Genomic DNA, 57,671 nt, shown 5'->3' with positions numbered 1-57,671 from the left:
GACGCAAACTTTACTACACTGGTTGCTGAAGCACGCGGACGTGTAGTTGGACTGATCGGATTACAGACGTCTTATCTATATGAAAAGAACGGAAGACACTGCCGTATCTTGGCATTGGTTGTACACGACCAGTTCAGAGGCTCAGGCATCGGCCGTCAGCTCATTCTTGAAGCTGAGCAATGGGCAGCCACGCATAACGTGGATTCCTTGTCTCTGAACAGTGGCAATCGCCCAGAACGTGAAGCCGCACATGAATTCTATCGCCAGATGGGCTTTACAGCCGGGAGTACCGGGTTTAGCAAAAAGCCGCAGATTCTACAGCACACTTAATCTGCGAATAAGTTACACCGAATCCTGAATATCACACCAAAAAGAACGCCCCATCCGCACATTGGCGAAAAAGGGCGTTCTTCAGTATATGTCTATGTCGCATGGATACGCGGTTTGATTATGGGATCAATATTTAGCTGACTGTGCACCATCGATTGGAATAATAGCTCCATTGATAAATGGTGCTTCGCCGGACAGCAAGAAGGCAACGAGACGCCCTACTTCCTTCGGTTCACCCAAGCGTTTCGCCGGGTTGTCCTTAACGAACTCTTTGGATGCTGACTCCCAGTCATTCGGATTGATCTGTTTAAACGAACCGATGACCATATCTGTCAAAATGGCCCCGGGTGCAATTGCATTAATGCTGATCCCGTGCTCGGCGTATTCAATCGCTGCATCTTTGGTCATGCCGGCTACGGCATGTTTGCTCGCTCCGTAGGCAACCAGGTTTGGCACGGCGCGAATCCCACCAACAGAGGACGCGTTCACGATGTAGCCTTCTCCCTGTTTTTTCATCACAGGTAGAACGTGCTTCAACCCGAAAAATACACCCTTCAGGTTGATATCGATAACTTTATTGAACATCTCCGTCTCGTAGTTTTCGATCAGGTTTTGCTTGCCTTCAATGCCTGCATTGTTGAAAAATGCATCGATACGTCCAAACTCATTGACCGTATCGCTAACATACTTCTTCACAGCTTCTTCGTCCGATACGTCACCTTCGATTAACAGAAACTCGGCATGCTTCACCTCATCGGAGATTACACGTTTGGTCTCTTCCAGCGCCTTCATGTTTACATCCACCAAGGCAAGTTTTGCGCCTTCACGTGCAACTTCCACAGCAGCTGATCGTCCAAGACCGGAGCCACCGCCTGTAATCAGGACCACTTTACCCGCAAATCGTTCAGTCATAATCCATAGACCTCCCTTTGCTGTTTTTGACATCCTCCATACGTAAGTAAATACCCATTTCTTCATTTGCTCTAATCTAACGGGGATCTGTTACAACCAGCATCTCAACCGGATTAGTATGCTTCCGTATTCGCCCTGCCATTCGTCCTCAGGACTTCATAGCCTCATAGGCTGCAAGTAATTTCTTTACTTCTACTCCATTGATCTTCATCCCGTTCACTTGACACTGTTCCAACTGCACTCCAGATAGATCGCAATCGATAAAGCGACTTCCCCCAAGATCACAATGCGCCCAATGCATGGGTACACGGTCAGATCCAAGATGTGTATCCTGGAATTGAACGCCATCCAAAGCACAGAATTCAACCTTGCTGTCGGTTAGGCGTAAATCAGCTAGCAATATATTGGTCATATTTAGATTGGTAAATTTGCTTCCACTCAGATTGCAGTCAGTAATCCGACTATTAGTCAGATTACTGGTGCTGTAACGGACTGAGTCCAGATTAGCTTGAACATATTCAACCACTGACTCACCCGAGTCCATGGATAATGCCACGTCACATGTTGGATCAAAAGGATCAATTGACATGTTCTTCTCATATCCAAACTCATCCTCAGATGCATAGATACAAACATATCCCATTTTTTCGTAAAAATGATGATTATCCTGCTGCCGACCTGAGGTCTCCAGCTTCCAGATTTCAATCTGCGGAAATTCAGTCTCAATAAGCCTCATGACTTGAGTTCCCACGCCACGTCCCTGGCATACGGGATCAATATAGATCTTATCAATCCTGGCATGTTTTCGTCCGAGCACGTTAACACTCACTCCGCCGATAGCACATCCATCTGATTCTACAACATAATAATCCCATTCACGGATCACGTAACGATGCATTCGAACTGACGAATAATCAGGCGGGCATAGATTGCTATCGATATCCTTCTCATTATCCGCCCAGACTTTTATGACATGATCAAAAGCACGAGTGCAAATCTCTGTAAGTACAACAGCATCTTCCTGCTGTGCTCGTCGTAAGCGAACTGTACAATGCATCTGCTTCAATTGCGCTGGTTCGGACTTTACTTTGAGCAGTTCAAAATAATCGTAGTTCTCCTGGTCCACTAGCTTTTTGCGAGAGATATAACAAAAACCCGTATGCTCCAGAACTTTGCGTGACGGCTGGTTGTACGGCTTCACAATGCCCACGATTCGATCCAGCAAGGTATGCTCAAATAAATATGCTGTTAGCGCCTGCACAGCCTCTGTGATGTATCCTTTATCCCGGTAATCCCGGGAGATGGCGTAAGACACCTCGCGGTCAGCACAGTCCAGCATGTCATTCGGAAACACACCACACCAACCGATGATATGCTGGTCTTCATTGTGTACAACGGCAAGCAGGATGCGTACATCTTCCGGGTTGAACTGTTCGTAACTGCCAACAACAAATTGTAAAAATTCGCGCAATTGCTCCTCAGTCATCTTCCAATCTGGCAGGATATCTGTGATTTCAGGTTGTTGGGTTAATGCATACACGACAGCCTGATCTTCCAGCGTAAATGGACGCAACGTAATCGAGTTTGAATGGATGAATAATTGACTTTTCATATACAACACCTCTGGGGATTTATTTAGGATGACACAACAAAGAGGAGCACCTCTAATAGAGGCACTCCTCCATCCGTTTCCTCATTTCAGAAACGCCGAAGTTCCTCGTAATGGGTCAAAAGGACACACGTATCCCGTTCATGGTCTAACGGAATTTTTGCGGTGTTCTTTTCACGATCATTACGAGAAATCTGGCATACTCTGAAATCCCCTCTCTTACTAAGGCTTACTTATAACGTCTCACTTAAGGACGGTCAATGTAAATCCAGCCTGTTTCTTGTTCTTTATCTACAGTAGCTCCAAGGGATTCAGCCACAAAGCGCAGCGGCACATACGTCTTGCCGTCCTTGCCTACATAAGCGGATTCCACCATAGTTACTTCTTTACCAGCAACGGTTGCCTTCTTGGAACCTACGGTCAGGACAATCTCATCACCAGTGATGTCGTCAATGACAACGATTTGGTTCGAGCCTTTGGTCCATTTCACTTCAGCATCCAATTCTTCAGACACGTAGCGAAGTGGAACAAATGTTGTATTCTTAACCGTGATCGCCCCAGCGTATTCATCATCCGGGAAGAGCACTACACTTTTACTCGTGATCCCAGCTTCATCTTTCAGCAATTGGTATGCCAGTGAATTGGAATCAAAATTGCGCAGCATCTGTCCAGGCGTAATATCATCCTTCATCAGATCCATAACGCCGCCTGATACATCCACTTCATCAACTGCAACTGTGCCACCGATATTCCACTGTTCACTGTCTCCACTTACGGTTACGGAGTTCACCGGCAGATCTTCGGAAGCCGGCAGCGCTACTTTCAGTTCAAAGTTTTGCTTGCGAATATCCAGCTTGCTGTCGAGATAGAAATCCAATTTCAGTGTGGTACCTGTGCCAAATACCGTTTTGAATTCAGGGGTCTCATTCAACAGGTTGTTCAGCTCCTGATCATAATTGACCAGCATGCTGTCCAGTCCTACTTTGATGATGGCATACAGTGACGCAACGGCTTCATCTTTCGATTCAGGAACGATCGAATTCAGCGTTTCATCTCCCCCGCCTTCAACCTCATTCACAGCTTCCAGTACAGGGTAGAACACATCGTACAGATCGCCAATCAGCTCTTTCAGTCCTTGCTCATCCTTCGAGATACTCGTCAGGAACGGTTTAACCATAGCAAGCATCTCTTCACCACTAACTTCCAGATGCAGCTTGGAGAGGCTAAGCGCTTCGCCATTCACGGATTCCTGTACCGGTGTTACGGAGATGTTCTTCGGATTGGACAGATGCTTCAGGACAAAAGAGAACAGTTTCGGGGAAATTTCCTCGAGTTGTTTCTCCAGAGCCTTCGTATCTACCATTGGAAGAGCCTGTGCATCTTGGAGCGTATCCAGAGATATGTACAGCGGTTTCTGGGCTCCGTCCAGATCAATGACCAATTGGGACTCATTCATGGACAGGTGGAAAGGTAATTTCGTTCCCTCCATGCTCAGTGTACCTTTGATCGATGCTGTCTTCGCATCTTTCATTTTGGCTTGATCAATATCCAGGGATATGGAATTAATGAGTTCGATCATTTCAAGGTCTTTTTCTGTAGCAAATTCCTTAGCCGGTTCTATGTTTATATTCATGGATTGTCTGGATTCACCGGACTTGATACTCGCGCCATTGGCCATTGCTTTGCCAACGTCTACTCCACCCACAGCCTGACATCCTGTAAGAAAAACCATTAAAAGTACTAGTGGCACTGCCATCCATTGGACTAACTTCCGATTCGTAATATGAACTCCTCCTTAGAAAAATATGGTTCATTTCCATTATGAAGGTATAGGTAATTCTTGTAAACGGATACGCAAAAAAATAAACCAAAAGGCCGGAACATGTCCGACCTCTGGTCTATCTATATTTCAGCATATCGTATGTTTCGATAAAACATCCTGCTTCATTATGCAATGCCGGGAGTTATTCTTGCTCCTGATCTTCTGCGAGTTTCTCATCCGTTTCTTCATCTTCCGCAGTTGCGGGAGTCTCGAATTGATCCGGCTCGTCCTCTTGAATCGCTTTGTTCTCTTCGTTCTGATCCTGTGTCATATCGCATTCCCTCTCTTCTACCGGATAGTTATGTCATCAAGGCCTGAGCCTTGTGTCTATCAATAACCCGAATAGGAGCAGTTCAAACCTGTCTCAACGTCGGCCATAGAATTCCCATCATAATTTCAATGCTCACTTAGAAAACATAAAAGATGATCCCGTTCCCACTTGCAGCCGTGGCCTGAAACAAGGCCTGGATATCATCCACAGTCTGAACGATCTCCTGAATGTTTCTTCCGCATCCCAATCTTCCATGACAGGATAGACGCCTTCAGCGATCATCTGGTCCAGACTATACCGTTGCTTCAATTCCTCCGGTGTGAGCTGCTCCAATGCCATGTAGGCTTCCAGCACCTGCTCGTTACTAAGCAAAAATAGATCCATGTCCGAATAGTTTCCCACGTATTGCTCACCTGCGAGAGGCACCACATAACCCAGGGGCGGCTCCCCTTCTAACAAGTTACCGTTCAGCGTGAATTGAAGCATCTGCCACGTTTTATCAATATCCAGATCCACTGCACAATCATGCACACTAATCTCACCTGACTTGATGGATTCAACTAACTCCTTCGTTACCACAAGATATCTGCCGGACATTCCCATACCGCTACCCCTCCTGTGTAATTCCTTCTATTGTTCCCCATTAACCGTGCTTGTTGGTTCAGAATCGGGGTAATCCCTATCAAGGAGGGTGTATACATGAAAAAATTTGATTACAGTCTCAATTATGATGAGTTGGATCTGCGCAAACATCCTGAGCTGTACACCGTAGGCCGAGGTGAGCAGGGCGTGCTGATGGTAGAACCGTACAAAGGCGAGATTCTGCCACACTGGCGATTCAAAACACCCGAGATTGCGACAGAGTCATCGGAGAAGATCTATGAGCTATTTTTGGAGTATAAGAAAAAGGGAGATTTCGTTGGTATGGATATGGCTCGTAAATTTCTCCAGATGGGTTATACACGGGCCAGACGGTATACAAATCACAAAGGAGGACGCAAATACTCGAAGGAGGATGGCTCGATCTTGCCCTATCAGAATGACAAGGTGAAGGCAGAAGCCGCGGCTATATTTAAAGCACAATGGGAGATTGCGAAGACGGATCCAGACTATGTGAAGATGAAGAAGGAGCATCGGGAAAAGTACGAGTCTGATGAGGCGTAGGATCAACGGTGAAAAGATTGACTTATGGAAACATTTGTCTCAGAATCGATCTTGTTACTGTTCATTTTCAACCATTATATTGGAGAAGAGAGGCGCATTCGATTATGACAGATTCGTTCATCCACTTAAACACAGGCCAGAATATCAGTATCAACGAATCCACCCAACTTCAGGTGACCATTCAATGTACATCATCTCCTTCTCCCTTGGATGTTAGCTGCTTTATGGTGAACGAAGAGGGAAAAGTCCCATCTGACGACTATTTTGTATTTTATAATCAGAAGGCTGATCCCCACCACAGTGTACTTCTGCAACAGGCAGATGAACTGCAATCCTCTTTTGTACTGGATACGAATCAATTAAGGCAAGCTCCTGTAGAAAAATGTGTGTTTACGGCTACTCTGGATGCGGAAGGCACATTCGCCAATGTTCAGGCATGTCAGGCGATTGTACGAGCTGGTTCCCAGCAGATTACCTATGAGATCACGCAGGTCACTGCGGAAACAGCGCTTATTTTCATTGAAATCTACAAGTATCGTGACGGATTCAAAGTGCGTGCGATTGGACGAGGTTTCTTTGGTGGATTGCAGCCGCTGGCAGAATCATTTGGTGTTGAGATCGAGAGTAACGATACTTCAGAAGCCGAACAGGTTCTTAACACGGCACGAGCTGAAGTTGCAGCCGCCTCTCCAGAAGCCCTGGCACCTGTTGCTCCACCGAACACGAATCATGCGCCGCTAAACCTGACCAAGATCGATCTCCTCAAACGTAAAGTAACCCTGTCTCTCCAAAAGAAAAAGATTGAACCTATACAGGCACGTGTTGCCGTTGTATTTGACGCATCAGGCTCCATGTACCATCTGTATCGCAAAGGCATCGTGCAAGAAGCCTTCGAGCGTATCCTGGCGATTGCATCAGCGTTTGATGATAACGGGGAGTTGGACGTCTGGTTCTTCGCCAAAGACTTCTTGCGTGCACCTAGCGTCACCGCCAGGGATTTCGAGAATTATATTGAACGCACATATACGCTGGGAAGCAAAGGCGGTACCAATAACGAACCTCCTGTGATGCAGGATGTCATTCGCAAATATACGATCGAGGAACCCGATGTGAAGATTCCAACGTATATTATCTTTTTTAGCGATGGTGGAGTCAGTCAAAAAGGGAAAATCATGCGGCTTATTACCGAAAGTTCAACCAAAAATCTGTTTTGGCAATTCATTGGCCTGGGACAAGCCAATTACGGTATTCTGGAGAATCTTGATGATATGACTGGACGTTTCATCGATAATGCTGACTTTTTTGCTCTCGACGACATCTCCAAGATCAGCGATGAAGAATTGTACGATCGTCTCCTCACTGAATTTCCAGGTTGGATAAAGGAAGCTCGGGCCAAAGGCATTTTGGCCTAAAGCTTTATCCCTATACCACTAATCAGGCTTGTACTTTTTCTGCTTTACCACCCTTGGAACGTGGACGGAGCATACTTCCTACAATTCGCAACATCAACTTGCGTGGCACGAGGCGGGTGAACTGCGCTGTCCAGTAATTACCGGCCCCCGGCACAGCATAAGGTTTGCCTGACTCGAGTGCTCTCATGGCCACCGCCACGACATGCTCAGGTGTATCACGTTTACCCACCGAGGCTTCATCAGCGCCCACTACATCAAAGAACGAAGTCTCGGTTGAGCCTGGGCATAGTGCCAAAAACTGAACGCCACGCTTCCTGTTTTCTTCGTATAATGCCTCGGTAAAAGAAAGTACAAATGCCTTCGTCGCTCCATACACAGCCATATACGGATCAGGTTGAAAGGCAGCCGTCGAAGACACATTAATGACAGCACCATTTTTCTTCTGTAACATGCCTGGCAAGAAAAGATGCGTCATGTTTGTCAAGGCAAGCACATTCAACATAATCTCCTCCTGCTGGCGGGAACCATCCACCTGTTCAAAACATCCATGGGTAGCAAATCCCGCATTGTTGATCAGCATATCGATGTGTATTCCCCGATTCTGACATTCCTCATATACCCTCTGAGGTGCATCGACTTGAGACAAATCCGATACGATCACCTCAGCCCTTACTTGATATGTACGTTCTATACGTTCTGCCAATTGATTCAGTTTGGATTCTGTTCTGGCCACCAGCACAATATTTTTACCCTTGGAAGCCATTTCGAGTGCAAAAACTTCCCCAATACCTGAAGAAGCACCTGTAATAAGTACCCATTGATGCTGTTCTTTTATCATCTCTCATCCATCCTCTATGCATAATTTGAACACTTGTTTTTACTAGGAAACACTGTTTCTGTATAGAATCATCGTAACCAAAATCCATGACGCTGTCAAATACATTTGTTAAATTTGAATCTAGAACGTGGTGCTTACTTATTAAATTCGGATTAAATTGACGTCATCCGGCGTAAAACAGTAGAATGACCATAAGAAAAAAATATATCGACGTACTTTCATAGAAGACAGACCGCATTTAAGCTGAAGTTTTTCTTGCCATCATCGAATCCTTCAGCTCCGCTGAAAACGTATAAATTCTATAATCTTAAGAAAAGGAAACGTAGTTTCTGTTCAACAACAATACGGTTACGAGGATGAAATCAATGAAGGATCTTAATTCGGGTTCCACAGAATCTGCACATACGGTAACAACCTTTCAGGAAGCCAGACTCCAGCACTCGGATAATCTGCGGCAAAATATTGTGCATGCTGCTGCTGCTTTACTGCAAGAGCATGGACCAGAAGCCGTCACGGTACGCCGTGTAGCTGAACGCATGGAGTGCTCCACCAAAATCATATATAACCTTTTTGGCAAAAAAGAAGGGTTAGCCAAACATCTGTATTTAGAGGGATGCTCCCTCATGGCCCAGCGATTTGAAACTATACCCCGGCAGGCATCGTTCGAACAGTATTTCCGTGATCTGGCCTACGTCTACTGGGACTTCGGCATTTCTCAATCCAGCTTCTATCAGCTGATGTTTGGAGGATCTTTTTCCGAATTCAAACCAGATGGAGAAACCTTACAGGGAACAGCGACTGCACTGAAGCAAGTGTCTGCTTTGGTGGAGATTGCCATTGAACAGGGAATGCTTCAGGTACAAGATCCCATGCTTGCGGTTCGGATGATCTGGGCTCCCTTACACGGTGTTATTCATCTGTATTTGGGAGGCCATATTGAGAGCGAAGAAGCTGCCAAAACCCTCTATGATCATACGTTATCCATGGTTATACACTCCCTTGTGAGTACATCTGCGAATGGATAAGCATTAAATCTGTGCTGTTTTAGATACTTTTAGAAGATAAACGAAAAAGGAGCAGGCCCATTGGCGTAATACGCCTAGGGCATGCTCCTTTATTTGGTTGACTCTATCTAGTTCCGTAACGGTTTCAGTCGATTAACGTGCCTCTTGGTTCTCAGCTTCCCAACGTGCAATTTCTTTGCGCACAATTGGAGCGACTTCTTTACCAAGCAGCTCGATTGCTCTCATAACCTCGTTGTGCGGCATTGTGCCAAGGGGGGTGTGCAACATGAAGCGTGTGATCCCGACTTCTTTACGCAGGTAAATAATTTTCTGAGCTACGGTCTCCACATCACCTACATACAATGCACCTTCCAGGCTGCGCGCCGCATCAAATGTCGCACGGCTGTAGTGTCCCCATCCACGTTCACGACCCAGTATGTTCATGACCGCTTGCGCTGGCGGGAAGAATTTCTCCACGGCTTCGTCTGTTGTATCGGCAATGAAGCCGTGAGAGTGAGAAGCAACGGTCAGCTTGGAAGCATCATGTCCTGCATGTGCAGCTGCTTTCTTGTACAGTTCCACCAGTGGTGCGAATTGCACCGGACGACCACCGATAATGGCAAGCACCAGTGGCAAACCGAGCAGTCCTGCACGAACTACCGATTCCTGATTACCGCCACTGCCAATCCATACCGGAAGTTTTTCCTGTACCGGGCGCGGGTAGATGCCCAGATTGTTAAAGGAAGGGCGGTGTTTGCCTTCCCAGGTTACTTTTTCCGAATCACGCAGCTTGAGCAGCAAATCCAGTTTCTCGTCGAATAACTCATCGTAGTCGTTCAGATCATAGCCGAACAGTGGGAACGATTCGATAAATGATCCCCGCCCTGCCATAATCTCTGCACGTCCGTTCGAAATGCCATCTAATGTCGCAAAATCTTGATATACCCGTACCGGGTCATGCGATGACAGCACGGTTACCGCACTCGTCAAGCGAATATTCTTGGTCTGTGAAGCTGCGGCCGCCAGAATGACAGCTGGTGATGAAGCGGCGTAGTCGGCACGATGATGTTCTCCCACGCCATATACATCCAGACCCACCTGATCTGCCAAAACAATCTCTTCAACAACATCGCGAATGCGCTGCGCATGACTGATAAGTTCTCCTGTTTTTACATCCGGGTTTGTCTCCACAAATGTACTAATTCCGATTTCCATTGTCTGTTCCTCCCTGGTATGAAGCGATCCGTTGTTCATCTAACCTATTGTAAGTAGATCACCTTTTGTTATGTATCTTAATATTGAACTATTTTGATAAAAAACACAAGTACCCTCTGTTTCCAGAGGGCACATTTATGTTTATTTTCTATAGATTACAGCTTATCTATACTTAGTTCCATCAGGTTGGCATTAATTACAACACCGGTCTGTTTCATAAAATTAAATCCCAGAATTCCGTCAATCTCCAAACCATAATCCATATTTCCTATTTCAACTTGAAAATCATTAATCGTTGTTCCATCTACAGTTATAGAATCGAGTGACTTGGTGTAAACATACTCTATACCGCCTACACCTCTTATAATATCAACGAGATCATCCTCTTCAGGAACCATTCCTACTTCCCGAACTGCATCTGCATTCAACAATGTACTAGCTGATCCGGTATCCAAAAGGACTTTTTCTAATTGTAGTACTTCTCCTCTAAATTCAAGTTTTATGCTTATGAAGGGTAGACCATAAAACTCTGAAATTTTCATCGAGGACCTCTCATGCCAACATATCGTTCTCTTGCCACAACTTCTGGACGTGAAGTGTGAAAAAAGCAGTATTCCCGTCTGGGATCTTCCTGATGCAATTCACCATAACGTTTTAGTGCCTTTGTAGAATCATCAAATGAATCAATCACTGCCATCTCTTCAATATAACGCTGGCCTTCTCTAGAATGCGCCTTGGTTGCCTCAAAAACGACCCACTCATTAGGGAATCGCTCCTGAACTTCCTTCCATTGCATAGTGACACCTCCAGACCATTAGATAGAGATATTATATCATGTGGAAACAGTATTCCACGGGCTGAAATTCTAAAATACATAGATTTTTAGAGCATTGCCTGTAAGTCTATTATTTCTTCCTCCCGATGTACAGCAGATGCGACGAGATTCCCAATATGGAAGGGTCTTTGGCGGCTTCGATCATATATTGCATGAGTTCATCGTACTCGCCACGCTCTTTCCAGTATTGCTGCTGCTCGTCCGTGAGCATCGCTCTAAGGCTGGATGAACCAATCAAATCAACGGTTTCAAATCCATGTTGCTCCATGAAGGGCGTAACGTCCTGAATATTAAAATAGTATGCTCCCGTAAATCGTCCTTGATCCTGATGATCGAATCTACCCTTTTCCACAAAAGAATGGATTGCTGCCATGTTATCATTCGGTTTCCAGTGCTGCGGAGATTGCAGCGAATTGATACTCATGCGCATTCGGCTCTGCATCGCTACAAACACCACGCCTCCTCGCTTGGTCACACGGTACAACTCCTGTACAGCAGCCATCCGCTCTTCGTCTGTCTGCAGATGATATAACGGCCCCAGCATAAGGGATGCATCATATTTCTCGTCAGCCATACCGGAGAGCGAAGTGGCATCGAGGACATGGAATCCATCGAATTGCTGTGTCAATCCAAACTCCTGAGCCTTTTGCCGCGCAGTATCCACGGAGGAAGGTGTCAGATCCGATAAAGTGACTTGGTATCCCAGCTTCGCAAGCTCCATGGCATACTTTCCTGGTCCTGCGCCATTATCCAGAATACAACCAGTAGCGGGGAAATGTTCCCTGATGTAATGCATGTTAATGATGAATTCAATTGGTTCCCGCTCCAGTCTGCCCCACTCATCAAACCCGGAATAATATTTAATAATATGATCTCTCTTCATCGCTCTGACACCTGCCTTTTCTTATATGTAGACCACCTAACCATGTTCAAAATTAAATTCCAACCAGTATATATCTACTAAATATTTCCTGTCAAACAAAAAAACGTTCAATTTCCATTGAATGCGGAACTGAACGTTTTTCGATCTTATATCTTTTTCACAAACTCAGATTTCAACTTCATTGCACCCAAGCTGTCGATCTTGCAATCAATATCATGATCCCCATCAATTAGGCGAATATTCTTCACCTTCGTGCCCTGTTTAACTACAAGCGAGCTACCTTTTACCTTCAGATCTTTAATGACGGTAACGGTATCGCCATCACTTAGCACATTTCCGTTGGCATCACGGATTACTTTTGCATCCTCTGCGTTATCATTGTCTGCTTCCAAAGACCATTCATGCGCACACTCCGGGCAAACCAGCAGGTTACCATCCTCGTACGTGTACTCCGAATTACATTTGGGGCAGTTAGGCAAATTAGACATATGTATTAAACTCTCCATTCTACGATTGGCATTCCCGCAAGTATACGGGATTTCGGCGGTATATTCCATACGCTTGGTCACTGCATGGATGGATTTAAACCAAATTTAAGGTTCATGCATCCCTCACTTTAAGGGTAACTACTTATAATGTAACTAATAGATACGCACTACACATACATGAATTTTTCTGTTTCTATGAATGTTATTATATTTAATACCAAAGGAGTTCCTACTCATGTCCTCATATGTTTTCCCTGTGCAAACGGCTTTTTTGATCTTTGTTGTTGCGGCCATGTTTTTGCTGGTGCCTTGGTTGATCTATGGTTATCGCAAAGACGGCTTCTTCAGTTGGTCACGGTTTGGCGTGAGCTTTTCTTTTATCTTTTATATTCTAGCTGCCTATTGCCTCGTTATTCTTCCGTTTCCGACTACGCGAGATACCTGTGCGCAGCAAGCCGCTGACACGATCTACTACAATCTGGTTCCATTCACTTTTGTCAAAGACATTATGAAAGAAACACCCATTGTATGGTCTCAGCCATCTAGTTATATCGGAATGATTCAGGGCAGAGCCTTCTTGCAAGTTCTATTTAACGTCCTGCTTCTTATGCCGCTGGGTGTATATATCCGTTATTTTTTTCAAAAAAGAGTCTTCTGGAAGTACGCCCTGCTAGGTGGATTCGGGCTCTCCTTATTCTTCGAGATCACCCAGATCACCGGATTCTACGGGTATTATAATTGTCCTTACCGTCTCTTTGATGTAGATGATCTGTTATTGAATACTTCAGGAGCGGTCATTGGATTCTTCACAGCGCCCATCCTGCTTGCTTTATTCCCATCACGTGCAAGCATTCAGGCGAAGAGCGAACAGATCGTGGAGCAAAACCAAGTGTATGTTATGCCTCAATTGCTCGCGTTAATTATCGATGGAGTCGTTGTTGTCTTCCTCTCGAATCTGATTTCGATCTTCACAGCATCTGATGTGATCAGTGATGCGCTAAGTACATCCATTGCTATGGTCATTGTGCTGTTCTTCATCCCTTGGGTAAGAAATGGGGTAACTCCAGGCTCAATTATCTTGCGATTCCGCTATGTAGATCATCAGACCGGCACACCCACCAGTGAATCGTTATTCAAAAGATTTGCCGCACTCTATGTTCCATGGCTGCTAGTTACGATCATTCGCCTGGTCAACGATTATGCTTTTTCAGGTAATCAGGATGTTATGCTCCAGCCTTATCAAATATTGCTTTCCCTAGGAACAGTCGGTGTCTATATGTTGGTCTATGCCGTGCTCTTCATTCATGTCTTAATTGTGCTGTTCTCCCGTGGAAAACGTTCCTTCTACTTCGATGAGGTGTCACGCACGCGTGCCTCTCGTAAATAATGTTTGGAGTATAACAATGCAATGCATAATGTATCCCCCTAATTGGTACTTACGTTCTGCTTACTCTCCAGCCGGATTACAAAAAGAGGAGGTTCATTCTGAGAATGAACCTCCTCTTTTGATTAAGCGTATAGCAGTTATTCAGAGTATCCATTCAAATAATCGGCTTGGATTATAACCCTAACAGCTCTCGCTTGGCTGCATCCGGATCATGTAAGACCTCAATCTCATGGTTGAAGATTAGTGTCGCACGATCCTGCTCATATTCAGGCCAGTTCACACCTGCAACTTCAGGTTGGCCATTCTTGGCAAAGGATATCCAGGCATCCTGTACCTTGAGGGCAAGTGCCGCCGCAGCTTCATCCGGCTCCGCATTCATGAATTTGAGGACATGCAGTGTATTAAACACAAAGAACATCTCGATGCTGTGAATCGCTCTTTTTAACAAGGGATGTTCCGGCATCACCCAATCAAAACGATACATCCACACTGGGGCATACTTCTGCTGTGCCGCAGCATATTGCAGCGCTGACCGCCAGAAGAACATATCGGTCATCACTTGGGCTTGTCCATCTGCCGTTTTCGGATAACTATCCGCGATGGCTACCCGGTTCTCCAGATCTGGTGTCATAAAGTCTACGCCCTGAACCATATCGATTTCTTTTGAAAAAGGCACATGCGGCTGGATGAACAGTGCACCCTCGTGCAATGTCGTACCAATCAGCACCGGAATATCCTGCGCTGAACCTTCGCTCACCGCCTGAAGTGGCACCTGTGGTAATGTATGCCCATCCAATACAGGTTGGAACAATAATGCCATACCTGCCCCGCTCTGCTGTTTGACCGTTTCACCCGCTGCTATAATCTGCTCTACAGGAATTGTATTTAACCTCTGCAGGTTGTCCCGCTCCACCCCAAGAATCTTTAACATCCCTTCCCGCAACGCTGAAGCTTGCTCTGCCGGCATGAACTGGGATGCACCGCTCTCCATAATGGCACGTTGGAACAGTCCTTTGGCCGCTGGCATCGCCATCAGTGCTGCAATACTCATACTGCCCGCTGATTCGCCGAACACCGTAACTTGATCCGGGTTACCACCAAAAGCAGAGATATTATCCTTCACCCACTGTAATGCCGCAACCTGATCCAGCAGACCTGCATTGGATACATATGAATCACCTAATGGAGCCATATGCAGGAAACCCAAAGGTCCTAATCGGTAGTTGATCGTCACAACGATGACGTCCCCCCGAACCGCTAACTGTGTACCATCATACATCGGCTGGCTACCTGAACCTGATACAAAGGAGCCACCGTGAATCCATACCATGACCGGCAATGGTGTTGCTTCTTTTTCCTTAGGTGCCCAGATGTTCAGATATAGACTATCTTCTGACTCACTCGGAATTTCTGTCAGGCCTTCTGGTTGATGATTTCGAGGTTGTATATTCTCAGGTCCAAATTGAGTGGCCTGTCTGATTCCATCCCATGACTCGGGCTGTACCGGAGCCTTGAAACGCAGCTCACCTACCGGAGGTTTCGCATAGGGAATGCCTTTCCATACGCTTGCATCGTGCAAAAGTTCGCCTTGAACGGTACCATATGTCGTTTGAACCTGAAGTTCTCTCATGCCGGTTCTACTTCCTCTCCGTAAATAGGTTAAATTAACGAGTATGTACATATCATGTGTACTTATTTGAGTATAGTTTGTAATCATACCCATTTACAACTTTACCCAGCTCTAGCCTCACCTGCTACGTTTCACGTGGAACTTTATGGGGTGGATGATCTGAACATAACTTTAAGATGGACACCAAAAAGGCCACCCTTTGAGCAAAGTCATCAAGTTTAACTTTTCTTAATGGCATTGACCCTTAGCATGCCCCTTTCCCGTTGACTATCCAAATAACTACCCTTCTACAGGATATGACACTGTAAACTCAACACCTTCAATCCATTCGCCCGCGACAAAGTCCCGTCCCTTCACAACCACTCGATCCTTATATATCTCCACATGAAGTCCTTCACTGCCCTCCAGATGCTCATCCTCATCTGTCCAGAGATAACCTACAGAGGACGCATTAAACATGGTTGGCATGTGCCCCGCACCATCGTACATCGTATGCTTTGCTTCAAGTTGCCAATGGGTATGTCCCGAGAAAAGGATCGCTTGCGGGTATTTAGCCAGAACGGCCTTAAGTTCTGCATCCTGATTCACACCATACCAGCCTTGTTCCTTCAGCGATCCTGCTACCGTATCCATGAGTGGCTGGTGCAAGAACAGGAAGATGGGATGATCTGGCGTTGCATGCTCAGACAATTTCGCATCCAGCCACTCCAATTGTTCAGCCGACATATCACAATCCTTCGGATGAGGTTGCTCGGTGCCCAGGAAAATATAATGATAACCATCAATCCAGTGATCGTGGTAAGAGCCCTTCATGCCGGTTATTGCTTCAAAATCACTCAATCGACGTTGCCATAACCCGGCGACTGTAATGGGGTCGACTCCTGAAGAGATCGGTCCCTCATCCTGACCCTCCTGCTCCGGAGGTGCAGCCGACAACGTATATGTCCCGACGGATAGTTGCTCAATCAGTGCAGCTGATTCAGCAGCGGTTTGTTTTGTTACCAGCTCCATTTCTGCTTCCTGCTCCAATAACTCAGCTACTTCGTCCTCTTTCATCTCAAGCAAAACGATCGGTGGATCTTGCCATACCACGGCTCCAATATCATGATTACCTACCGTGTATCTGATGTCAGGCAAGCTCTCCGCATGTTGCTTCCATATGCGTTGCAACTCACGATATTCGCTCGGCAGACCTCGATCCGTCACATCGCCCACATGCATAATCCCGCTGCTCCCCTGACTAAATGTAGCTATGTCGGCTAATGCTTGGTCCAGATGCCGGTTATGAATATGGTCTGCCTCTTCTCGCACATGTGTGTCCGTAATAACCTGGAAGCTGGCAATAGGTTGCTCCGGTGTATGTTCATTTTTCATCAAGAATCACTCCATTTCAGTCCAATAATGCCAATCAGAATAAAACCGATCCATACCATCGACGTGAGCCGCAGACGTTCACCAAAAAAGTAATGCCCTACAACGCCAATGAGCGTAATGCCCACCCCAGACCAGATCGCATAAGCTACAGCCAGCGGCATATACTTCACTGCAAAATTAAGAAAAGTAAAACTTGCGCCATAACAGACAAACATCAACACCGAAGGCCATAACCGCGAGAACCCATCCGATACTTTTAGCAAAATGGTAGCACTAAGCTCCAGCCCGATAGCCAGTGCCAACAGTACCCAGCCCAAGTAGGCGTGACTGTTCGTCATCGATTCAGCCCACCATTCAGCAATTCATGGAAGGATTGAATCGTTCTATCGGCCAAGTGGATTCTTCCCGGTTCTCCAATGGCAATCCTGTACCCCGCACCAGCGGTTCGTGCCATCTCCATGTCTCCGTCCGTATCTCCAATGACCACAGTATGCTGCACAGATACACCCAACCGTTCACAGGCAAGCAGTAGCATATCGGGAAATGGCTTCCCCCGTTCCACCAGATCTGTACCAATCACCACGTCAAAAAAGGAATCCAACCCCATCCACTGTAAATGTTTAATTGCACTTGGTGTATCATCTGCCGTCACAACACCCATAACCACGCCTTCGCTACGGCACTGTTCAAGGAATCTTTGAACTCCCGGTAACGGACGTGCCGGACGATGCTGTTCCATCTCTTCCTCCGCTCGCGCCAAACACTCCCGAACCATGATCTTGGCTTCCGCCCAGCTGAGACCCGCACGATATCCATGCCACGTCAGCACGGCATACACTTCATCCATCGTGCCCATCGCAAGTGGCCCCCGCACGTCATACCCATTCATCCGGCCTTGGTCATCGTGGAATGTACCCCAGATCTGTGGGAATTCCTCTGTATCGATACGAAGTCCCCTGGTCGCCAACTGGTCTCTGAAGTCGTTCAACACACAATCGGTCCAGAACCCCCACATGCCCGTAAAATCAAGTAATGTCCCGTCCTTGTCGAACAAAACGGCTTCAATCGGATTTGATAATCCATCCACATACGTTTCATCTTGCATTGGTCAAACTCCTTGTCTGCAATCTTTATGAACGGAAAGGACGGTACAGCATGTACCGCCCTTTCCGCTTGAGTTACTTATAGTGATTATTGATACGTTATGTTTACAATCCGGTCAGGTTCACGACCGAGTCTCTTGGAAACAGGTCTTGTCGATATCGTTATTTCGTTACACGATCCAGTTCCTTCTGCGCTTTCTCTTTTGCTTCCTTCAGTGCTTGTTCCGCTGGCATATTATTGATCTGTACCTGATCAGCTGCATCCTTCAATGCATCATTGATCTTGCCACCCGTTGGATCCTGGAATGGAGCCGAGGCGTGAGCTGCTTGTTGCAATGGTACCGTGATCTGTGGATTTTCCTCACTGAACTTCATGAACTCTGGATCTTGTTGAGCAGATTGACGTACTGCGATATATCCGGTGTTCATGGACCATGAAGCTGTGTTTGAAGTTTCAGAGAAATACGTAAGCCATTTGTATGCTGCCTGCTGTTGCTCTGGACTTGCTGCTGACGGAATACCTGCCGATATGGCACTTGCTACCGGTTTTCCTTCACCAATACCTTCCCAGCCTGGTTGTTGCATTGCAGCGACTACGCTAAAGTCCAAGTCACCTTGGTCACCACTAGATCCGGTGTAACCTGCTGCTTTATTTTTCATCACATCATCAATCGTTTTGTACCAGTACTCCCAGCCCTGACCTCCATAATGAATGCCCATAATCTTGTCTTCGTTAATCCATTTACGGAACAAGTCCCATGTCTCGATCCATTCCGGGGAGTCGATCATAACGGTTTTGCCATCGTCGCTAAGAATCTGTCCGCCCTTACCCAGCACGGCATCAATCATATTTTCTCTACCCCACATCGGTTCCCAACCGTAGAAGGTGGTCTTGCCATTTTCTTGTTTGCTTATCTTCGCAGCCGCCTCAGCCAGCTTCTCCCATGTCGTCAGAGTTGCTGGGTCAATTCCGTTCTCCTTGAACGTATCCATACGGTAATACATGATTTGAGTTGTACCGTACATTGGCAAAAAGTATTGCTTTCCATCCACCTGTCCCTGGTTCAGGAATGTCTGAATGAAGTCGTCTTTCTTAAAATTCGGATCAGCGGCAATCATCTCATCCATGGGTGCATAATATCCTTTACGTGCCCAGTCTATATTGGAGCTGAGTACAGCGGCTGGAACCTTCTTGGAAGCAATCGCTGCTTGCAGCTTCTGTTCCGTTTCCGTGTAATCTGCTTGTACAATTCCTTTTACAACGACTTCGTTCTGGGAGGCGTTGAACGCATCAATCGTCTTTTTCATGTTATCGCCCAGATTACCACCCAGACCATACCAGAACTCAATCTCCACTGGATCTTTCGCCTGAGCTTCGGTTCCACTGGCAGCAGCCGTAGTGCTTGATTCTGCGGGTGCTTGCGTTCCACAAGCGGTCAGCAGTGCAAAGCTGGTCGCGAGTACCAGCGACATGCCACCCTTCCAGTTCAACCTCAATCTCTTTTTCCATGTCATGCTTGCCTGACTCCAATTCATTGTTGTTCCTCCCGTTTTAGGTGAATGGTAGTTTGCATAAATTGAACTAAAAAATATTTACACTAGCCACTCCAATGACAGAACAACCTTCCGATCGCTGTTATCCCCAGATTTTTTTGATTCCTTTTTATAAAGGTAAAATCCGGGGATAAGCGTATGCTTCCGATGTAGCTTTCTTGCAGAAAGCTTTTAGGCGAGCGCTTCGCTTCTTCAGATTATTTCTGTCCTCTCCGTTTTGTGTAAATTTCAATTTATATAGTAGGGTAGTTAATATCAGTTCTTGTTCACACCAGCCGTGATATTCACGCTCTGCATAATGGTCTTCTGGGTGAACAGGAAGAGAATAAGTAAGGGTGCGATGGTGAAGGCACTCGCAGCCATAATCTGTGGCCAAGCCAGTCCATATGCCCCCCCTTCTACAAAGAAGCTGCGCAGACCCGCCGATACCAGCTGTAAATCAGGGTCTTTGGTGATGAGCATAGGCCAGAAATAGTTGTTGTACTGTTCAATAAACGTAATCAGAACCATCACAGCGAAGCTTGAGCGAACAAGCGGCGTGATAATCGTCCAGAGAATCCGGAAGTGGGATGCACCGTCCAGCTGTCCGGCTTCCACCAATTCATGCGATACCTGCATGAAAGCCTGCCGGATCAGAAAGATCGAGAACACGCTGACACAGTTGGATACAATCAAGCCTGTGTAGGAATCTAGCAGATTAAGTTCGCTAAGCACCAGGTAACTAGGCAGATACACGGCTGTACTTGGTATCATATAACCCACCAGAATCAGGGATGTCAGTACACCTTTGAGACGGAATTTCATATGTGTCAGGGCGTACGCCATCATACTGGAGTTGACGACCTGAAATAGACAGATGGCTAAGGCCACCCCGGTACTGTTCAGGATGTAACGGGCAAATGGTGCCGCATTCCAGGCATCCACATAGTTGCTCCACAGGAAAGTCTCCGGCCAGAAGGTCGGCGGAAACTGCCAGATCTCATCATTGGTTTTGAACCCGCTAATGACCATCCAATAGAAGGGAAAAGCTGTACCTAGCGCGATAACGGCTAACAGGAGGTAGCGGATCAATTTACTTATTTTAAAATTCGGTTGTGACACATTCTGCAACTCCTTGCGCTTCATCCGTTTAGACTTTTTGTTAGGCAATGTCATTGTCATTAGTAGTGCACCAGACGTCTGCCAAGCAGGAAGGATACACCCGACAGCAACACGCAGATCAGAATAATCACAACGGCGATGGACGAAGCCTCACCTACATTAAAGGATTCGAATGCAGACTGGTAATACATGTACAGCAACGTTCTCGTTGATCCCGCCGGTCCACCCTGCGTCATGACATTGATCTGGTCATAGGCTTGCAAGGACTGGATTGTAAGAATAATCGATAGAAAGAATGTTGTTGGTGAGATCAGCGGCAATGTGATACTTCTGAACTTGTCCCAACCGTTGGCTCCATCGATTGAAGCTGCTTCAAGCAGATCGGACGGTAGATTTCGTAGCGCAACGAGATAAAATACCATTGCCCATCCTATCGACTTCCAGAGCGTGACAATCAGAACAGCAACCAACGCCCAGTCCGCGTCACGCAACCAGCCGATCGGAGATACGCCAACCCAGCCCAGCATCAGATTAGCGAGTCCGACTTCTGGCTCAAAGATCCAGGACCACGCAATGGATACCGCAACTGTCGGGGTGACCCAAGGTGAGAATAGTAATGTCCGGAAGATGCCGGATGATTTGATTTTGCTATTCATGAGCATCGCAAGCGCCAATCCGCCCACAATGGTTGGTATTACACTGCCCAATCCGAATAACAAGGTGACTTTCAGTGATCGATAGAATTCAGAGTTTGTAAGCAGATAACTGTAATTGTCCAAACCAACAAACAGCTTGTCCGGGCTCATAAAGTCCCAATCGGTGAAACTGAGATAAACGATATATCCCAGAGGTCCCAGCCAGAAGATCAGCAATGGGATAAGAGCTGGCAGCGTGAATAGTACCGCCTCAGACTCCCTCCATAGTTTTAAACGCAAATCCCCCACTCCTTACTGTCCAATTTTTCTTTAATGATTGGGAATTTTTGAGTATAATCAGCTTTATATTTATTCTGTACAAAATTGATTGTACACTCGTATTGAAAATTCTAATTCCGGCTTATGTTAAAATTGGAGCAAGTCATGTAAAATATGAGGCAGCTAGTGGGAACGCTATCATAAACCAGAGGTGACATTGTGGGAAAAGAAACTGCCGGGAACCCGAATCATTCTTCGTTACCTGATCGGCATGCGCTGAGGGAGAGAGTCATTGAGGCCATCGCCAATACGATGGATCTATATGGGGTTAATCATACGTTTGGCAAATTATACGGCATCATGTATTTTGAAGATCGACCGATGACACTTGAAGAGATGAAGAATTCAATGAATATGAGCAAGAGCAACATGAGCTATGCGGTTCGGTCACTTACGGAGTCACAGATGATCTATAAACTGGAGGAAAAGAAGGAGCGCCAGGATCAATATCTGGCTGAGACCGACTTTTATCGTACATTTCAGAATTTCTTTGGAGCCAAGCTCCAACGGGAAGTAGATGTCATGTTAGAAGGCATTCGTGAGGTCATTCCTGACCTGTCGGCCATGATCCTTTCGGAACATACCTCGTCCAAAGATCGAGATGATGCACTGCGTGATCTGCACAAACTCCAACACGCAGAGCAGTATTACGTCTGGCTCCAAGGATTCGTGGATCAGTTGCAGGACGGTAAATTTTACGAGAATGCTGCACACACGCCCGATAAAGAGTAGTACAACTGCGTAAACAGAATAACTAATAGGTGACCCAGGGGCGCTAACGAACCTAGACGATCTGACGCACCATTGTTGAGTCACACTAAACCGCAAAAAGGAGCTGTTCCTAGCCAATATATGGCTTTTGGAACAGCTCTTTTTTTATTCTATCTATTGTATTGTCATATCCTATCCGTCATTAGGGGTTCTCTTTTCCATATGCAACTGCGTTAATGGCCCCTTTTTTCTTTTAAAAATATTACTTTTGCGCTGCAGCTTCGATATCAGCATATGCCCAGTGCGTTGCTGGTACATCACTGAACGTTGGCGTAGCCGCGCCAGTTAGTGGTGTGCGGTTGAACAATACGTTCAACACTTTCACCGCTTCAGCACGTGTCAACTCGGCATTCGGTTTGAATGTACCATCGTTGTAACCAACCATCAGGCCAGCGGATTGCACGTATGCAATCGCATCTGCTGCCCACAGGTCTGTGGATACGTCTGTGAAGGAAACTGCTGGACCATTCACGGTTGTTGCACTGGCTTGTTGCTGCATCCAGCGATACGCAATTGCCGCCATCTGGGCACGAGTAATCGAACCTTCCGGTGCAAATTGAGTGTTGCTCATGCCGTTCATGATACCAGCGGATTGTGCTTTTTGAATCTCACTTGTTGCCCAGTGTGTCGCAGATACATCCTTGTAACTCACGCTATTCGCGGAACCTGCTGCCGCTTCAGTTGGAAGATTGCGAGCCAGCATAGCTGCCATCTGTGCACGTGTTACGAATGCATCCGGACGGAAATCTGCACCGAAACCTTGGATGTACGGCTGATGTTTACTTTGTGAAACTTTCAGCCCGTCCACCACAACGAGGGTGAATGTACTGAATTTTGTTACGGTGAACTCAATGCCTTCGCTGTTATCCACGAGTTGCACCAGTTTGCCTTGAATCAATTCTTTTGTGCCGTCACTGTGCTCGATGTAGATCGCCAGGTTATCCAAAGCCTGCTGACGAGCAACCGGATCGGTCGGCAGACTATCACGCAGTGGCAATGTCAACGTCACTTCGCGGCTCTGCATATTTGTCTCGATCTCTACCGGACGAGCCAGTACGCGCACATTCGCATTCGGAGCAATCTGTTGAATCAACTGCTCTTTCTTCGCACGCTCTTCGACTTCTTTGCGCTCCGATTCTTTTTTCAGTGGAACTACGCGGAAGTACAAATCTTGATCAAATCCAGCGATGGAATTCGTCGGAACGGAAATCACTGCATTTTCAGTGGAAATTTCGAGTTTCAGCGAACCATCATTCAATTCTTTCACGGCTGCCTTAGGCAGTTCAATACGTGTCTCGGACACAGAATCTTTGGTGTCTGGAATAACAATGCGTGCAGTGTTCATGTTCAATTGCTTCGCTTTTTCCACCGATTCCTTGGCAATTGCTTCGGTCATTTTCACCAAATCTTTAATGATGCCATTCGTTTCCGTGGTACGGGTAATCGGTGTCTTGGTTAGGTTCGTGCCGTTCGCTCCATTAACGTCAACCACGATCTGTTCTTGTTTCGTTGTTGGTGCAGGTGTAGATGTTACAGGTGTAGTCGTAGAAGATCCGCCACCTGTGCTTCCACCCGGGTTAGGGGTTGGAGTATTGGATGTAAACGTAAGTGTTGTCCATTTCCATACCGGTGTGTTGCCTTTGGCTCTTACACGAACCACAATGGTTTGGTTCCCCTCGAATCGATCTGTACTGGTAAATTTATTCCAAGTCACCCCATGATCTTTGGAGTATTCCATCGTTTCATCTGCGCCGATAACAACATTGGCTGTGTCATCAGCAGAAACATTGGGCGCTGGGGGAGCAAAGAACAAGTTAAATGCTCTTTGAATATCATTAATTTTCTCATATCCTCCAATAGGTCGTTCACTAAACATCCATTCTGCAAGCTTTTGCTGCTGCTCCATATCCTCTGATATGTCATTTAATCGGTTCAGTTGCAGCGGGAATTCTTGAAGCATTACTTCAGGATATTGATTCATATACATTTCTGTCTGCACTTGCATCATGTAGTAAAACGTTAAATGCTGCCATGCCTCATTTGCAGACGAAGCTTGATTAATTGAAGGCAGCTCTCCAGATATCATAAACAATAAACTGACATCACTATCATTGTTCATCGTGACAGAACTCATCTTCGCAATATAAGCAATCATCCGTTGATCTGCTTCATTAGCTTTCAGATAAAAATCAGCTGCTGCCTTGAAGAGTCCAAAATCTTTTTGTGAGAAGAGACCCGGGCCTTCTAACAAAATCTGTTGGTAGAAAGTTTGTAATTCATAAGCCATTTCACGATAATCTAACCGATAGGCTTTGAGTGCCTTGGCACTCGCATCTACAATAAATTGGACCTGATCTCCATTATAGGAATTCGAATCGGGTATCAACTGCACTAATGTAGCAGCAACTGTATTTTGCTCTTCTTCAGTCAAATCACCAAACGAGCCGGGCTGAGTCAGCAAATCCGAGTTTCTCAACAGAGATAATATTGCATCCCGATCTTTGGCAAGTATAGCTTCATTTAATTGTGTCAAAGACTCTTTTGCAGGTGTATCAAAAAATTGGTCAAAATATTTCTGTGCCGTACTGTATGTCTCATAGCCATTACCCGGTTTTTTCAGCAGCATCCAGTCTGCAAGCTTCTCCATTTCAGTCATGTCGGAAGAAACGCTTTGCATTTTACTAAAATCAAGCGGGAATGTACCAACAAGGGTCTCTTTATCTGTACCTTTAAACTCCTCTGCTTGTTGTTGAAGGTTGTATAATTCCTTTAGCGCTTTAATCATTTCACTCTGTGTTGAGGCATTCGTAATTTTGGTAATTTGGAATGGAGCCATCGAAAGATTCATCACTGATTCTTCAAGGGATGGGTTACTAGTAATTCGTTGTAACTTAATTTTGAATGCCAGCACATTCCGCTCCAGATCAGAAGCATCAAAATATTGATCTAGCATCGGTTTAATCATATTCAGATATTCAGGACTAACCGACGCTGCAAAAGTAAAAGATCTGTCGTAATAAATACTCAATCTTTCTTGGACATCGGACAATTCATTTGCCTTCATTACTGAAATACCTTGTTGAATATAATCGACCAAAAGTTGAACCTCAAGATTACTCTGATATCCATTAACAGGTTCATTCATTTGTCCCGCTAAAGTTACCAGTGCATTCTGCTCTTCCAGGGGTAGAGATTCAAAATCCGGCGTCGTCGTAATAAAATTTTCATTTTTGAACAGTTCAGCTATTTTAGCTGCGTCAAAATTTTGACCAATGGCGTTATTAAACTCACCCAACGGTGTAGTAAATTTGATGGATTGCATCTGATATGCAAAATCCGAGTAACGATCCTGAACAATTACGTTAAAATAGTAGGTCTCACCTTCTGTTAAGTTAGTAACTATTCTAGAAAATGATCCATCTGTAGATTCTGAACCAGAAATCCAATTGCCATAAGCATGATCAACTGAGCTATTGTTGATTTCGTTCGCGTCCGTAAGATCAGAATTTTGGGAAAAGAAAACCCGATAACTCAATTCATGTGATGCAGTATTATCGGATTGAGCATATTCCCATTTAACCTCTACCGAATTATCGTCCACACCCTTCACCGTTATTAAACCATTATTGCCGGGTACCGGATACGATGCTCCTGCACTAACCTTTCCTGCTGGCGCCAGCCATGGAGCTACCAACACCAAAATGAGCAACATGCTCATTATTTTTCTGTACTGCATATTTCTCTTTCCTCCCTAATCTCGCTTTATGAAATATAGGCCAATTGTAGTACACAACTCTGAACGGATTCTGAACAATAGAGCAAATAAAAGGTTTTAAATCCATTTTTATATACATAATTCGCGTTAAAAAACATTTTTTTCGTCATTATTCAACATTTAAAGTGAAATATATAATATCTAAGACCTACAAAAATGCATCACGTAAGATTAGATTCAATAAACTAGCCTAATGAATTGAACAAATAGATCACAGAAACACATCTTAGGAATATCCGTTCTTCGAATTTCATTAGAACAAAGAAAGACCACCTATTGGGGTGGTCTTCTTTGTCTATCTTATCAGCTATTCGAAACCAAGCTAAAAGCTAAGCTCCTCAATCCTGCACTAATATTACTTCTGCGCAGCAGCTTCGATATCTGCATATGCCCAGTGTGTTACTGGTACATCACTAAACGTTGGCGTAACTGCGGCAGTGAGTGGTGTGCGGTTGAACAATACGTTCAACACTTTCACCGCTTCCGCACGCGTCAGCTTGCTGTTCGGTTTGAATGTACCGTCGTTGTATCCGACCATCAGGCCAGCATTTTGCACGTATGCAATCGCATCTGCTGCCCACAGGTCTGCGGGTACATCTGTGAAGGAAACTGCTGTGCCATTCACGGTTGCTGCGCTCGCTTGTTGCTGCATCCAGCGATACGCAATGGTGGCCATCTGTGCACGGGTGATCGAACCTTCCGGTGCAAATTGGGTGTTGCTCATGCCGTTCATGATACCTGCGGATTGCGCTTTTTGAATTTCACTTGTTGCCCAGTGTGTCGCAGATACATCCTTGTAGCTCACGTTATTAGTGGAGCCTGCTGCCGCTTCAGTTGAAAGATTGCGAGCCAGCATGGCTGCCATCTGTGCACGTGTTACGAATGCATCCGGACGGAAATCTGCACCGAAACCTTGGATGTACGGCTGATGTTTACTTTGTGAAACTTTCAGCCCGTCCACCACAACGAGGGTGAATGTACTGAATTTGGTTACGGTAAACTCAATGCCTTCGCTGTTATCCGCGAGTTGCACCAGTTTGCCTTGAATCAATTCTTTTGTGCCGTCACTGTGCTCGATGTAGATCGCCAGGTTATCCAAAGCCTGCTGACGAGCAACCGGATCGGTCGGCAGACTATCACGCAGTGGCAATGTCAACGTCACTTCGCGGCTCTGCATATTTGTCTCGATCTCTACCGGACGAGCCAGTACGCGTACATTCGCATCCGGAGCAACCTGTTGAATCAACTGCTCTTTCTTCGCACGCTCTTCGACTTCTTTGCGCTCCGATTCTTTTTTCAGTGGAACTACGCGGAAGTACAGATCTTGATCGAATCCGGCGATGGAATTCGTCGGAACGGAAATCACTGCATTTTCAGTGGAAATTTCGAGTTTCAGCGAACCATCACTCAGTTCTTTCACGGCTGCCTTAGGCAGTTCAATACGTGTCTCTGACACGGAATCTTTGGTGTCTGGAATAACAATGCGTGCAGTGTTCATGTTCAATTGCTTCGCTTTTTCCACCGATTCCTTGGCAATCGCTTCGGTCAATTCCACCAAATCTTTAATGGTGCCGTTGGTTTCGGTTGTACGTGTGATTGGTGTCTTGGTCAGGTTCGTGCCGTTCGTTCCATTAACGTCAACCACGATCTGTTCTTGCTTCGTAGTTGGTGCAGGTGTAGATGTTACAGGTGAAGTCGTAGATGATCCGCCACCTGTGTTTCCACCCGGGTTAGGTGTTGGAGTATTACCATTATCTGTGCCGCTATCACCGTTCTGTGTGAAGACAAACTTCACGGCGCGGCCTGGCAGTTCATCGCTGATTGCTTTGTAACGAACCCATACTGTTTTGTTTCCACTAAGGTCGAGCTTATTAATGGAAGCAATATCAATCCAGTGCAACTTATTATCAAAGGAGATCTCCATCGTGTCGTCCAGACCTGTCAGGGTGTTATTGATGTCATTCCCCTTCACATCAGGAGCCGTAAAGAATCGGTTAAATACATATTGTAGATTACTAACATCCTCATAGCTGTCTTGCTCAGTGAGCAACCATTCCGCCAACTCCTTTTGGTCTTCAGGACTCAGCTCTGCTCTTCTGGATAGATCAAGGGCGCCTGTACGATCAAACTTGTATTTGTTGAAGAATGCTTCACCTGTAATGTAATCATTCATAGCTGAATCAAGCCATTGATTCATTCGATCAACCTTGGTAGCCTTATTGATAGACTGGTATGGCGTAGTCAAAAGCCCTAGCACTACCATAGGTTCAACAATATCTCCTTGGAAAGTCCCCTCTAACTTCTCGAAGGCCACCGAATACAAGTATCTGTAGGCAAACACACTTTTGTCTACTTCGTTGGTACGTTTCAAGTATTCTTGACCAATACTACGATATTCTTCGCTTTGTTGATCATTAAAGGACACTGGCAAATTCGCTAACTTCTGGGCAAGTGCATCCAGCTTGTTTTTAAGAGTAATAAGTTCTTTTTGCTCCCAAACCGATTGTGCGAGGACACCAAGTTCAATCATGTATTGAACCTGTTCTTTATTTTTGAACTCTTTACTTACATATTGAATCAGGAACCCTGCAATGAAATTTTTGACCTGCGGGGTTAGAGCACCGTAGCCATCAGGAAGAGTAATACCCAAATCTGGATTCTCCATAGCTACACGCATAGCCGCTCTGTCACCATTAGTTTTTGCAGTATTTAAGACAGTCAATGGGTCAGCTTCGTTGTCATCTGGGAAAAATTTATTAAATGCAGTCTGAATTGCTTCGAAACTTGCATATCCACCAAGTGGTCTCTCACTAAGCATATGGTCTGCCAATTGTTCTCGTTCTTCGGGTGTCAGATCATGCACTTTACCTACATTCAAAGGAAAGCTTCCGAGTGGCGTTTCCGGGTTATCAGAGTTGTACGACTCGATATCCGATTGAATGTCATACATTTTGAACAGCGATTCCAACATACTTTCTGTCGTTTCAGCCCTATTTATAAACGGTGTGTCATCCACTGCCGTCTCCATATAAGAAAGAATTTTTCTTATTTCCAGGTTCCCTCTGAGTTTATTTTCAAATAAAAAGACCGTCATACTTCTATCAATCGTATCTGATTGGAGATACAGGTTTATACGTTTATAGTATCTATCTTCGGCACCAGGATAATCAAAATGCTCTATCCGCTCAGCTAGTTTCTCATAAAACTCATCAAGTATTTCTCTTGGGGCTGATCCCTCGATTTTGCGAGGAAGTTCAAGTGCTTGAAGAGCCAATTGCACCATATATTGTACCTGTTCCTTATTCTCATACCCTTCACTAGTCGGTGGATCTATGCGTAATAAATGCTTTATGATGGCCTCCTGATCCTCGTTAGACAAAGATTTGAAATCGGGATCAGCTATGAAATTTTTGTTACTCAGTAACTCGATTAGTTCAGGAGTGAAATCTGTATTCTCCCCCTGATCCTTTCTTTTTTTGATATCGTTGAATTGCTCCAACAAGGCTGAACTATTGGGTTCGAAAAATTCATCAAATGCAGTTTGAACCTGGGATACTGTTTCATAACCGTTTTGCGGCTTATGATCAATCATCCATTGTGCAAGTTCTTCTCTCTTTTGATTATCGTATTCAATATCTTCCATCTTTTCCATCTGAACTGGAAAAGGGACTATACTGGAGTCCTCGGTACTCATCATTCTGGTCATTCGATTATGTTTCATGATGGAGTCAAGTGCTACGTTCATACCTGATACATCATTAGCAGTATTAATGGGTCGATATTCCTCGATTAATGTTTTCATCAAAGTAAGCTGTGAAACATAAGATACCGAAACTTGTGATCTGTTCATGGAAGCTCCAAACATAGCAATATTCTTAAACATTGGCTTATCAGCACCACTCAATATGCTGTAGCCAACACTGGCCTCTACCATGTACTGCGCTTCGTCGAAAGGTAGAAAGCCTTCTGCATGACTAAACAGACCATAGATCTCATCCAAAAGGTCCTGAGCATTATCTTCATTCATAAACTTAGGGATTTTTGACAAGTTATATAACATTGAGAAAACATACTCAACTTGGCTTTGACTCTCATAATCTGTTTCCCGTGGCAGCAAAAAAATCATTCCTCGTGCCAATTCTTTCTTCTGTTCATCATTCAGCAGGTTATAAGTGGTGGAGATATCGGTCATATCTATTAAACTGCCGCTCTCCAACAAGCTTTGAACATCTGAAATAGCTACATCGATATCATCATCTGAACTTCTGATGTAGTTAAGTTGGTCCAACGGAGTAACCGGGTCAGCACTTGCAACCCCACCAACGCTAACCACCTGTAATAACAAAACCGCAATTAAAAGGCAGCTTATCAGCTTTCTGTAATTCATGTACTTGAATCCTCCCTATCTCATGTTTTTTACATATAAATTCATTACCTCTGATACGTAAGGCCTATTGTATTGCACTGCAATAAACAGATTCTAAACAAAAATTGAAAATAAAAGGAAAAAGATCCACCCTATAGTACAAAAATAGGGTGGATCTCAAGTTTTTTCGCCATATTTCATCATTTTATTTTTAAAAAGTATTCTTTTAGACCTGTATAACTCAGGCTCTTAAATCAAGGTGTAGCCGCCATCCACATACAATGTGCTGCCGGTCGTGAATGTATTGGTCATCAGATACGTAACTGTATGTGCAATTTCTTCATTGTAGCCAACCCGCTTGAGCAGAGACAGCTTCTCATAATCTTTAAAATGATCACCACGCGGCGTCCCTTCTTGCCCCTCCCGCCAGATGGTCCCAGGGGATACAACATTCACACGAACCGGTGCCAGTTCCACCGCGAGTGCTTTACCCAGACTCTCGATTGCACCGTTACATGCGGCGTAGGAGGCACCACCATCCAGTGGTCGCTGGCTGAATCCACCAGACATTAACGTGATCGAGCCGGAAGCCGAAAGATACGGCGCTGCATATTTAGCCGCAAAGTATTGAGGCCAGAACTTGCCTTTGAAACAACTCTCTGCCGTCTCCCGATCCGAAGTCAGTGGGCCTCGAGTGTAGGCTGCTCCTGGGGTGAAGAGATGATCAAACATGCCGATTCGGGCGAAAAATGCTTCAAGCTGCTGCTCATCCTGATTATCCAATACATGAACGTCCACCAGCGTTTCTCCAGAAGCGCCTTTGCCTCCAACCTTTGTGATCTGTTCCCTCGCTTCCTCCAGTCTGGACGCCGATCTGCCTGCAATAATCACATCCGCACCTGCCTCTGCTGCCTGAATTGCCGTAGCCAGTCCGATACCTGAGCTTCCTCCGATAACAACGACCCGTTTATTCTCCAATGTATAGTGACTCATCTATGATCATCCTCTCATCTCCGGTTATGTATGTGCATGTTCGCTCACGTTGTGTTCATTATTCATGAAATGAAGAAGGTTGAATAGTACGCATTTACATCGTACCTAGTACGAATATTCGTACTATGGAGACAGAATCACAACGGTTTCTCCTCTCTTTTCACAGAGGTGGTCAAGCAGAGATTGCGAAAATCCGATATGATAGAGATACACATAGACGTATAAATCGAGGTGATTACTGTGGATTTAGAAGAACCAAGGTTACAAGGAGTACTGACAACACTGGAGACCATTAATGGGAAGTGGAAACCCCTTATCTTGTTTATTTTATTAAAGGAAGGTACGAAGCGATTCGGTGAACTGCGACGCATGATTCCTGATGTAGCCCAAGGCACGTTAACGAAACAACTACGCGAGCTGGAGCAGGATCGAATTATTGTGCGTACACTCTATGGGGATGTCCCACCCAAGGTGGAATACAGCCTGTCCGAACACGGTCAGACCATTGGGACGTTATTGGACGGCATGTGTGGTTGGGGCAAAGCACATCTGAACTACCTGAACAGTACACAAGGCATCATAACGGATAAGGGTAACGTGAACGAAGCGACTTGAACGCACAACTATATATGCAATGCCCAACAATTCCATGAACACCTTCAATTCGAACTGTCGTGTTTGTGTAAGCCTTACCATTCCTCTATAATTTCGTTCAGATGCACAATATGGTATCGGGCGGAATCATCATCAGAGAAGATGCGCATTTAGCACGATGAGATGGAAGGGGAGGAGCTTCGTTGTTGCAGCTTTCGGAAAAACAGGCACAGGATATCGTAGATAAAATGATGCAAGACATTCCATACAACATCAACATCATGAATGAGCATGGCATTATTATTGGAAGTGGTCAGAAGGAACGTGTGGGCACAGTTCATCAGGGCGCTGTCCGCGCATTAACAACAGGAAGCATGATCGAGGTTTGGCAGGATGGCATACTTGAGAAGATGGGCACCAACGAACCGATTCTAATCAATCAGCAGCATGTCGGAGTCATTGGCATATCCGGTCATCCGGATGAAGTTCGGCCTTTCTGCAACATCGTGCGTACTACCGTATCTCTCTTAATCGAACAGCGTAATCAAATGGAAAGTATGGCTCATGAAGCTTCACGTAAAAAAGCCTTTATCGAACGACTGCTCAATCAGCCGGGTTCATACTCACAAAAGGTCAAAAAGGAAGCCCTGCAATACCGTATTGATCTGCAATTGCCAACCATTCTTCTATATGTCCGTCTCCCCAAAAACTCCTTGGCCGCTGAGACGGAGGTTAACCGCATATTGCTCCAAGTCCCTTCATTCTCTATTGAAGGTGATGGTGATGATCAGATTATTCTGATCCAGAATGAAGCAGACGTTGATCGGATAATCCAGCGTTTGAGACAGATCACACCCACAGCATTCATCGCCGTCAGCCAAAAAGAAGCGAATATCGCCACCAGTTACGAACAGGCCCGGTCCGTGATGAACATTATGGTGGCACTTCAACCAGACTCGCCGATCATTCGGTATGAGGATGTACCCTTTCTGGTTCGATTCAGCGCGGCTGATCTAACACCTCATGCCAATATCATCAGCAAACTTGAGGATACAGTTGACCTGCTGGATACACTCCGCAGTTTTATCCAACATAACGGCAGTATGACCACGACAGCAGACCATCTCAATATTCACCGCAATACCCTTCAATATCGGCTCAAACGCATACAGACCCTTACGGGCAAAGATCCCCGTAATTTGCTGGAACTCATTGAACTTACACATGGACTACTCGCGTTCTACCAATAGCGTCAGAACAGCTTCGAGAATAGCAAAAGACGAGACACAGATCACCTGATTTCAGGCATATCCGTATCCCGTCTTTTTTACATTGCATTCCAATACGATCACGTAACTCCCCGTACGATCCCGATCGTCACTGATCTAAGATAGTAGACCCAGTTTCAGCACCCTGGCAATATTCTCAGTTGTACGCTCCACATTCTCAGGGCCTTCTTGCAATAACCGCTCCAGATCTGCTGCCCCGGGCACAATACCAAATATGGCATCAATGCCTTCCCCGTACAGGGTGTCGATTCCTTCGCCCACACAACCTGCAATGGCAATTACAGGTTTACCCGCTTCCTTGGCTGCCCGAGCAACGCCATAGGGGGTCTTGCCAAATTTCGTTTGAAAGTCGATACCGCCTTCGCCCGTAAATACGACATCCGCAGCAATTAATTTTTCACGCAACTCAGTGTATTCAATGACAATTTCAATGCCTTTACGCAACACTGCCTGTGTAAAAATCAAGAGTCCCGCACCCAGCCCGCCAGCCGCTCCGGCACCTGGCATATCACGGATATCTTTGTGCAACTGCTGTTTCACCACATCTGCATAATGGGACAGGTTCGCATCCAGTTGCTCAACCATCTCTGGGGTAGCCCCTTTTTGTGGCCCAAACACCCTTGATGCGCCATGCTCTCCACAGAGCGGATTGGTCACATCACAGGCGACAATGAACTCCACTTCCTGCAAACGCACATCCAGACCGGATACATCAATCTGAGTCAGTTGATCCAAAGCCCCGCCACCCCGCGCAAGCGGCTGACCCTGTTCATCCAGAAATTTCGCGCCAAGCGCTTCAGCCATGCCGGCACCACCATCGTTAGTTGCACTACCACCAATGCCGATGATGATTTTGCGTATGCCAAGGTCCAGACAAGCTCGAATCAACTCTCCCGTTCCATAGGTTGTCGTCTGTAGCGGATCTCGGGTTTCTTTGGTTACGAGATGTATGCCACTGGCCGATGCCATCTCGATGGCCGCCGTTGATCCGTCACCCAAAATGCCATACTGGGCAGTCACTGTCTGACCCAATGGTCCGCTTACCTCTTGCTGGTGAAGGGAACCGCCGGAAGCATCCACAAGGGACTGCACCGTGCCTTCCCCACCATCCGCCATGGGTACATGAATATATCCTGCGGTCGGATATATTTTACGCAATCCTTTTTCCATCGCGATACATACTTCTTTCGCTGTCATGCTTTCTTTAAACGAATCCGGTGCCAGAACAAATGTCTTCTCTCTAGTCCCTACAGTTTCTCTCATCTCTCTCACTCCATCCGTTAGATTAAAGGATAAATCCGTACAGTAACGTCGCTACGATAGCCATCGTGCCACCCACAATTGCCTCATATGGAATCACGCCCATCCGCTGACGAATCGTCATCTTCATGCTATCAGCCGACACGTGGAAGTAATTGCCTTGTGGCAGGGAATCAATGACAGTCGCACCCGTGTGCACCATAACTGCCGCTGCAAGCGGTGCCGTACCCATGTTCAGGATGGCATCACCGAAGGAGCCCGTTGCTAGAATAACACCTGTTGACGTCGAGGCCGTCGCTGCCGACATCAAAATACCCGCGATTGGTGCGAGGAAGGTACCGGATATTCCAGAGGCTTCAATCAGACCCACCACCTGACCTGACAGATCTGAAGCAGAGATGAGCCCTGCTATTCCGCCTGCACCTACCAGAATGAGCACAGTTGCGGTCATTTTGTTTAATCCCGCGGTTGTATACTTCACAATATTTCTGCCTTGCCCCATCGCCAGCATACCGATGATGCCTGCAATCGGCAGAATGTACATCGCATCCACTTTAAAAGTAGACAATGCTTCAATGCCCGCAATAGAACCTATGGGATTAATCATCAATAGGATGATCGCAACCAAAGGGGTAACAATGGCTTTGCCAAGTGGTGGATACTTCGATGTATCTACATTGCCCTGTTCGGCTTCCTGATCAGAAACCATAACCCCTTTGTTCTTGAGCATTGAAGCTACAAGAACAGTTACAATCAAACCGCAGATGGCTGGAATTACGCCTGCCAGCATAACGTTGCTCAGATCCAGATCGAATCCTCGCGCTGCTGCAATGGTATTGGGATTCGGGGAGATAATGTTTCCCGCCTTGCCTCCACCGGATAAGGCCAGCAGCAATGCCAATTTGGATATACCCATTTTATTACCTACAGACAATTCAATCGGTGCAACGATCAACACGGCTACGGGGATAAATACACCAACTGCGGTAATGATCATCGTAGCCAGCGCCAAGGCGAGAATGGCTTTGCTGCCGCCAAATTTCCGTACAATTGCCTGCGCTATCGTCTCTGCTGCTCCCGATTCCATCATCACACCCGCAAGCACCCCGGCTGCCAGTACACGCAGTACGGTTCCCATGACACTTTGTGTGCCATCTACCAGTATATTTACGGTCTCTTCCAGGTTAGCGCCGCCAATTAAAGCGCCTACAATTGCACCCAGAAATAAAGAATAGACCGGATTCAGCTTCCTCAAAATTAAAATGATGGCAATAGCCAGTCCTGCCAGCGCGCCAATCCAGCTAATTGTTAATGGTTCCATTGTCAATTGCCCCCCATGCACTTGTTGAACACGCTTTCATTATAGTTGCTGGAGGCGAGAATAAATATTGATGAAAGGACGAAATTCATTGTGCATTTGCACAATACGAAGGACAGACTATCCTCATCATCACCCTAGAGTACGTTTTCAAAGCTGAAACCCAAGCGAACGGGATTCAAATCCTTCCTCTCACTCACTATTGGAGCAAAGGGTGAAACCGAGCGCTAAAAATCTGAGACGTCTTATTGAGCGGTTAGAAGCGTCCTCAGAAATCTAAAGAACCTGAGACACGTTATATCTGAATAAATAGCCGTTTGCAGCGTTTTTATCAAGGGATTGCGGGAAATAACGTGTCTAATGTTCCTTACATTTTCAAAAGAGGGCCAAGAGGCCAAATAAGACGTCCTGTGTTCCTTAGAAAATCGTTCACTCATTCGCGGGATCAGCTCGGCTTGGGTTCGAGACTTTTAGGGCACTAACATCCACACTTGTATAGCTTGCCTGACCTTGAAAATACAACCTAGAGGAGAATACGGTTTTCCATAATATTTTTCATGCTGATATGGGATTTCGAGGGTCCCAGCTTCACCAGTGAATCCTGGAACTCGGCAAGTTCTTCAATGGACGCCGTCTGTACCTTGATCAGATAGTTATACTCACCGCTAATCCGATAAACGTCCGTGACTTCGATGGCCTGTTCACAGAACTGGACCAACTCGTCGCAATGCTCTGTTTTGAGCAAAATAAACGTCGTGGTTCCACGGTTTAACCGGGCCAGATTATAGATGGTTGAATATCCCGTTATCACACCTCTTTCCTCCAGTTTCAGGATTCTTTCCTTAACCGAAGGTTGGGACATGTTAATTTCTTTGCTTATCTGTGCAACGGGGATACGTGCATGATGTTGCAGCAAACGCATAATCTGCTGATCGATCTCATCTATCATGTGTTCCATTTGTAAGACCTCCGAGTCATGACCTTATTTAATAAGGTTATCCTGATAAATTAGCTAAAAATAGTTAGATTTCATCTCATTATATCCTTTGATATTGTATGGTTCCAATGCGATATCAGCCCTATAATTTAAACTACAATCTGAAGAAGGAGCGATGTAATGTGAGTGTTATTGGACTTGCACATGTGGCAATTCAGGCCCGAAATTATAAAGATACCCTGGCGTTTTATACAAAAGTATTGGGATTTAAGGTCGGTCACTCCTGGAGTTTGCCTTCCTTCCACATTACCGAGGCATGTATGCTGATCTCTCCGGATCAGCGCACCTGTATTGAGGTATTTGACCCAAAAGCCGTCATTCCCGCCGAGGGTGAACCTGCCACCTCGCCTGAAGATGTCCGGCACGGCGCACTGTTACATTTCGCCTTTTACGTGCATGATGTAGAAGATATCTATGAGCGAGCGCTCGCCCATGGAGCCAAGGCCTACGTTGAACCGGATTGGATATCGCTTGGCGAACCTGCACTTCGGGTTAGAAATGCGCTTGTCCACAGCCCCAATGGTGAAGTGATTGAATTCCTGGAAGAGGTTGATTTTGACCGATCCTCTGCATCATCTATATGAAGTACACAAACAGCCTGTTGCCTCGTCATCCGTGGCAGCAGGCTATTTCATGATTGGATTTGCTTGGCAAGCATCAGCATACGCACTACCCTACTCTTGCTCTGCATTCCCCAGCGTATACTCGCGTAGCTTTCCTTCATAAACCAGTTGCAATCGTTCACTCTGGCGAAAATCATCCGGTGTCACCAGCGCCGGCAGCTTATTCCACAATTTGATTCCCGAACGCTGTAGAATCTCGGCTACAAATTGGGAGCAGAAGTAGGAGTTGCTGAACTCCACCGGTTCCTTGAGCGTAATGCCAAGCACGCCGAGCAGATTGTACATATATTTCTGACGGCTGCGGATGAAGATGTGCAGCACACGTTTCATCTTTTCCACTTCACGATCCGTCACCTTAAGCTCATATATGACACATGTCGTATTGGGATACTTGCTGTATGTACCTGTCTGAATATCTTCCTTCACAAACCCGCCATTCAGCGGATTGCTCGGATGCTTGCGGCCGAAGCTGTACAGCTCGGTTAACTCCCGGTCAAATGAGATCGATGCGTGATTATATGGCGCTCGGGTATAACTCTGAATAACCTTGGTAAACAGCGTTCCTGTATTCGTAAGCAGGATATAGATGGAGCGTTCATCTGTCATAACAAAATTTCCCCTTATCAAGTTGGCACTATTCCTTCATAATAACATAGGTACCCTATAATGGAATCTTACTTTGAATAAGCAGGTGATCGGTACGTGAGCAGTTCACTCTTTACACTAACGTTAATCTTCACAGCTTTACTTGTGATACATATCGTGTACAAAATTATTGCGAAGCTTCAGCCAAGCAAAGACTATTCAGGCATCGGCCAAAAAATCAAAACCTGGTGGGGTATGTTTGTGATATTCTGCCTCGCTACCCTTTTTAACCCCATCGTGTCCCTGATCTCCCTCATGGTGCTTGCATTCTTCTCACTCAAAGAATACTTCTCCATGATTCGCAGTACACGCAAAGCCGACCGCAGGCTGTTCCTGTGGGCGTATCTGGCGATTCCGGTTCAGTTCTACTGGATCTACATTGGATGGTATGGCATGTTTATCGTGTTTATTCCACTATATGTGTTCCTGGTGCTGCCCTTGCCACGCCTAATTAACAAAGGTACGGTCGGGTTCCTGCGCAGTGTCAGCTCCACACAATGGGGACTAATGCTGATGGTGTTTGGACTGAGCCACCTGGCCTATTTCCCTTTCGCCACACCGGAGTACGGCTCCAAGCTGGTGCTGTTCTTGGTCGTGTTAACACAGCTTAATGATGTGGTGCATTATCTGGTCTCTCTTTATCTGGGCAAACGAAAAGTGGTGCCTACCGCCAATCCTTTTGTCACCTGGGAAGGGTTCGCGTGTGCGTTCATTGTGACGACAGCAACGTCTTATTTCATCCATCCCTACCTGACGCCATTTGATTGGAAATTCTCGCTGTTCATCGGGGTGTTGATCAGTCTGGCCGGATTCTTCGGCAGTCTGACGGTGTCTGTACTGAAGCGAGATCTGTTAATTGGAGATGACAACAAGTTCGATTCTCTCAAAAAAAGCTACCTGAGCCGGGTCGACAGCCTGACCTATACCTCGCCGGTTATGTTCCACGTGGTCCGTTATTTCTTTGACTTTATGTAGCAACTATATAAATTAAATTGAACTAAAAAGTAATTTTTACACTTGCTACTCCGATGACAGAACAACCTTCAGATCGCTGTTATCCCCCGATTTTTTAATCACTTTTATAAAGGTGAAAATCAGGGGATAAAGGCTAACGCTCCGCTTCTTCTGGTTATTTCTGTCCTCTATGTTCTCGTGTAAATCTTCAGTTCAATCTTTATAGATGTAGCAACAGACAGATCGGCGATCTTGTAATTATGTATGTCAAAAAAAGCAGCCCAAGTGGCTGCTTTTCCTGTTCAACAGGCTCCAGACTGAGCCTTCATGATGTGCCTGCTACTTCAACGTAATTTCTTTCTCGGACATGATTTCGTTCCCCTCATCATTCGTGAAGACAAATGTCGCTTTGCCCCGCTCGCCCTTCATCTCATCCGAATAGATAAAGCCGGAGAATTGTCCATTGCCGCTAAAGTAAAAGCCATCTTCTCCATTTCCACCATGTTCAATGGCTTCCTGTAGTGAATTCACAATCGTCACCGTGTTAGACGTCCATCGCATCTCCGTTAGTGTATAGCCCTTCGGAACCTGCTTGATTCCAAAATCAAAACTGTTACCCTCACTCGGTTTCTCCGACTGGTCAATGACGATATCAATCTGCTCAGACGGTTCAGTGGATTCCGATTGAGCCGTAGGATTACCCTCATCACCACTGGCAATGCCTTTGTCATTGTTATTCTTCGCATCCGCATTCGGAACAGAGTTTTCTCCAGCTTCCTCTACGGGTTGCTTCGATTGCGGATAGGCGTGCTCCTGAACCGATTCATTATTATTCTTGGCGCCACAGGCACTAACTAATAGCGAAATACAGAGCACAGACATGCAAAGTGCAGATTTCTTTATATTTATTTTCATCATCTAGTTCTCCCTTCATCCATTTACAGCACATATATCTATATCAGTTGAACTAATCATTTACACGATAACGGAGAGGACAGAAAAAACCTGAAAAAGCGAAGCTAAAAGCTTTCTGGAAGAAAGCTGCATCGGAAGCATACGCTTCGCCTTTATCCCCGGATTTTCCCTTTAAGAAAAGGGAATCAAAAAATCTGGGGATAACAGCGATTGGAAGGTTATTCTGTCATCGTAGTGTCAGTGTAAATATTCTTTAGTTCAACTTATATAGCACATCACTTATTAATCACTACACCATATCGTCCCTCATGAAGCTCCATTATATGTAAATGATTAATAAATTCAGTATGTGACTGCATCTCAATGAATAAAGAAAGAGCTCTGTTCATGACTTCATACACGTATTATTTTATCGATCAAACCCAGGCAAGACCAACACTTGTCCAATCTGAATGGCGTTATGCTCAATTTTGTTCACTTTCTTGATTGCTTCTACATACACACGAGTGTCCATCTGCTGAGGTTTATGTACCAATGAAATGCCCCACAGTGTATCTCCCTGAGATACAACGATCTGGTCCCCCGACAACAATTGCTCATCCCCGGCAAATGCAGTGAATACAGCACTACACCCTATGATTATAATTAGAGTTATGGTGACGATCTTCACTAGCCAGGTTGGCGTCTTCACACGCTGCATGAATTGATCTTTAACATACATGGTGCGAGACTCGGACGTTTTGGTATAAGCGGATTCATAAATACTTTTGTACGTGGAATATTTCATTCTAGTCGACCTCCAAACTTTCGTTCCGCTAATCTTTAATTTCATGTTTACCTATGTATTTTTCCTATAACAATGAATGATCAATAATTATATTTTTCACTATATAGGTATCTTTGCCTAAGTCACCCTACCCTGATAGGTCTATACTACCAGTTCACTCTAAACAAATTCTGAACAACCGAATTTCAAAGTTATATCCGATTTAATCTATCCAATATTCATGCCTGATTTTCGGCGATGCTTGTTGCAACGTTTTTCTATAATAGGTATAGATAAAGATTCTAATGAGTAAGGACGTGCCCCCATGATTTCTGCTGATCTGAAGGAACAATATTACGAGGCGCTTGTGGCCAAGGATTCGGAATACGAGGGTTTATTCTATGTTGGAGTCCGAACCACAGGTGTGTTCTGTCGTCCCACATGCCCTGCGCGAAAGCCAAAATTCGAAAACTGCGAATTCTATGAGACGGCACAGCAAGCACTTCTGGCCTCTTATCGCCCTTGCCAGCGCTGTCGTCCACTTTCTCACCCTAACCAAGTATCCGATGTCGTTCGCATATTAGTGGAAGCTGTGGAGAAAAATCCGGAGAAACGCTGGAAAGGACAGGATTTCAAGGCCCTCTCCATCGACGAATCGACTGCTCGCCGTCAGTTCAAGAAGCGGTTCGGCATGACCTTTGTCGAATATGCTCGCGCTCGCCGCATGGGACTTGCCCTGAAAAATATTCGCTCCGGCCGCACCGTGATTGATAGCCAATTATCTACCGGATATGAGTCAAGCAGCGGCTTCCGCGATGCCTTTTCACGAATCATGGGCGCCGCCCCTACACAAGTCGATGAAGGACATATCCTAAAAGCGTCCTGGATTGACACCCGCCTTGGCCCGATGATGGCCATTGCAGATGAGGAGTCGCTATATTTACTGGAATTTGTGGACCGCAGAGGTCTGGAGCGCGAAGTTGAGCGTCTGCGCAAACGAACCAAATCAGCGATTGTACCCGGTACTACAGCTCCCATCCAGTCCATTGAGCGTGAACTAAACGAGTACTTTCAAGGTATTCGGACAGCATTCGACACACCGTTGTTCTGTTTAGGAACACCATTCCAAAAACGTGTGTGGGACGAGTTGCTGGCCATTCCGGCTGGTGAAACGAGGTCATATCAAGAGATTGCAAATGCACTGAGAAAACCGACTGCTTGCCGAGCTGTGGCACAGGCAAATGGGGCCAATCAGCTTGCGATTGTGATTCCATGTCACCGTGTAATTAATGCCAGTGGGGAACTGGGTGGATACGGCGGGGGATTAACTCGCAAAAACTGGCTTTTGACTCACGAGAAACAAAAAAACGGTAGCTGAAAAACAGAATGAAGTAATGAAGTACGCATCAAATGTCCAAAGGAATGCATGATATAACAAAGGAGAGTCAACATAATATGAGTACCTTAGAAGAAAAAGCAACGTTGTTCCAACAATACCATGTGAAAGGAAAACCACTTGTTCTGGTCAATGTGTGGGATGCCGGAAGTGCGCAAGCCATTCAATCCGCTGGAGCAACGGCCATCGCAACCGGAAGCTGGTCCGTTGCTGCGGCCCATGGTGAGCAAGATGGGGAAGCCATGCCATTCCATTTGGTGCTTGCCAATCTCGCACGGATTACAGCGAGCGTGGATCTGCCTGTAACGATCGATATAGAGGGAGGGTATGGGAGGTCTGTGTCAGAAGTGAAGCAAAATATCCTGCAAGTCATCGATCATGGTGCTGTAGGAATCAACATGGAAGATCAACTTCCCACTGGCTTGGGATTGTACTCTGTGGAGGAGCAATGCCCGAGACTGTCCGCCGCCCGGGAAGCTGCGGAGCAGGCAGGCATACCGTTGTTCATTAACGCCCGCACAGATATTTTTCTGCAACATGCACCTGAACACCATAACCACTCCCTCCTGGAGGAAGTACTTATACGTGCGAGCCATTATGCAGATGCAGGAGCCAGTGGTCTGTTTGTACCCGGTTTGCAGGATCACCAACTGATTCAGGAATTGTGTGAGCGTTCACCGCTGCCAATTAACGTCATGGTTACGTCTCCTGAACCTTCACCAAAACAACTTGCTGCACTCGGTGTAGCTCGCGTAAGCTATGGACCATATCCTTATCTGCAAGCTATGGAACATCTGAAAGAACTGGAGAGAAGTATTTTATCGGGAAATTAACTGGAGGGCATGTTATAATCACCTCTATTGAACATTTACAGGAGGCAATTATGCTTAACGTGGAACAAAAGCTTGAAGTGCTACAATCGTATCCCCAACTGCAACGCAAAGATGTTTCTCTCGGTCGTGTTAATTTCCACTACGAGGATAGTGCGTATGATAAAAAAATTGTTGCTCTCCATATTCACCCTAACGGTAACGGTTATATCTATGCAGGGTTACTGCCCAACTATGAGACCGATGCTAAAGGATTCGTCAATATTCGTGATTACTCCGAACCAGATCTGCGCACCTTGTTAGATGAAACGATCCAAGCGATGTCTCACAATCCCAACGCAGTTGAATTCGAAGAGCCAGAACAAGTAAAAGCTGTTGCTCCTGCCTTGTCTACAACCTCTACGGGTGGCGGAACATGGGTCGATGAAGATGGACATACGCTGACTTTAAAATACGAAGATGACATGTGGTATGTGTATTCCGGTGTTAATCTGGATATGGCTTTTGAAACGCGTAGCGAAGCCGGCGAGTACCTCAAAGACGAAGGATTCAAACCGCAGGCTCAGGCTTAAGGGATACACCTTCATTTTGAATTGCGCACAAAGATTGCCGAATAGGTATATTCAGAGATTTAGGATGATACGAAAAACACGAGGCGTGTTCGCACTCGTGTTTTTCTGGTTACAGGAAGTTTCCCTTAGATTCCTTGCCCAGTTCCTTTATAACTGTTTCCTGTCAGTCTTTTTTGGATTTCATGGTAAGCGGCGCATTCTTCATCATCGGGTACGTAGACAGAAGTAGCGCACCACCAATACATCCCAGAACGGTGAACAATGTCATGCGATTGATCCTAGCAATCCACAACGTAAACTCACCAAGATCGCCCAATGTAATGATCAGCGTAATGACCAAGCCTACCCCAAAGAACATAATGAAGAAGTTACGCAACCCCAATCGCATCCAACAAACCGTTGGGAATACAGATATTCCCAGCACGAGAAAGCCACACATCAGATCGATCCAAAGGTAAGATAAGAAATGATATTTGCTTGAATACAACATGCCCGGTTGATAAAGGGTTACGTCAACAATTCCTTTTTCCTGAAGCAGGTGTATGAGGAAGTACGCCACATGCAGAATGATCATGGTGCCCGCAACCATCCATACCGAATTCATATAGAAGGATTTCATGAATTGAATTCGTGTACTGCCCATTCCAATCGCAACCGGAAACAGTGTAATAATTCCCCCGATTGCAAACGTACATATCCCTCCGTACATGGGACCAAACAGTTGCGTAGCATACGAGACATCAAATATGAAGCCAATGGCCAGATATACAACGGCGAGCATCAGAGCGATGGATGAAAATATGCCCAGATACAAACGCATATCATCGCGAATCAGTCGATTCGTACCTTTTACTGCGTTCATGGTTTAACCCCCTCTTGATTACGGGTCCTGTTAACCAAATAATCTTGTAATGTCGCTTTCTCAATGGAAAGACCCTGCGAATGAGCGATATCCTTCCACATTTTCGAGTAGGGCTCATCAATCATCACTTTCACAGTCGATCCCATCTGGGAAGATTCGATAACTTTAACATCTGCTGTGACTTGGTTGATATCATCAATTCTCCCTGTTAGAAGAACTCCTTTTTCGCGCATCTCTTCCATCGGTTGATTTAACAACACCTCTCCGGCTTGCAAAACGATAAGGGACTCACATAAAGGCTGAATCTCCTCAATATGATGGCTGGATATCAGAATCAGACGCGGGTTATCTTCATAACTTTCAAGTAACGCATTATAGAAGAGTTTACGCTTCTCAGCATCGAGCCCATTGGTGGGTTCATCCAGAATGGTTATCTTTGCATTACTGGCAAGACCCAATATAATCTGGGTGGCAGTCTTCATGCCTTTCGAAAATTTAATGATCTTCTTCTTCTCCGGTAGTTCGAACACATTGATTAAACGTTCTGCCAAATCCTGATTCCAATGCGGATGAAAATATTGCCCCATTTGAACCATGTCACTAACCGTCCAGTTTTTCCCCAGGGGATGATTCTCCTGGATGTAGCACAGATGCTCTTGGGCAGTCAGATTATTATAGGGGTCTTGACCCATGATCTGAACGGCTCCACTGTCGGGGCGGTTATGACCTGCCAGTAAACTCATCATGGTTGTTTTACCCGCTCCATTTCTTCCCCAGATTGCACTAATGATTGGCTCACTCTCATGTAGCGTAACCTGATTCAGAACGGGCGTCTTCTGGTAGCTATAGTTGACCTGCTCCATATGAATCATAACTCACTCTCCTTATCCTTCTTGCCGCGAATCAGATCAATGATCATGTCCTCATTCATGTGAATCCGTCTGGCTTCTTCAAGTAAAGGCTTGATGTATTCTTCATAAAAATCTTGCTTCCGTTCAACGAGCAATGCTTCTCTTGCTCCCTTTGCAACAAACATTCCAACACCTCGCTGTTTGTATATAATCCCCTTGTCCACGAGTTCCTGCAGTCCTTTGCGGGCTGTAGCCGGATTGATATTGTAGAAGCGTGACAGTTCATTGGTTGAGGGAACCTGTTCTTCCACCCTCAATCTCCCCTCCACAATATCGTCCATAATCATCGTGGCAATCTGATGAAAAATAGGCTGAGATTCATCCAAAGTCGATTTCATGTGCTTCCAACTTTCATACGTATTCATTAGTCAGTTAGTCGGTTAGTTACTCATGTAACTAACTATATTATACAAAGACGCAAATGTAAATAGGCGAACTTAACTCATTGCCTTTCCTACCTTGGCTCTGTTGTATTGATTAATAAGACCGTCCAGGACTACGGATTGCTGGATCACTTCCGGATGAAGCAGACTGCCGTATTCCATATGCATGCGATATAACAACTGTCTGGCATCTTCGATCCGTGATATCAAATCCAGGCGATCCATAGTATCCCTCCTTTTTGTCATATTTTAGTGTATTATGCCAATCATAAGCGCATGTGAGATACGACATACTTATTCTTCCACTTTGATACACAAAAAAAGAACGCTCCTGAAATGAATTCAGAAGCGTTCTTTACTTTTATTAAGTTCCAAATCCATGATCAGCGGGTCTCATAATTTCGGGGTTCGGGCTTTCGGGATTCGGGCTTTCCTTGCCTGGGACAGGTTCCGTAGCAAGAGCTACGATGAATACAACGATACTACAGGTAGCTATCAGCAAAGCCAACTTTCTCTTCATTGAGTTTCTGCACCTCACTAATTATCATTTTGTATTGCTGTTTCGCCGTCTCAGATGCAAATTCCCGGTATTGCTCAAACAGTCCGACACCTCTAAGCATACCTCGTCCACTGCTAATTTCAATAGAAAATTTCAAACTATCCAGAACAAATTCTATCCCTAAATGAAACTCGTCCTTCTTTAAATAGTATGCACCCAAATCTGCTAAAAGTCGTAAATATCGATCATCCGTAACCTGTCTGCTCACTTTGCCAATTCGGTTACTCTGTTCCTGATAAGTGAAGTACGATTCATACTGTTTGAGTACATGATCAATATCCTTATCATAACGATTAGCCGCTGTTACAATATCACACAGCGCTGGGAATATCTCATTTTCCTTTGTCGAGATATACGCCAGATAATCAGGTAACACCTCAAAATGACCACCCATTAAATAATATATATATCGATTAGCTTCAGCCCATTCCTGAAACTGATTCATAACGACGATTTCATCTTTATCCGGGTTCCTCACCCAGCGATTATCCGAATATAAAGAAACATATTTTAGTGCTCCGGTGTAGTCCTTCAAATGATAACAGGCACTTCCTGCAGCTAGATCGGAGTACAGAATATAGAAGACAATTGGTCTTTTGGTCTCTTCTTGTTTCCTTCGGCCGTTCATCTCATAATGGATGGACGCTTTTACTTTCAATTTTTCAGATAACTCCTGAACCTTGTTCCATCTATGCAATGCCCCAAATGCATTAATTAGTTCGTTAAGCGCATCCAATTGATAGCGCTCATCCAGCCGATCCACATAATATTCGAACCGGGCTGCGATAATCAGATTCCGCTGCTGATCGTTGGTCAGTCCCAACCGGAACAGTCGATACTGACAGAGTGCAAGCCGCTCGGAATGTTGCATTTTCTCACTTTCAGCAATGTTTTCATATAGAAGGATGGCTGGTTTGAATTTACCCGCTTGGTAGAATTCTTCAGCCACATCAAATAACAAAGGAATATAGGATAGATTATCCATCATCAGACGAATAACCTCTTCAATACAGTCCAACTTGTCCAACTCGGCACAGCGATGAAGGAAGGGTCCCAGTCTTCGCCAGTCCGGGGTCGCATGTACAAAACACTCATCTATGTATAATTCATAGAAGTAACCTTCTTCAAGTTTCATGGCGGAAGTAATGCGATCCAACTGCTGCATGGCAATAGGTCGATTTTTATTCAAAATATTGCTGAGCGTACCCGAATTAATCCCTGACGTTTCCGAAAAATGACTAATGGACATCTGTTCACGCTTCAGATAACTTTCCAAGTGATCGCGTATCGTGGTTGTCGACTCCAAACGAACACCACCCTCCAAAATAAAAAACATAAACAGGATTATCGGTATGCAAAAGTAATTATATGTAATTAGAAAGTATCGGTCAATATAATAATTTCAACTAATTTGTATTAAAACCATTTTAATCCTTTTATAAAACAGACAATCCTATCCTTATTTTATATCGGAAACGTGCCTGACATCAAACCTCAAAATAGACAAAAAACACGAGCCATCTACGGGCTCGTGTTCTCAACTGACTCAGCAGTCATCATGCTCACTATAACTTGAATTTAAGGCAGTATATTGCCTGCCGCACGGTAAATTTCATACCACTCTGGACGTGTGAGATGAACATCTCCTGCTTTTACACAGTCTTGCAGACGTTCAATATTCATCGTGCCTGTCACAGGTTGCATCTGCGCAGGGTGACGAAGCAACCATGCGATTGCAATCGTTGTATTGCTCACGTCATACTTCGCAGCAATTTCGTCAATCTTTGAATTCAATTCCGGGAACTTGTCGCTACCCAAGAATACACCTTCGAAGAATCCGTACTGGAACGGGGACCACGGCTGAATGGTGATATCATGAAGACGACAGTAATCAAGAATGCTACCGTCACGGTTAACCGCGGCATCGTTCTCCATGTTCACGTTGATGCCACTGTCAATCATCGTCGTATTGGTAATACTCATCTGCAACTGGTTGGCTACCAGTGGCTGTTTCACGTATTTTTTCAACAATTCGATCTGGTTCGGATTCTGGTTGGATACCCCGAAGTGACGCACTTTACCTTCGCGCTCCAGTTGATCAAAGGCTTCAGCCACTTCCTCCGGCTCAACCAAAGCATCTGGACGGTGCAGCAACAGAACGTCAAGATATTCCGTTTTCAGACGTTGCAGGATGCCATCGACTGAATTCAGGATGTGCTCTTTGGAGAAATCAAACATGCCTTTGCGAATCCCGCATTTGGATTGAAGAATCATATTTTCACGAACTTGGGGATTCATCTGTACCGCTTCGGCGAAGATCTCCTCACATGTTCCTGTACCATAAATGTCGGCATGGTCAAAGAAATTTGCCCCAACCTCCATTGCAGAACGAACAAAATGTTCGGCTTCCTTACCGTCTAGTGAATTAATCCGCATGCAGCCCACAGCCACTACAGGTACTTCTAGTGCACTGCTGCCCAATTTAATGGTTCTCAAGATGTTTTCCCTCCATATTCGAATATTATCGTGTATCTTACCTTTGATTGTGACATATATCTGCAATCGGTTTCAATAGATTTATCCTATATTCATATGGAGAAATGATAGGTTCTTCATTCCAGCCTATAGATCCCAAAGAATAAGTTATACTTCTTCCGGTATGATAACCTCAATATGCCTTGGCAGGACAGTGAGGTGAATCGGCAGGGCAGGACCTTCTTCCCCATCTACATTGGTGCGAATGGCTTCTTCTGAGCGAACATGAACTTCTTTGGCTGTAAAATAGTCCACATCCTTATGGTCCTTCAGATTGCCAAAAAACAGGGAAGTACCTAGTGTGAGGCTGTTGAACACACTGATGTTACGAACAACAAAACAATGTATCAGACCATCATCCACCTCAGCATCCGGGGACAACTTCTGGAATCCTCCAACCGAATTGGTCAGCGCCGCCAGAAAAAGGGGAGATTCTCCTTCCCAGATCTGTCCGTCATATTCGATGGTTAGATGATTGGCTGGTGTATTCACCAGGTCTTTCAAGCCTTCTTTGAGATATGCGAATGATCCCAACTTCGACTTCTCTTCCGAGGATACGGAGAACAGAGCTTCTGCCAAAGAACCTGCAGCCACAACGTTGGCAAACAGGCGATCATTGATTTTCCCCAGATCCACGATATGGGTCTGATTCGAACGTAACTGCCTAATGGCCTCCTCCGGGTCAAGCGAGATATTCAGCGCACGCGCAAAATCATTCACCGTACCTAGCGGTACCACGCCCAGTCGGGGACGATGATCCTGATCCATCATGCCGTTAATCGTCTCATGTAGTGTACCGTCGCCCCCGATGGAGATGACCAGATCACAGCCGTCTTTGCAGGCGCTCAGACAGTAGTTGGTGGCATCACCTTCCCCGGCCGTCTCATTAACAACTACCTCGTACTGCTGTGACTCCAGAATTTCTCTGACTTGGGACACATACTGCTCGGCCTCTTCCTTACCTGACGATGGATTACTAATGATCATGGCTTGGCGCATACTCACATCTTCCCCTCCAAAATGGCATCTTTACTTCATCTTTACCCGTTTCAAGGGTGGGTTGAATAGGGTCTGCGGGAGATGTTCTATTTTTTTTGATAAACATTTCTCTGAAGAGTGCAGAGCAGGGTTTGTTTCATATAGAATAGAAGTAGAGAATTACCCATTACGAAATTTCTTGTTCCTTTTCCCTGTTGACGGGTTAATAACTATAGATATGCTTTGAGCTGAACCTGCATATGTTAAAATGTTCCATTTACACTGAACACTCCGTGTGCAGAACAACCTTCCGGTCGCTGTTATCGTGTAGATACTAGAATCAATTTCATAATACCTTTAGCTGCTTCAATCAAGGCTAGATATAGATCAAAATGGTTTAATTTGTCTATATCTAGTTACAAAAATCCATTTTAGTGAGTTATGCAATTGATTCAATATACTTATCTAATTCAATCTGTTCGGATGATTTTATAATTCTAAAAATCGGAGGGAATGCATGCAATGAGAAGAATGACGCTACTATTTCTAGTATTCATCCTGAGTCTCGGGGCATCGGGGCAAGCCATGGCTTACACGACTTCAGACTTGGGCGAGGGAATCATTGAAGATCCCCTACTTGAGGACGGACTGAAGCTAATCCTGAACAAACCTCTGGATGTTCCACTGACTTCATCTGATCTGGAGCAGCTTGAGGTGGTGGATCTGAGCAATGCAGGTATTCAAAGCCTGTCCGGTCTGGAATATGCAACCAACCTGACTCACCTCCGATTATATGGGAATGAGATTGAGGATCTCACACCGCTGGAGCACCTAACCCAGCTTCGCGAGATCGATGTTCGCAACAATTACATTACATCCATAGACGCACTTGCTGAATTGAAAGACTTGGGAAGGCTGTATATCAGCAACAATTCCATTTCATCCATAGAGGTTGTACGTGGGTTCAACCGATTACATACGTTCCACGCCAGCGGTAACCAGATCACTAGTCTTGCGGCCCTCTCGGATGCGGATGCACTGAAGTGGCTTGAGATCTCGAACAATACGATTAGCGATCTGACACCGCTCATGGATAAAACCCGGCTTCAACAACTCAATGTAGCAAACAACCAGATTCAGTCGCTGGAAGTACTGGCTGAACTGCCAAATACACTACGGAATCTGAATGTGGCAGGCAATCAAATCACTGATCTGACACCACTGGAGCACATGACACGGCTGCGGACACTTGATATCTCCGGTAACCAAGTACAACACCTCAAGGGGCTTGAGGGACTGACTGGGCTGAAGGAGCTGAATGCAGAATCCAATCAGATCTATGATCTGGAACCTCTTCGGCAACTATACAGCCTGGACGTATTAAAATTATCCAATAACCGGGTGTGGGATCTGACACCGATCGCAGGTTTTACGTTTACCCGTGATCAGTCAGCGACGAATGCCATACAGGATATCTCAGCGTCCACCTCGTTATCCTCTGGTATTCAGACCTCTGTCTCAGAGGTTGAGCCTGCGGGGCTTACGGTGCAGAACAACTATCTAGATGTCACAAGTGGCAGTCAGACGATGCAGCTTCTGAACCGGATGAATGTGCGGGAGCAGAAACGAACGCCGCAGGGCAGCTTCCAGCGTCTGATTGAAGGGTCTACCTCTGCTTATGTAGGAGATCGCGCTTATGCACTGGATGCTGCACCTTTTATCGATGAAGGGCGGACCTATGTGCCTCTGCGTTTTGTCTCGGAGCAGTTAAACGCCAGCGTGAACTGGAACAGCGGTACACGCGAAGCCGTGATCACACAGAATGACAAGACCATCCGCTGGAGCGTGGGCAACAAACAAGTTGTCGTGAATGATTCACTTGCGATCAATGATGCTCCTCTATTGATGAAAAATGGCAAAGCATTTGTTCCAGTTCGCTTCATTTCAGAGCAATTCAATACCTCTGTTGGTTACATCGGAAGCAGCAAAACGATTCTGATTTTTGAAAATAAACAGCTTGGTGAGAGTGTACAGCCTTAAGTTGTGTCTCACGTTCATTTTCAGCCATAAGAGAATATGAGAAACATAGCGCAAGTCCCCGTCTGAACAATCAGCGGGGATTTTTGTTGTGCCATGACAGTTTTGCTATGACATTGGATAATGGTATATGGACATCGCCAATCTCAAGCAAATACAGCATACCATCTGTCTGTGCGGACATGAACTTGTGACACTCTATCTTGGATTAGGGCAAATTTTACACGGTTTAGCCTATCTTCTTTTGCCGCGGGAGTTGGTATACTGAACTTAATATATAGGACAGCTGAAGTTCAAGCGAGGGGGAAATTCATATGACATTCACATTCACTGGTTATTCAACAACCCAAGGTAACTCATGGAAAGAGTTATCTTATGTATCGACAAATGAAAGCGCTAACTTAAAACTCACGGGTGAAGATCACCAGCTTGTGGAAGGGTTTGGTGGCTGTTTCAACGAGCTTGGTTATATGGCTCTGTCCCACTTAAATGAGGAGCAGCGCCATGAGGTATTCCATTCCCTCTTCCATCCGGAGGGTGAGCACAAGTTTAACATCTGTCGCCTGCCGATCGGCGCAAGTGACTATGCAGAGCAGTGGTACAGCCACAACGAGGTGGACGGAGACGTGGCCATGGAACATTTTTCAATCAAACGTGATTTCAAATATCTGATTCCTTACATTAAGGAAGCTCTGACTTATAACCCGAACCTGCAATTCTTCGCCTCCCCATGGAGTCCACCAACGTGGATGAAATCGCCAAAAGCCTATAACTATGGCACGCTTCGTTGGGAGAAAGATATTCTGGAGGCCTACGCCCTGTACTTCGTAAAATTTGTACAGGCCTACCGTGAAGCAGGCATTACCATCCATCAGGTGCATGTGCAGAACGAAGTGATTGCAGATCAGAAATTCCCTTCTTGCATGTGGACAGGCGAGCAGCTTCGTGAGTTTATCGCCGATTATCTGGGCCCGGCTTTTGACCAACACGGTCTGGATACGGAAATCTGGCTGGGAACGATCAACGCCCCTGATCCATGGGAGGAGTTAATCAAGAAAAAAACAAACGACTTCGACGAGTACGCCGGGCTTGTCCTGAGTGATCCAAAGGCCTATTCCTATATCAAAGGTGTTGGGTATCAATGGGCAGGCAAAAATGCCATTCAACGTACCTCGGCGAGTTATCCGGAGCTGCGGTATATGCAAACCGAGAACGAATGCGGTGATGGCAACAACTCATGGAACTACGCCAAATATGTATATAACCTCTACCAGCACTACTTCAGCAACGGAGTGAACGCGTACATCTACTGGAACATGGTTCTGGAACCCAAAGGCCGCAGCACATGGGGCTGGGAGCAGAACTCCATGATTACGATAGATCCGGACAATAAGGAGGTTACTCGGAACCCCGAGTATTATGTGATGAAACACTTCGCTCATCATATTGTTCCTGGTGCTCGAAGAGTCGGTCTGTCAGGCGCGTGGAGCGGGAAATCCGTTGCTTTCCGCAACCCGGATAACAGTCTAGTCATTGTCATCAACAATCCATTCCAGGACCGTCGTGACCTGTATCTAACCCTTGAAGAAGGACACACCCTTCACATTGAGCTGGAGGCAGATTCGTTCAACAGCATGGTTATCCAACCGAAATAATTGATCCAACACATCGTTAAAAATGCGGACATCAATAGCGTTGGGCTCAGGAATTCCTTGAGCCGGCGCTATTTTTCATGGACCAGACCATGCCTACTGTCACCATGATTACTCCTGTAGAACACAAGCCGAAGACGACTTAAAGATATGACGTTTCACCTTTTATATTTACAAATCTATAAATCTAGATATAATGTAATCCAGAGAACTTACTCTCATGTCCATCCTATTATAGGAGGAAAGGCAGTCCCATTTTAGAATATTATATCTACTTTTCTGTATATTTAAATTAATTGGAGGTACGCTTTACATGAAATCACAACAGGTCAACCCGCTCCTTATCCTGATTCTGGCACTCGGTGTATTCGGGATCATTACAACAGAAATGGGAATTGTGGGGGTACTGCCTCAGGTTGCGCATAAATTCGGTATCTCGGCTGCACAGGCAGGATGGCTGGTCAGTATATTTGCGCTGGTCGTAGCCATTGCGGGTCCCTTTCTCACCTTGCTGGCGTCCGGAATTAATCGCAAAATCATCCTTTTAACCGCTGTGCTGATGTTTGCCATTTCGAACATCGTCTATGCCTACGCCACAACATTTGATACCATGCTTATCTTCCGTATCATTCCCGCGTTATTCCATCCCGTCTTCTTTTCCGTAGCCCTGGTCACCAGTGCCCAACTCGTTCCGGCAGAGAAAAGCAGCCAGGCTGTCGCCAAAGTATTCACCGGAGTTACCGCGGGCTTTGCCTTTGGCGTGCCGCTGACATCGTATCTTGCTGAACGCCTATCTCTCGAAGTCGCCTTTCTGTTTGGAGCGATGGTCAGTGTGGTCGCCTTTATCGGAATTTGGATCTGGTTACCCTCAATGCCCGTGAAGGAAAAGATGTCCTATGGTAAGCAGCTTGGTATTCTGCGCAAACCCGGGTTATGGCTGAATGTTGCCGCAGTCATTTTTATATTCGCCGCCATGTTCTCTGTATACAGCTATTTCGCCGAGTATCTTGGGCAAGTCACTCAAATGAGCGGATCATGGATCAGTGTCATGCTGACCGTCTTTGGTGTCGTCATGATTATCGGAAATTTGGGGTTTGGACAGTTTCTGCGTAAGAGCGTGGTCCGAACTGTCCTCATGTTCCCCCTGCTGTATGTAGCAGCTTACGCACTCGTCTATTGGGCCGGTCATCACTTCATATGGATGGTTATTGTAGTCATCCTCTGGGCATCCGTGCATTCAGGAGGATTGATTGTTAGCCAAACCTGGTTAACCGCTGAAGCGCAGGATGCGCCTGAATTCGGCAACAGTTTGTATGTATCCTTTTCTAACCTTGGTATTACCCTGGGTACTGCCATCGGCGGCTGGTTCATCGCAAATCTGGGAATACATCAACTGATCTGGAGCGGAATGATCTTTGCACTGATCGCTTTTGTATTGGTTTGGATTAAAATTAAATGCTTCCCTGCACCATGAATTGCCGAACACTGTTGAGACAAAGCATTAACACAAATAGCGCCATATTCCCATGCTTAACATGTAGAACAGGCGCTATTTGGTGTTATATGATTACCGGATCTGCAAGAGATGCTCAGACTCATCAATACGCAAACTTATGGATTGTTCGCCAGGTAATTTCTCAGCCATTGCATAGCCGGACGTTCTGTACCGTTGCTATTAACCAGATGTGAACCGTTCACCCATGTTTGGTTCTGGTTGTAACCCCACAGTGTTACACCTTTAACGGCAGAATGCTTCCAAAGCACAGGGAACTTTTGTTGATAACGCTGCAATTGTGTATTATCGTCACCTGTCATATCCAGCTCGGATACATAGATTGGCAACCCTGTCGCTGCAAGCTTGTTCAATACCGTGTTCATCGTGCTCACAGAAACGTTGTCCATATTGAAGTAATGCGCTTGGATTCCAATACCATCAACTAGACCTCTGTTTTTCAAAAGGTTGATAATCTGGATATATTGGTCCGCTTTAGCAGGATCACCGATAATACCATATTCATTAATTAACAATTTGGAGTTAGGGAAGGCTTGTCTCGCCTGTTGGAATGACCAGATAACCCAATCCCAACCCGTTGCCCCATCTCCACCAATGGCATTGCGATAGGATGGTTTCGCATGCAGAGGTTCATTTACCACATCAACAAAGGCAGACTTCGAATACCGCTGTCCTGCGGCTTTAATCCATTGTGTCACTTCAGCCTTCTGATCTGCAGCTGAGAGACTGTTAATCCAATTTGGCTGTTGATTTCCCCATACGAGCGTATGGAATTTGAACGGGAATCCGTTGTTGTTAGCATAGTTGTAGGCCATGTCCGCCTGGCCCCAATTCATTACGTTGCGTGTGCCTTCAACAGCATCCCACTTGGTAGAGTTCTCCGGAGTTACCTGATTCCAATATGGGCTAAAATTCGAAGGAACCTGGTTGGCAATAATATTGCCCAGAAATTTGCTACCTTTCGCCAAACCAGCACTCACACTACCAACCGCAACAGAAGCAGCGAGAATCCCTACCAATGCCAGTGAGCCGACTGTTTTAAACCACTTAGACTTAATCAATGATTTTCCTCCTTAGATTCATTTTTTGTTAAGCGTTTACAAACATCATTTTACTGGATAATTTCGGTTTTTAACACCTGTCAAATTATAGTATTTTATTGTAAAAAAATAGAATTTAGTGATTTTTCTGAAGCTATTTATATATTCATTCTCTTAAATCCAACATAACTCTTACATTGGAGTTTACATTCACCACATGTTTATCTAGTATAAAATGATACATATCTTTACATACACTAGATAACAAGGGAGATTACAACATGCGCAAAATTTCAACAAAACGTTTCGCCGGATGGCCCCTATCATTCCTCTTATGTGCCTCCATTTTGTTCGCCCCTTTTGCTTCCACTCCGGTTCAGGCTGCTGAGGCAGACAAGGAAACCAAGATCACGTTGCTGGGTACATCGGATATACATGGTCGATTCATGCCGTGGGACTATGCTCTGGACGGTCCAAATCCAACTGGTAGCATGACACAGCTCTACACGATTGTGAAGAAAGTCCGTGCGGAGAATCCCAATACAATCCTGCTGGACGCAGGAGACATGATTCAGGATAACTCGGCTGAGTTGTTCAATGATCAACCTCAATCTCCCATGATGGTTGCAATGAACGAGATGAAATATGACGCATGGGTCATGGGTAACCATGAGTTTAACTTTGGACTGGACGTACTGGAGAAGATCTCTTCCCAATTCAATGGACAGCCTCTCGTGGGTAACATTTTCAAAGAAAACGGCGACCGCTACATGCCTGCCTATACGATTATCGAGAAAGACGGAATCAAAGTGGGTGTCATTGGAATGAACACACCTATGATTACCGAGTTTGAAAAAGGGACGGATCACCTGGACGGTATCATCGTCAAAGATCCTGTGGAAGAAACCAAGAAGGCCATTGCTGAGTTGAAAGGCAAAGTCGATGTCATGGTTGGACTCATGCATATGGGATTGGATAACGAGAACGGAAATCCGGGCACCGGAGTGACGGATATCGCCAACGCCAACCCGGAGCTGGCTGCCATTTTTGCCGGACACATGCATACCTTGATTGAATCCCAAACGGTTAACGGCGTATTGATCTCCGAACCGAATAAATATGGCTCACATATTTCACGAATCGATCTGACATTTGAAAAAGACGGCGACAAAGTTGTGCTGAAAAGCAAGGAAGCTCAAGCTCTCGCTGTAAAAGCAGCCGACGGAACATA

The 57,671-nt window shown here is 45.5% G+C and carries 52 protein-coding genes (2 of these 52 only partly in view); 17 read left to right on the top strand and 35 right to left on the bottom strand.

What is annotated here, in order from left to right; genetic code table 11:
• Window positions 1-330, top strand: partial view of a GNAT family N-acetyltransferase gene (locus BLS69_RS20335; RefSeq protein ID WP_256332369.1) — the 3' portion only. It extends 129 nt beyond the left edge of the window; only the last 330 of its 459 coding nucleotides appear in the window; the start codon falls outside the window, past its left edge; the stop codon is at window positions 328-330.
• Window positions 331-456: 126 nt separating this feature from the next.
• Here BLS69_RS20335 and BLS69_RS20330 read toward each other — a convergent pair whose 3' ends face one another.
• From BLS69_RS20330 to BLS69_RS20315, 5 genes are all read right to left on the bottom strand, one after another.
• Window positions 457-1,242, bottom strand: coding sequence for a glucose 1-dehydrogenase (locus tag BLS69_RS20330; RefSeq protein ID WP_091035595.1), 786 nt, complete (start codon window positions 1,240-1,242; stop codon window positions 457-459).
• Between the two features lie 148 nt (window positions 1,243-1,390).
• Window positions 1,391-2,854: a GNAT family N-acetyltransferase gene (locus BLS69_RS20325; protein ID WP_091035591.1), complete on the bottom strand. Its 1,464-nt coding sequence runs from the start codon at window positions 2,852-2,854 to the stop codon at window positions 1,391-1,393.
• Between the two features lie 244 nt (window positions 2,855-3,098).
• On the bottom strand, window positions 3,099-4,556 hold the full coding sequence (locus BLS69_RS20320) for a copper amine oxidase N-terminal domain-containing protein (protein WP_256332368.1): 1,458 nt from the start codon (window positions 4,554-4,556) through the stop codon (window positions 3,099-3,101).
• Between the two features lie 259 nt (window positions 4,557-4,815).
• Entirely contained in the window at window positions 4,816-4,944 is a 129-nt protein-coding gene (locus BLS69_RS32640; protein ID WP_017691584.1) for a hypothetical protein, read from the bottom strand.
• 132 nt (window positions 4,945-5,076) lie between these two features.
• Entirely contained in the window at window positions 5,077-5,547 is a 471-nt protein-coding gene (locus tag BLS69_RS20315; RefSeq protein WP_091035583.1) for a DUF1877 family protein, read from the bottom strand.
• Window positions 5,548-5,643: 96 nt separating this feature from the next.
• Here BLS69_RS20315 and BLS69_RS20310 point away from each other — a divergent pair, with 96 nt between their 5' ends.
• A complete protein-coding gene (locus BLS69_RS20310) occupies window positions 5,644-6,108 on the top strand; it encodes a DUF4385 domain-containing protein (protein ID WP_047840920.1) in 465 nt (154 codons plus the stop codon).
• Window positions 6,109-6,212: 104 nt separating this feature from the next.
• The gene (locus tag BLS69_RS20305; protein WP_091035580.1) at window positions 6,213-7,520 is read left to right on the top strand and encodes a VWA domain-containing protein; all 1,308 of its coding nucleotides are present in this window, start codon (window positions 6,213-6,215) and stop codon (window positions 7,518-7,520) included.
• Between the two features lie 22 nt (window positions 7,521-7,542).
• Here the strand turns inward: BLS69_RS20305 and BLS69_RS20300 are convergent, their stop codons facing one another.
• Window positions 7,543-8,358: an SDR family NAD(P)-dependent oxidoreductase gene (locus BLS69_RS20300; protein ID WP_091035577.1), complete on the bottom strand. Its 816-nt coding sequence runs from the start codon at window positions 8,356-8,358 to the stop codon at window positions 7,543-7,545.
• Between the two features lie 365 nt (window positions 8,359-8,723).
• On the opposite strand from BLS69_RS20300, the gene BLS69_RS20295 reads away from it, so the two are divergent.
• A complete protein-coding gene (locus BLS69_RS20295; protein WP_091035574.1) occupies window positions 8,724-9,383 on the top strand; it encodes a TetR/AcrR family transcriptional regulator in 660 nt (219 codons plus the stop codon).
• 132 nt (window positions 9,384-9,515) lie between these two features.
• Here the strand turns inward: BLS69_RS20295 and BLS69_RS20290 are convergent, their stop codons facing one another.
• The 5 genes from BLS69_RS20290 to BLS69_RS20270 form a co-directional block, all read right to left on the bottom strand.
• Window positions 9,516-10,577 (bottom strand): LLM class flavin-dependent oxidoreductase, encoded by a 1,062-nt coding sequence (locus BLS69_RS20290; protein WP_091035571.1) that lies wholly within the window; start codon window positions 10,575-10,577, stop codon window positions 9,516-9,518.
• Between the two features lie 155 nt (window positions 10,578-10,732).
• Window positions 10,733-11,119: a retropepsin-like aspartic protease gene (locus BLS69_RS20285; protein ID WP_091035568.1), complete on the bottom strand. Its 387-nt coding sequence runs from the start codon at window positions 11,117-11,119 to the stop codon at window positions 10,733-10,735.
• Window positions 11,116-11,373: a hypothetical protein gene (locus BLS69_RS20280; protein ID WP_047840923.1), complete on the bottom strand. Its 258-nt coding sequence runs from the start codon at window positions 11,371-11,373 to the stop codon at window positions 11,116-11,118. The genes BLS69_RS20285 and BLS69_RS20280 overlap by 4 nt, the downstream gene beginning before the upstream one ends.
• 109 nt (window positions 11,374-11,482) lie before the next feature.
• Window positions 11,483-12,295: a class I SAM-dependent methyltransferase gene (locus BLS69_RS20275; protein WP_091035562.1), complete on the bottom strand. Its 813-nt coding sequence runs from the start codon at window positions 12,293-12,295 to the stop codon at window positions 11,483-11,485.
• 146 nt (window positions 12,296-12,441) lie between these two features.
• Complete coding sequence (locus tag BLS69_RS20270) at window positions 12,442-12,783, bottom strand: zinc ribbon domain-containing protein YjdM (RefSeq protein WP_017691576.1); 342 nt, start codon at window positions 12,781-12,783, stop codon at window positions 12,442-12,444.
• Window positions 12,784-13,018: 235 nt separating this feature from the next.
• Here BLS69_RS20270 and BLS69_RS20265 point away from each other — a divergent pair, with 235 nt between their 5' ends.
• The gene (locus BLS69_RS20265) at window positions 13,019-14,170 is read left to right on the top strand and encodes a VanZ family protein (RefSeq protein ID WP_091035559.1); all 1,152 of its coding nucleotides are present in this window, start codon (window positions 13,019-13,021) and stop codon (window positions 14,168-14,170) included.
• Window positions 14,171-14,342: 172 nt separating this feature from the next.
• Here BLS69_RS20265 and BLS69_RS20260 read toward each other — a convergent pair whose 3' ends face one another.
• From BLS69_RS20260 to BLS69_RS20230, 7 genes are all read right to left on the bottom strand, one after another.
• Entirely contained in the window at window positions 14,343-15,800 is a 1,458-nt protein-coding gene (locus BLS69_RS20260; protein WP_091035556.1) for a carboxylesterase/lipase family protein, read from the bottom strand.
• Window positions 15,801-16,079: 279 nt separating this feature from the next.
• Complete coding sequence (locus BLS69_RS20255) at window positions 16,080-17,174, bottom strand: metallophosphoesterase family protein (protein ID WP_091035553.1); 1,095 nt, start codon at window positions 17,172-17,174, stop codon at window positions 16,080-16,082.
• Window positions 17,174-17,512, bottom strand: a complete 339-nt coding sequence (locus tag BLS69_RS20250; protein ID WP_083684565.1) for a DMT family transporter — start codon at window positions 17,510-17,512, stop codon at window positions 17,174-17,176. The genes BLS69_RS20255 and BLS69_RS20250 overlap by 1 nt, the downstream gene beginning before the upstream one ends.
• Complete coding sequence (locus BLS69_RS20245) at window positions 17,509-18,279, bottom strand: HAD family hydrolase (RefSeq protein WP_091035551.1); 771 nt, start codon at window positions 18,277-18,279, stop codon at window positions 17,509-17,511. The genes BLS69_RS20250 and BLS69_RS20245 overlap by 4 nt, the downstream gene beginning before the upstream one ends.
• 160 nt (window positions 18,280-18,439) lie before the next feature.
• Window positions 18,440-19,813: an ABC transporter substrate-binding protein gene (locus tag BLS69_RS20240; RefSeq protein WP_091035548.1), complete on the bottom strand. Its 1,374-nt coding sequence runs from the start codon at window positions 19,811-19,813 to the stop codon at window positions 18,440-18,442.
• Window positions 19,814-20,086: 273 nt separating this feature from the next.
• Window positions 20,087-20,932, bottom strand: a complete 846-nt coding sequence (locus BLS69_RS20235) for a carbohydrate ABC transporter permease (RefSeq protein WP_256332367.1) — start codon at window positions 20,930-20,932, stop codon at window positions 20,087-20,089.
• Window positions 20,933-20,991: 59 nt separating this feature from the next.
• Window positions 20,992-21,867, bottom strand: a complete 876-nt coding sequence (locus BLS69_RS20230; RefSeq protein ID WP_036671737.1) for a carbohydrate ABC transporter permease — start codon at window positions 21,865-21,867, stop codon at window positions 20,992-20,994.
• Between the two features lie 198 nt (window positions 21,868-22,065).
• Between BLS69_RS20230 and BLS69_RS20225 the strand changes: the two genes are divergently transcribed.
• Entirely contained in the window at window positions 22,066-22,638 is a 573-nt protein-coding gene (locus BLS69_RS20225) for a GbsR/MarR family transcriptional regulator (protein WP_091035545.1), read from the top strand.
• 241 nt (window positions 22,639-22,879) lie between these two features.
• Here the strand turns inward: BLS69_RS20225 and BLS69_RS20220 are convergent, their stop codons facing one another.
• The 3 genes from BLS69_RS20220 to BLS69_RS20210 form a co-directional block, all read right to left on the bottom strand.
• Window positions 22,880-26,413 (bottom strand): S-layer homology domain-containing protein, encoded by a 3,534-nt coding sequence (locus BLS69_RS20220; protein WP_091035542.1) that lies wholly within the window; start codon window positions 26,411-26,413, stop codon window positions 22,880-22,882.
• Between the two features lie 394 nt (window positions 26,414-26,807).
• The gene (locus BLS69_RS20215; protein WP_091035538.1) at window positions 26,808-30,839 is read right to left on the bottom strand and encodes an S-layer homology domain-containing protein; all 4,032 of its coding nucleotides are present in this window, start codon (window positions 30,837-30,839) and stop codon (window positions 26,808-26,810) included.
• 228 nt (window positions 30,840-31,067) lie between these two features.
• Complete coding sequence (locus tag BLS69_RS20210) at window positions 31,068-31,811, bottom strand: SDR family oxidoreductase (RefSeq protein ID WP_091035535.1); 744 nt, start codon at window positions 31,809-31,811, stop codon at window positions 31,068-31,070.
• Between the two features lie 240 nt (window positions 31,812-32,051).
• Between BLS69_RS20210 and BLS69_RS20205 the strand changes: the two genes are divergently transcribed.
• Window positions 32,052-32,426 (top strand): winged helix-turn-helix transcriptional regulator, encoded by a 375-nt coding sequence (locus tag BLS69_RS20205; RefSeq protein ID WP_091035531.1) that lies wholly within the window; start codon window positions 32,052-32,054, stop codon window positions 32,424-32,426.
• Window positions 32,427-32,608: 182 nt separating this feature from the next.
• Entirely contained in the window at window positions 32,609-33,655 is a 1,047-nt protein-coding gene (locus BLS69_RS20200; RefSeq protein ID WP_091035528.1) for a CdaR family transcriptional regulator, read from the top strand.
• Between the two features lie 135 nt (window positions 33,656-33,790).
• Here the strand turns inward: BLS69_RS20200 and BLS69_RS20195 are convergent, their stop codons facing one another.
• From BLS69_RS20195 to BLS69_RS20185, 3 genes are all read right to left on the bottom strand, one after another.
• Window positions 33,791-34,957, bottom strand: a complete 1,167-nt coding sequence (locus BLS69_RS20195) for a glycerate kinase (protein ID WP_091035525.1) — start codon at window positions 34,955-34,957, stop codon at window positions 33,791-33,793.
• A 22-nt stretch (window positions 34,958-34,979) separates the two neighbouring features.
• Window positions 34,980-36,275, bottom strand: a complete 1,296-nt coding sequence (locus tag BLS69_RS20190; protein WP_091035522.1) for a GntP family permease — start codon at window positions 36,273-36,275, stop codon at window positions 34,980-34,982.
• A gap of 520 nt (window positions 36,276-36,795) precedes the next feature.
• Window positions 36,796-37,230, bottom strand: coding sequence for an Lrp/AsnC family transcriptional regulator (locus BLS69_RS20185; RefSeq protein WP_091035519.1), 435 nt, complete (start codon window positions 37,228-37,230; stop codon window positions 36,796-36,798).
• Between the two features lie 161 nt (window positions 37,231-37,391).
• Here BLS69_RS20185 and BLS69_RS20180 point away from each other — a divergent pair, with 161 nt between their 5' ends.
• A complete protein-coding gene (locus tag BLS69_RS20180; RefSeq protein ID WP_091035516.1) occupies window positions 37,392-37,853 on the top strand; it encodes a VOC family protein in 462 nt (153 codons plus the stop codon).
• 90 nt (window positions 37,854-37,943) lie between these two features.
• On the opposite strand, the gene BLS69_RS20175 is transcribed toward BLS69_RS20180, so the two are convergent.
• The gene (locus tag BLS69_RS20175; RefSeq protein WP_091035513.1) at window positions 37,944-38,498 is read right to left on the bottom strand and encodes a hypothetical protein; all 555 of its coding nucleotides are present in this window, start codon (window positions 38,496-38,498) and stop codon (window positions 37,944-37,946) included.
• A 96-nt stretch (window positions 38,499-38,594) separates the two neighbouring features.
• Here BLS69_RS20175 and BLS69_RS20170 point away from each other — a divergent pair, with 96 nt between their 5' ends.
• Window positions 38,595-39,512 carry a phosphatidate cytidylyltransferase gene (locus BLS69_RS20170; RefSeq protein WP_076213755.1) on the top strand — a complete coding sequence of 306 codons (918 nt, stop codon included), beginning with the start codon at window positions 38,595-38,597 and terminating at the stop codon, window positions 39,510-39,512.
• Window positions 39,513-39,830: 318 nt separating this feature from the next.
• Here BLS69_RS20170 and BLS69_RS20165 read toward each other — a convergent pair whose 3' ends face one another.
• On the bottom strand, window positions 39,831-40,409 hold the full coding sequence (locus BLS69_RS20165; protein WP_143023601.1) for a hypothetical protein: 579 nt from the start codon (window positions 40,407-40,409) through the stop codon (window positions 39,831-39,833).
• Between the two features lie 406 nt (window positions 40,410-40,815).
• Window positions 40,816-41,193 carry a LysM peptidoglycan-binding domain-containing protein gene (locus BLS69_RS20160; protein WP_176872892.1) on the bottom strand — a complete coding sequence of 126 codons (378 nt, stop codon included), beginning with the start codon at window positions 41,191-41,193 and terminating at the stop codon, window positions 40,816-40,818.
• 304 nt (window positions 41,194-41,497) lie between these two features.
• Here BLS69_RS20160 and BLS69_RS20155 point away from each other — a divergent pair, with 304 nt between their 5' ends.
• The 3 genes from BLS69_RS20155 to BLS69_RS20145 all read left to right on the top strand — a co-directional run bounded on the left by BLS69_RS20155 (window position 41,498) and on the right by BLS69_RS20145 (window position 43,970).
• Window positions 41,498-42,550 (top strand): bifunctional transcriptional activator/DNA repair enzyme AdaA, encoded by a 1,053-nt coding sequence (locus BLS69_RS20155; protein ID WP_091035505.1) that lies wholly within the window; start codon window positions 41,498-41,500, stop codon window positions 42,548-42,550.
• A 77-nt stretch (window positions 42,551-42,627) separates the two neighbouring features.
• Window positions 42,628-43,401 (top strand): isocitrate lyase/PEP mutase family protein, encoded by a 774-nt coding sequence (locus BLS69_RS20150; RefSeq protein WP_091035502.1) that lies wholly within the window; start codon window positions 42,628-42,630, stop codon window positions 43,399-43,401.
• A 50-nt stretch (window positions 43,402-43,451) separates the two neighbouring features.
• Window positions 43,452-43,970: a hypothetical protein gene (locus BLS69_RS20145; protein WP_091035499.1), complete on the top strand. Its 519-nt coding sequence runs from the start codon at window positions 43,452-43,454 to the stop codon at window positions 43,968-43,970.
• Window positions 43,971-44,133: 163 nt separating this feature from the next.
• On the opposite strand, the gene BLS69_RS20140 is transcribed toward BLS69_RS20145, so the two are convergent.
• The 7 genes from BLS69_RS20140 to BLS69_RS20110 all read right to left on the bottom strand — a co-directional run bounded on the left by BLS69_RS20140 (window position 44,134) and on the right by BLS69_RS20110 (window position 50,219).
• A complete protein-coding gene (locus tag BLS69_RS20140) occupies window positions 44,134-44,832 on the bottom strand; it encodes a hypothetical protein (RefSeq protein WP_091035496.1) in 699 nt (232 codons plus the stop codon).
• Entirely contained in the window at window positions 44,829-45,704 is an 876-nt protein-coding gene (locus tag BLS69_RS20135) for an ATP-binding cassette domain-containing protein (protein ID WP_091035493.1), read from the bottom strand. Before BLS69_RS20135 ends, BLS69_RS20140 begins: the two co-directional genes overlap by 4 nt.
• Window positions 45,701-46,081 carry a GntR family transcriptional regulator gene (locus tag BLS69_RS20130; RefSeq protein WP_091035491.1) on the bottom strand — a complete coding sequence of 127 codons (381 nt, stop codon included), beginning with the start codon at window positions 46,079-46,081 and terminating at the stop codon, window positions 45,701-45,703. Before BLS69_RS20130 ends, BLS69_RS20135 begins: the two co-directional genes overlap by 4 nt.
• A gap of 99 nt (window positions 46,082-46,180) precedes the next feature.
• Window positions 46,181-46,351: an aspartyl-phosphate phosphatase Spo0E family protein gene (locus BLS69_RS20125; protein WP_091035488.1), complete on the bottom strand. Its 171-nt coding sequence runs from the start codon at window positions 46,349-46,351 to the stop codon at window positions 46,181-46,183.
• Between the two features lie 257 nt (window positions 46,352-46,608).
• The gene (locus BLS69_RS20120; RefSeq protein ID WP_091035485.1) at window positions 46,609-47,991 is read right to left on the bottom strand and encodes a transcriptional regulator; all 1,383 of its coding nucleotides are present in this window, start codon (window positions 47,989-47,991) and stop codon (window positions 46,609-46,611) included.
• Window positions 47,992-48,263: 272 nt separating this feature from the next.
• Entirely contained in the window at window positions 48,264-49,181 is a 918-nt protein-coding gene (locus BLS69_RS20115; RefSeq protein ID WP_091035483.1) for an aldo/keto reductase, read from the bottom strand.
• Between the two features lie 147 nt (window positions 49,182-49,328).
• Window positions 49,329-50,219, bottom strand: a complete 891-nt coding sequence (locus BLS69_RS20110; RefSeq protein WP_091035480.1) for a diacylglycerol/lipid kinase family protein — start codon at window positions 50,217-50,219, stop codon at window positions 49,329-49,331.
• A 501-nt stretch (window positions 50,220-50,720) separates the two neighbouring features.
• Here BLS69_RS20110 and BLS69_RS20105 point away from each other — a divergent pair.
• The 3 genes from BLS69_RS20105 to BLS69_RS20095 all read left to right on the top strand — a co-directional run bounded on the left by BLS69_RS20105 (window position 50,721) and on the right by BLS69_RS20095 (window position 55,361).
• Window positions 50,721-52,238, top strand: a complete 1,518-nt coding sequence (locus BLS69_RS20105) for a leucine-rich repeat domain-containing protein (protein ID WP_176872890.1) — start codon at window positions 50,721-50,723, stop codon at window positions 52,236-52,238.
• A 311-nt stretch (window positions 52,239-52,549) separates the two neighbouring features.
• A complete protein-coding gene (locus tag BLS69_RS20100; RefSeq protein WP_091035475.1) occupies window positions 52,550-53,890 on the top strand; it encodes a glycoside hydrolase family 30 protein in 1,341 nt (446 codons plus the stop codon).
• A gap of 310 nt (window positions 53,891-54,200) precedes the next feature.
• Window positions 54,201-55,361: an MFS transporter gene (locus tag BLS69_RS20095; RefSeq protein WP_091035472.1), complete on the top strand. Its 1,161-nt coding sequence runs from the start codon at window positions 54,201-54,203 to the stop codon at window positions 55,359-55,361.
• 137 nt (window positions 55,362-55,498) lie between these two features.
• Here BLS69_RS20095 and BLS69_RS20090 read toward each other — a convergent pair whose 3' ends face one another.
• Window positions 55,499-56,461: an endo-1,4-beta-xylanase gene (locus BLS69_RS20090; RefSeq protein ID WP_091035470.1), complete on the bottom strand. Its 963-nt coding sequence runs from the start codon at window positions 56,459-56,461 to the stop codon at window positions 55,499-55,501.
• Window positions 56,462-56,721: 260 nt separating this feature from the next.
• On the opposite strand from BLS69_RS20090, the gene BLS69_RS20085 reads away from it, so the two are divergent.
• A protein-coding gene (locus BLS69_RS20085) for a 5'-nucleotidase C-terminal domain-containing protein (RefSeq protein WP_091035467.1) crosses the window boundary here: on the top strand, window positions 56,722-57,671 show its 5' end (the start). 1,339 nt of this gene lie beyond the right edge of the window; 950 of the gene's 2,289 nt are visible here — the first part of the coding sequence; its start codon is at window positions 56,722-56,724; its stop codon lies beyond the right edge, outside the window.

Source organism: Paenibacillus sp. CF095 (assembly GCF_900101225.1).
GTDB lineage: Bacteria > Bacillota > Bacilli > Paenibacillales > Paenibacillaceae > Paenibacillus.
Note: the sequence above shows the minus strand (reverse complement) of the source record. Positions and strands in the feature narration are given on the sequence as shown.

Coding starts and splice junctions, on each gene's coding strand:
- BLS69_RS20300 (WP_091035577.1), bottom strand. CDS start 8,358: ATGATAAAAGAACAGCATCAATGGGTACTTATTACAGGTGCTTCTTCA.
- BLS69_RS20310 (WP_047840920.1), top strand. CDS start 5,644: ATGAAAAAATTTGATTACAGTCTCAATTATGATGAGTTGGATCTGCGC.
- BLS69_RS20135 (WP_091035493.1), bottom strand. CDS start 45,704: ATGATTCATATGGAGCAGGTCAACTATAGCTACCAGAAGACGCCCGTT.
- BLS69_RS20215 (WP_091035538.1), bottom strand. CDS start 30,839: ATGAATTACAGAAAGCTGATAAGCTGCCTTTTAATTGCGGTTTTGTTA.
- BLS69_RS20220 (WP_091035542.1), bottom strand. CDS start 26,413: ATGCAGTACAGAAAAATAATGAGCATGTTGCTCATTTTGGTGTTGGTA.
- BLS69_RS20295 (WP_091035574.1), top strand. CDS start 8,724: ATGAAGGATCTTAATTCGGGTTCCACAGAATCTGCACATACGGTAACA.
- BLS69_RS20280 (WP_047840923.1), bottom strand. CDS start 11,373: ATGCAATGGAAGGAAGTTCAGGAGCGATTCCCTAATGAGTGGGTCGTT.
- BLS69_RS20210 (WP_091035535.1), bottom strand. CDS start 31,811: ATGAGTCACTATACATTGGAGAATAAACGGGTCGTTGTTATCGGAGGA.
- BLS69_RS20165 (WP_143023601.1), bottom strand. CDS start 40,409: ATGATGAAAATAAATATAAAGAAATCTGCACTTTGCATGTCTGTGCTC.
- BLS69_RS20275 (WP_091035562.1), bottom strand. CDS start 12,295: ATGAAGAGAGATCATATTATTAAATATTATTCCGGGTTTGATGAGTGG.
- BLS69_RS20145 (WP_091035499.1), top strand. CDS start 43,452: ATGCTTAACGTGGAACAAAAGCTTGAAGTGCTACAATCGTATCCCCAA.
- BLS69_RS20140 (WP_091035496.1), bottom strand. CDS start 44,832: ATGAACGCAGTAAAAGGTACGAATCGACTGATTCGCGATGATATGCGT.
- BLS69_RS20155 (WP_091035505.1), top strand. CDS start 41,498: ATGATTTCTGCTGATCTGAAGGAACAATATTACGAGGCGCTTGTGGCC.
- BLS69_RS20260 (WP_091035556.1), bottom strand. CDS start 15,800: ATGAGAGAACTTCAGGTTCAAACGACATATGGTACCGTTCAAGGCGAA.
- BLS69_RS20105 (WP_176872890.1), top strand. CDS start 50,721: ATGAGAAGAATGACGCTACTATTTCTAGTATTCATCCTGAGTCTCGGG.
- BLS69_RS20160 (WP_176872892.1), bottom strand. CDS start 41,193: ATGAAATATTCCACGTACAAAAGTATTTATGAATCCGCTTATACCAAA.
- BLS69_RS20255 (WP_091035553.1), bottom strand. CDS start 17,174: ATGAAAAATGAACATACACCGGAGCAACCTATTGCCAGCTTCCAGGTT.
- BLS69_RS20245 (WP_091035551.1), bottom strand. CDS start 18,279: ATGCAAGATGAAACGTATGTGGATGGATTATCAAATCCGATTGAAGCC.
- BLS69_RS20175 (WP_091035513.1), bottom strand. CDS start 38,498: ATGACAGATGAACGCTCCATCTATATCCTGCTTACGAATACAGGAACG.
- BLS69_RS20100 (WP_091035475.1), top strand. CDS start 52,550: ATGACATTCACATTCACTGGTTATTCAACAACCCAAGGTAACTCATGG.
- BLS69_RS20130 (WP_091035491.1), bottom strand. CDS start 46,081: ATGAAATCGACTTTGGATGAATCTCAGCCTATTTTTCATCAGATTGCC.
- BLS69_RS20250 (WP_083684565.1), bottom strand. CDS start 17,512: ATGACGAACAGTCACGCCTACTTGGGCTGGGTACTGTTGGCACTGGCT.
- BLS69_RS20125 (WP_091035488.1), bottom strand. CDS start 46,351: ATGGATCGCCTGGATTTGATATCACGGATCGAAGATGCCAGACAGTTG.
- BLS69_RS20325 (WP_091035591.1), bottom strand. CDS start 2,854: ATGAAAAGTCAATTATTCATCCATTCAAACTCGATTACGTTGCGTCCA.
- BLS69_RS20150 (WP_091035502.1), top strand. CDS start 42,628: ATGAGTACCTTAGAAGAAAAAGCAACGTTGTTCCAACAATACCATGTG.
- BLS69_RS20195 (WP_091035525.1), bottom strand. CDS start 34,957: ATGAGAGAAACTGTAGGGACTAGAGAGAAGACATTTGTTCTGGCACCG.
- BLS69_RS32640 (WP_017691584.1), bottom strand. CDS start 4,944: ATGACACAGGATCAGAACGAAGAGAACAAAGCGATTCAAGAGGACGAG.
- BLS69_RS20305 (WP_091035580.1), top strand. CDS start 6,213: ATGACAGATTCGTTCATCCACTTAAACACAGGCCAGAATATCAGTATC.
- BLS69_RS20185 (WP_091035519.1), bottom strand. CDS start 37,230: ATGGAACACATGATAGATGAGATCGATCAGCAGATTATGCGTTTGCTG.
- BLS69_RS20240 (WP_091035548.1), bottom strand. CDS start 19,813: ATGAATTGGAGTCAGGCAAGCATGACATGGAAAAAGAGATTGAGGTTG.
- BLS69_RS20315 (WP_091035583.1), bottom strand. CDS start 5,547: ATGGGAATGTCCGGCAGATATCTTGTGGTAACGAAGGAGTTAGTTGAA.
- BLS69_RS20270 (WP_017691576.1), bottom strand. CDS start 12,783: ATGTCTAATTTGCCTAACTGCCCCAAATGTAATTCGGAGTACACGTAC.
- BLS69_RS20285 (WP_091035568.1), bottom strand. CDS start 11,119: ATGAAAATTTCAGAGTTTTATGGTCTACCCTTCATAAGCATAAAACTT.
- BLS69_RS20110 (WP_091035480.1), bottom strand. CDS start 50,219: ATGCGCCAAGCCATGATCATTAGTAATCCATCGTCAGGTAAGGAAGAG.
- BLS69_RS20265 (WP_091035559.1), top strand. CDS start 13,019: ATGTCCTCATATGTTTTCCCTGTGCAAACGGCTTTTTTGATCTTTGTT.
- BLS69_RS20095 (WP_091035472.1), top strand. CDS start 54,201: ATGAAATCACAACAGGTCAACCCGCTCCTTATCCTGATTCTGGCACTC.
- BLS69_RS20330 (WP_091035595.1), bottom strand. CDS start 1,242: ATGACTGAACGATTTGCGGGTAAAGTGGTCCTGATTACAGGCGGTGGC.
- BLS69_RS20190 (WP_091035522.1), bottom strand. CDS start 36,275: ATGGAACCATTAACAATTAGCTGGATTGGCGCGCTGGCAGGACTGGCT.
- BLS69_RS20290 (WP_091035571.1), bottom strand. CDS start 10,577: ATGGAAATCGGAATTAGTACATTTGTGGAGACAAACCCGGATGTAAAA.